At 68.3% G+C, this 54,414-nt stretch carries 58 protein-coding genes (2 of these 58 only partly in view); 24 read left to right on the top strand and 34 right to left on the bottom strand.

What is annotated here, in order from left to right:
* Positions 1-1,059, top strand: partial view of an IS1182 family transposase gene (locus SCLO_RS11860; protein WP_096362099.1) — the 3' portion only. 288 nt of this gene lie to the left of the window's left edge; 1,059 of the gene's 1,347 nt are visible here — the last part of the coding sequence; its start codon lies off the left edge, out of view; its stop codon occupies positions 1,057-1,059.
* Between the two features lie 84 nt (positions 1,060-1,143).
* Here SCLO_RS11860 and pheT read toward each other — a convergent pair whose 3' ends face one another.
* From pheT to rpmI, 4 genes are all read right to left on the bottom strand, one after another.
* Positions 1,144-3,519, bottom strand: coding sequence for a phenylalanine--tRNA ligase subunit beta (gene pheT, locus SCLO_RS11865; protein ID WP_066517921.1), 2,376 nt, complete (start codon positions 3,517-3,519; stop codon positions 1,144-1,146).
* Positions 3,516-4,607 carry a phenylalanine--tRNA ligase subunit alpha gene (gene pheS / locus SCLO_RS11870; RefSeq protein ID WP_066517933.1) on the bottom strand — a complete coding sequence of 364 codons (1,092 nt, stop codon included), beginning with the start codon at positions 4,605-4,607 and terminating at the stop codon, positions 3,516-3,518. The genes pheT and pheS overlap by 4 nt, the downstream gene beginning before the upstream one ends.
* Before the next feature lie 154 nt (positions 4,608-4,761).
* Complete coding sequence (gene rplT / locus SCLO_RS11875) at positions 4,762-5,124, bottom strand: 50S ribosomal protein L20 (RefSeq protein WP_007689504.1); 363 nt, start codon at positions 5,122-5,124, stop codon at positions 4,762-4,764.
* 13 nt (positions 5,125-5,137) lie between these two features.
* Positions 5,138-5,341, bottom strand: coding sequence for a 50S ribosomal protein L35 (gene rpmI / locus SCLO_RS11880; protein ID WP_004208916.1), 204 nt, complete (start codon positions 5,339-5,341; stop codon positions 5,138-5,140).
* Between the two features lie 179 nt (positions 5,342-5,520).
* On the opposite strand from rpmI, the gene SCLO_RS11885 reads away from it, so the two are divergent.
* Complete coding sequence (locus SCLO_RS11885; RefSeq protein ID WP_231923221.1) at positions 5,521-6,081, top strand: O-acetyl-ADP-ribose deacetylase; 561 nt, start codon at positions 5,521-5,523, stop codon at positions 6,079-6,081.
* Between the two features lie 3 nt (positions 6,082-6,084).
* Here SCLO_RS11885 and hisN read toward each other — a convergent pair whose 3' ends face one another.
* Positions 6,085-6,870, bottom strand: a complete 786-nt coding sequence (gene hisN / locus SCLO_RS11890; protein WP_066517919.1) for a histidinol-phosphatase — start codon at positions 6,868-6,870, stop codon at positions 6,085-6,087.
* A 78-nt stretch (positions 6,871-6,948) separates the two neighbouring features.
* Between hisN and SCLO_RS11895 the strand changes: the two genes are divergently transcribed.
* Both SCLO_RS11895 and SCLO_RS11900 read left to right on the top strand, forming a co-directional pair.
* Positions 6,949-7,377 carry a VOC family protein gene (locus SCLO_RS11895; protein WP_066517916.1) on the top strand — a complete coding sequence of 143 codons (429 nt, stop codon included), beginning with the start codon at positions 6,949-6,951 and terminating at the stop codon, positions 7,375-7,377.
* A gap of 58 nt (positions 7,378-7,435) precedes the next feature.
* On the top strand, positions 7,436-7,675 hold the full coding sequence (locus SCLO_RS11900; RefSeq protein WP_066517913.1) for a hypothetical protein: 240 nt from the start codon (positions 7,436-7,438) through the stop codon (positions 7,673-7,675).
* A 48-nt stretch (positions 7,676-7,723) separates the two neighbouring features.
* Here the strand turns inward: SCLO_RS11900 and SCLO_RS11905 are convergent, their stop codons facing one another.
* Positions 7,724-8,659, bottom strand: coding sequence for a ribose-phosphate pyrophosphokinase (locus SCLO_RS11905; protein WP_066517911.1), 936 nt, complete (start codon positions 8,657-8,659; stop codon positions 7,724-7,726).
* 119 nt (positions 8,660-8,778) lie between these two features.
* Here SCLO_RS11905 and SCLO_RS11910 point away from each other — a divergent pair, with 119 nt between their 5' ends.
* On the top strand, positions 8,779-10,434 hold the full coding sequence (locus SCLO_RS11910) for an NAD+ synthase (RefSeq protein ID WP_066517903.1): 1,656 nt from the start codon (positions 8,779-8,781) through the stop codon (positions 10,432-10,434).
* Positions 10,431-11,765 (top strand): glutamate--tRNA ligase, encoded by a 1,335-nt coding sequence (gene gltX / locus SCLO_RS11915; protein WP_066517899.1) that lies wholly within the window; start codon positions 10,431-10,433, stop codon positions 11,763-11,765. The genes SCLO_RS11910 and gltX overlap by 4 nt, the downstream gene beginning before the upstream one ends.
* Here gltX and SCLO_RS11920 read toward each other — a convergent pair.
* The 4 genes from SCLO_RS11920 to hemC all read right to left on the bottom strand — a co-directional run bounded on the left by SCLO_RS11920 (position 11,749) and on the right by hemC (position 15,126).
* A complete protein-coding gene (locus SCLO_RS11920; RefSeq protein ID WP_066517930.1) occupies positions 11,749-12,501 on the bottom strand; it encodes an esterase/lipase family protein in 753 nt (250 codons plus the stop codon). The genes gltX and SCLO_RS11920 overlap by 17 nt on opposite strands.
* Positions 12,502-12,615: 114 nt before the next feature.
* Positions 12,616-13,506, bottom strand: a complete 891-nt coding sequence (locus tag SCLO_RS11925; protein WP_066517929.1) for a hypothetical protein — start codon at positions 13,504-13,506, stop codon at positions 12,616-12,618.
* A gap of 28 nt (positions 13,507-13,534) precedes the next feature.
* On the bottom strand, positions 13,535-14,203 hold the full coding sequence (locus tag SCLO_RS11930; RefSeq protein ID WP_066517898.1) for a uroporphyrinogen-III synthase: 669 nt from the start codon (positions 14,201-14,203) through the stop codon (positions 13,535-13,537).
* Complete coding sequence (hemC, locus tag SCLO_RS11935) at positions 14,200-15,126, bottom strand: hydroxymethylbilane synthase (RefSeq protein WP_066517897.1); 927 nt, start codon at positions 15,124-15,126, stop codon at positions 14,200-14,202. The genes SCLO_RS11930 and hemC overlap by 4 nt, the downstream gene beginning before the upstream one ends.
* A 44-nt stretch (positions 15,127-15,170) precedes the next feature.
* Between hemC and tsaD the strand changes: the two genes are divergently transcribed.
* Genes tsaD through SCLO_RS11950 form a run of 3 tightly spaced genes read left to right on the top strand, consistent with a single transcriptional unit; the run spans position 15,171 to position 18,750 of the window.
* A complete protein-coding gene (tsaD, locus tag SCLO_RS11940) occupies positions 15,171-16,205 on the top strand; it encodes a tRNA (adenosine(37)-N6)-threonylcarbamoyltransferase complex transferase subunit TsaD (RefSeq protein WP_066517890.1) in 1,035 nt (344 codons plus the stop codon).
* A 13-nt stretch (positions 16,206-16,218) separates the two neighbouring features.
* Entirely contained in the window at positions 16,219-17,190 is a 972-nt protein-coding gene (locus SCLO_RS11945) for an NAD(P)H-dependent glycerol-3-phosphate dehydrogenase (protein ID WP_066517888.1), read from the top strand.
* 42 nt (positions 17,191-17,232) lie between these two features.
* Positions 17,233-18,750, top strand: coding sequence for a lipopolysaccharide biosynthesis protein (locus SCLO_RS11950; protein ID WP_066517887.1), 1,518 nt, complete (start codon positions 17,233-17,235; stop codon positions 18,748-18,750).
* Positions 18,751-18,800: 50 nt separating this feature from the next.
* On the opposite strand, the gene SCLO_RS11955 is transcribed toward SCLO_RS11950, so the two are convergent.
* Entirely contained in the window at positions 18,801-19,802 is a 1,002-nt protein-coding gene (locus SCLO_RS11955) for an adenosine kinase (protein ID WP_066517885.1), read from the bottom strand.
* A gap of 123 nt (positions 19,803-19,925) precedes the next feature.
* On the opposite strand from SCLO_RS11955, the gene SCLO_RS11960 reads away from it, so the two are divergent.
* On the top strand, positions 19,926-20,594 hold the full coding sequence (locus tag SCLO_RS11960) for an EI24 domain-containing protein (protein WP_066517882.1): 669 nt from the start codon (positions 19,926-19,928) through the stop codon (positions 20,592-20,594).
* Entirely contained in the window at positions 20,591-20,965 is a 375-nt protein-coding gene (locus SCLO_RS11965) for a hypothetical protein (protein WP_066517876.1), read from the top strand. The genes SCLO_RS11960 and SCLO_RS11965 overlap by 4 nt, the downstream gene beginning before the upstream one ends.
* Here SCLO_RS11965 and queG read toward each other — a convergent pair.
* On the bottom strand, positions 20,962-22,008 hold the full coding sequence (gene queG / locus SCLO_RS11970; protein ID WP_066517873.1) for a tRNA epoxyqueuosine(34) reductase QueG: 1,047 nt from the start codon (positions 22,006-22,008) through the stop codon (positions 20,962-20,964). The genes SCLO_RS11965 and queG overlap by 4 nt on opposite strands.
* 22 nt (positions 22,009-22,030) lie before the next feature.
* On the opposite strand from queG, the gene SCLO_RS11975 reads away from it, so the two are divergent.
* Positions 22,031-22,996 carry an ABC transporter ATP-binding protein gene (locus SCLO_RS11975; protein ID WP_066517871.1) on the top strand — a complete coding sequence of 322 codons (966 nt, stop codon included), beginning with the start codon at positions 22,031-22,033 and terminating at the stop codon, positions 22,994-22,996.
* Positions 22,993-24,186 (top strand): ABC transporter permease, encoded by a 1,194-nt coding sequence (locus SCLO_RS11980; RefSeq protein WP_066517869.1) that lies wholly within the window; start codon positions 22,993-22,995, stop codon positions 24,184-24,186. The genes SCLO_RS11975 and SCLO_RS11980 overlap by 4 nt, the downstream gene beginning before the upstream one ends.
* A 12-nt stretch (positions 24,187-24,198) precedes the next feature.
* Here SCLO_RS11980 and purH read toward each other — a convergent pair whose 3' ends face one another.
* Positions 24,199-25,788 carry a bifunctional phosphoribosylaminoimidazolecarboxamide formyltransferase/IMP cyclohydrolase gene (gene purH, locus SCLO_RS11985; protein ID WP_066517867.1) on the bottom strand — a complete coding sequence of 530 codons (1,590 nt, stop codon included), beginning with the start codon at positions 25,786-25,788 and terminating at the stop codon, positions 24,199-24,201.
* Between the two features lie 184 nt (positions 25,789-25,972).
* Between purH and SCLO_RS23890 the strand changes: the two genes are divergently transcribed.
* Positions 25,973-26,329: a hypothetical protein gene (locus tag SCLO_RS23890; protein ID WP_123905490.1), complete on the top strand. Its 357-nt coding sequence runs from the start codon at positions 25,973-25,975 to the stop codon at positions 26,327-26,329.
* 8 nt (positions 26,330-26,337) lie between these two features.
* On the opposite strand, the gene SCLO_RS11990 is transcribed toward SCLO_RS23890, so the two are convergent.
* From SCLO_RS11990 to htpX, 5 genes are all read right to left on the bottom strand, one after another.
* The gene (locus SCLO_RS11990; protein ID WP_066517928.1) at positions 26,338-28,035 is read right to left on the bottom strand and encodes a heparinase II/III family protein; all 1,698 of its coding nucleotides are present in this window, start codon (positions 28,033-28,035) and stop codon (positions 26,338-26,340) included.
* Positions 28,036-28,112: 77 nt separating this feature from the next.
* Entirely contained in the window at positions 28,113-28,775 is a 663-nt protein-coding gene (gene rpe, locus SCLO_RS11995; RefSeq protein ID WP_066517862.1) for a ribulose-phosphate 3-epimerase, read from the bottom strand.
* Between the two features lie 198 nt (positions 28,776-28,973).
* Positions 28,974-29,231, bottom strand: a complete 258-nt coding sequence (locus SCLO_RS23895) for a hypothetical protein (RefSeq protein ID WP_231923222.1) — start codon at positions 29,229-29,231, stop codon at positions 28,974-28,976.
* 132 nt (positions 29,232-29,363) lie between these two features.
* Positions 29,364-30,656, bottom strand: a complete 1,293-nt coding sequence (locus SCLO_RS12005; RefSeq protein WP_066517860.1) for an RsmB/NOP family class I SAM-dependent RNA methyltransferase — start codon at positions 30,654-30,656, stop codon at positions 29,364-29,366.
* Between the two features lie 44 nt (positions 30,657-30,700).
* Positions 30,701-31,648: a zinc metalloprotease HtpX gene (gene htpX, locus SCLO_RS12010; RefSeq protein ID WP_174521964.1), complete on the bottom strand. Its 948-nt coding sequence runs from the start codon at positions 31,646-31,648 to the stop codon at positions 30,701-30,703.
* An 86-nt stretch (positions 31,649-31,734) separates the two neighbouring features.
* On the opposite strand from htpX, the gene SCLO_RS12015 reads away from it, so the two are divergent.
* The 3 genes from SCLO_RS12015 (at position 31,735) to SCLO_RS12025 (ending at position 33,549) form a co-directional block, all read left to right on the top strand.
* A complete protein-coding gene (locus tag SCLO_RS12015) occupies positions 31,735-31,908 on the top strand; it encodes a DUF1674 domain-containing protein (protein WP_083949095.1) in 174 nt (57 codons plus the stop codon).
* 163 nt (positions 31,909-32,071) lie between these two features.
* Positions 32,072-32,533 carry a hypothetical protein gene (locus SCLO_RS12020; RefSeq protein ID WP_231923223.1) on the top strand — a complete coding sequence of 154 codons (462 nt, stop codon included), beginning with the start codon at positions 32,072-32,074 and terminating at the stop codon, positions 32,531-32,533.
* 116 nt (positions 32,534-32,649) lie between these two features.
* On the top strand, positions 32,650-33,549 hold the full coding sequence (locus SCLO_RS12025) for a UTP--glucose-1-phosphate uridylyltransferase (protein ID WP_066517859.1): 900 nt from the start codon (positions 32,650-32,652) through the stop codon (positions 33,547-33,549).
* 164 nt (positions 33,550-33,713) lie between these two features.
* Here the strand turns inward: SCLO_RS12025 and ssb are convergent, their stop codons facing one another.
* The 5 genes from ssb to SCLO_RS12050 all read right to left on the bottom strand — a co-directional run bounded on the left by ssb (position 33,714) and on the right by SCLO_RS12050 (position 38,243).
* A complete protein-coding gene (ssb, locus tag SCLO_RS12030) occupies positions 33,714-34,289 on the bottom strand; it encodes a single-stranded DNA-binding protein (RefSeq protein WP_066517858.1) in 576 nt (191 codons plus the stop codon).
* Between the two features lie 63 nt (positions 34,290-34,352).
* Positions 34,353-36,215: a ferrous iron transporter B gene (feoB, locus tag SCLO_RS12035; RefSeq protein ID WP_066517856.1), complete on the bottom strand. Its 1,863-nt coding sequence runs from the start codon at positions 36,213-36,215 to the stop codon at positions 34,353-34,355.
* Entirely contained in the window at positions 36,212-36,484 is a 273-nt protein-coding gene (locus SCLO_RS12040) for a FeoA family protein (RefSeq protein ID WP_066517853.1), read from the bottom strand. The genes feoB and SCLO_RS12040 overlap by 4 nt, the downstream gene beginning before the upstream one ends.
* Before the next feature lie 153 nt (positions 36,485-36,637).
* Entirely contained in the window at positions 36,638-37,297 is a 660-nt protein-coding gene (locus tag SCLO_RS12045) for a COQ9 family protein (protein ID WP_066517852.1), read from the bottom strand.
* 46 nt (positions 37,298-37,343) lie between these two features.
* Positions 37,344-38,243 (bottom strand): DMT family transporter, encoded by a 900-nt coding sequence (locus tag SCLO_RS12050; protein ID WP_066517851.1) that lies wholly within the window; start codon positions 38,241-38,243, stop codon positions 37,344-37,346.
* 69 nt (positions 38,244-38,312) lie between these two features.
* Here SCLO_RS12050 and SCLO_RS12055 point away from each other — a divergent pair, with 69 nt between their 5' ends.
* Positions 38,313-39,395: an alkene reductase gene (locus tag SCLO_RS12055; protein ID WP_066517849.1), complete on the top strand. Its 1,083-nt coding sequence runs from the start codon at positions 38,313-38,315 to the stop codon at positions 39,393-39,395.
* A 138-nt stretch (positions 39,396-39,533) separates the two neighbouring features.
* Here the strand turns inward: SCLO_RS12055 and ribH are convergent, their stop codons facing one another.
* The 4 genes from ribH to SCLO_RS12075 form a co-directional block, all read right to left on the bottom strand.
* A complete protein-coding gene (ribH, locus tag SCLO_RS12060) occupies positions 39,534-39,956 on the bottom strand; it encodes a 6,7-dimethyl-8-ribityllumazine synthase (protein WP_066517846.1) in 423 nt (140 codons plus the stop codon).
* A gap of 14 nt (positions 39,957-39,970) precedes the next feature.
* Positions 39,971-41,260 carry a 3,4-dihydroxy-2-butanone-4-phosphate synthase gene (ribB, locus tag SCLO_RS12065; protein WP_066517843.1) on the bottom strand — a complete coding sequence of 430 codons (1,290 nt, stop codon included), beginning with the start codon at positions 41,258-41,260 and terminating at the stop codon, positions 39,971-39,973.
* Between the two features lie 76 nt (positions 41,261-41,336).
* Positions 41,337-41,951, bottom strand: a complete 615-nt coding sequence (locus tag SCLO_RS12070; RefSeq protein WP_066517842.1) for a riboflavin synthase — start codon at positions 41,949-41,951, stop codon at positions 41,337-41,339.
* 246 nt (positions 41,952-42,197) lie between these two features.
* Positions 42,198-42,734 (bottom strand): hypothetical protein, encoded by a 537-nt coding sequence (locus SCLO_RS12075; RefSeq protein ID WP_066517841.1) that lies wholly within the window; start codon positions 42,732-42,734, stop codon positions 42,198-42,200.
* A gap of 123 nt (positions 42,735-42,857) precedes the next feature.
* Between SCLO_RS12075 and SCLO_RS12080 the strand changes: the two genes are divergently transcribed.
* The gene (locus SCLO_RS12080) at positions 42,858-43,739 is read left to right on the top strand and encodes an aldose 1-epimerase family protein (protein WP_066517840.1); all 882 of its coding nucleotides are present in this window, start codon (positions 42,858-42,860) and stop codon (positions 43,737-43,739) included.
* 45 nt (positions 43,740-43,784) lie between these two features.
* Entirely contained in the window at positions 43,785-45,350 is a 1,566-nt protein-coding gene (locus SCLO_RS12085; RefSeq protein WP_066517839.1) for a peptide chain release factor 3, read from the top strand.
* Between the two features lie 3 nt (positions 45,351-45,353).
* Here the strand turns inward: SCLO_RS12085 and metW are convergent, their stop codons facing one another.
* Both metW and metX read right to left on the bottom strand, forming a co-directional pair.
* Positions 45,354-46,001: a methionine biosynthesis protein MetW gene (gene metW, locus SCLO_RS12090; protein WP_407695308.1), complete on the bottom strand. Its 648-nt coding sequence runs from the start codon at positions 45,999-46,001 to the stop codon at positions 45,354-45,356.
* Positions 45,947-47,083: a homoserine O-acetyltransferase MetX gene (metX, locus tag SCLO_RS12095; RefSeq protein ID WP_066517835.1), complete on the bottom strand. Its 1,137-nt coding sequence runs from the start codon at positions 47,081-47,083 to the stop codon at positions 45,947-45,949. The genes metW and metX overlap by 55 nt, the downstream gene beginning before the upstream one ends.
* 92 nt (positions 47,084-47,175) lie before the next feature.
* Here metX and SCLO_RS12100 point away from each other — a divergent pair, with 92 nt between their 5' ends.
* From SCLO_RS12100 to SCLO_RS12110, 3 genes are all read left to right on the top strand, one after another.
* On the top strand, positions 47,176-48,126 hold the full coding sequence (locus tag SCLO_RS12100; protein WP_083949094.1) for a 2-hydroxyacid dehydrogenase: 951 nt from the start codon (positions 47,176-47,178) through the stop codon (positions 48,124-48,126).
* 214 nt (positions 48,127-48,340) lie between these two features.
* Positions 48,341-49,438, top strand: coding sequence for a histidinol-phosphate transaminase (gene hisC, locus SCLO_RS12105; RefSeq protein ID WP_066517832.1), 1,098 nt, complete (start codon positions 48,341-48,343; stop codon positions 49,436-49,438).
* Positions 49,439-49,440: 2 nt separating this feature from the next.
* Positions 49,441-50,346, top strand: coding sequence for a prephenate/arogenate dehydrogenase family protein (locus tag SCLO_RS12110; RefSeq protein WP_066517831.1), 906 nt, complete (start codon positions 49,441-49,443; stop codon positions 50,344-50,346).
* 7 nt (positions 50,347-50,353) lie between these two features.
* Here SCLO_RS12110 and SCLO_RS12115 read toward each other — a convergent pair whose 3' ends face one another.
* Genes SCLO_RS12115 through ftsE form a run of 4 tightly spaced genes read right to left on the bottom strand, consistent with a single transcriptional unit; the run spans position 50,354 to position 53,197 of the window.
* Positions 50,354-51,049, bottom strand: a complete 696-nt coding sequence (locus tag SCLO_RS12115; RefSeq protein ID WP_066517829.1) for a lysophospholipid acyltransferase family protein — start codon at positions 51,047-51,049, stop codon at positions 50,354-50,356.
* A 5-nt stretch (positions 51,050-51,054) separates the two neighbouring features.
* Positions 51,055-51,585, bottom strand: a complete 531-nt coding sequence (locus SCLO_RS12120) for a YdcF family protein (RefSeq protein WP_066517828.1) — start codon at positions 51,583-51,585, stop codon at positions 51,055-51,057.
* Positions 51,582-52,487, bottom strand: a complete 906-nt coding sequence (locus SCLO_RS12125; protein ID WP_066517826.1) for a cell division protein FtsX — start codon at positions 52,485-52,487, stop codon at positions 51,582-51,584. The genes SCLO_RS12120 and SCLO_RS12125 overlap by 4 nt, the downstream gene beginning before the upstream one ends.
* Positions 52,484-53,197 (bottom strand): cell division ATP-binding protein FtsE, encoded by a 714-nt coding sequence (ftsE, locus tag SCLO_RS12130; protein WP_066517824.1) that lies wholly within the window; start codon positions 53,195-53,197, stop codon positions 52,484-52,486. Before ftsE ends, SCLO_RS12125 begins: the two co-directional genes overlap by 4 nt.
* Positions 53,198-53,367: 170 nt before the next feature.
* On the opposite strand from ftsE, the gene SCLO_RS12135 reads away from it, so the two are divergent.
* A complete protein-coding gene (locus SCLO_RS12135) occupies positions 53,368-54,243 on the top strand; it encodes an MJ0042-type zinc finger domain-containing protein (protein ID WP_066517819.1) in 876 nt (291 codons plus the stop codon).
* Between the two features lie 5 nt (positions 54,244-54,248).
* Here the strand turns inward: SCLO_RS12135 and SCLO_RS12140 are convergent, their stop codons facing one another.
* On the bottom strand, positions 54,249-54,414 hold the 3' end of the coding sequence (locus SCLO_RS12140; protein ID WP_066517817.1) for a multidrug effflux MFS transporter. 1,097 nt of this gene lie beyond the right edge of the window; 166 of the gene's 1,263 nt are visible here — the last part of the coding sequence; its start codon lies off the right edge, out of view — the gene reads right to left on this strand; its stop codon occupies positions 54,249-54,251.

Consider the following 54,414-nt stretch of genomic DNA (forward strand, 5'->3'; position numbering starts at 1 on the left):
GACGGTCGCGTGCCGGACCATTCGACCTTCAGCAAGAACCGCTATGGCCGCTTCCGCGACGGAGAGTTGCACCGGTTGCTGTTCGATGAGGTCGTCCGCCGCTGTGTCGAGGCGGGGCTCGTGATCGGCCACGACACCGCCGTGGACGCCAGCATGGTCGAAGCCGACGCCAACTATGAGCATAAGCTGCCGGGGAGCGAAGCGCCCGATACCCTGCGCGGCCAGTACCGCAGCAGCCGCGCGGTGCGCGAATATCTCGCCGCCCTCGATGCGGCGCTGCCGACGCCACCGGATGAGCCGGAGCCATCCACGCCCAAGCATGTGTCGCCGATCGACCCACAAAGTGCGTGGTCGTCAAAGCATGGCCGCGCCCGGTTTGCCTACGCCACCAACTCCATGATCGACACCGAGACCGGCTGCATCCTCGATGTCGAGGCCAGTCCGGCACGCTTCGCGGCGGAGGTGGCGACGACGCGGGTCATGGTGGAGCGCGTCGGTCAGCGTCTCGGTATCACGCCCAAACGCATTGCCGCCGACAAGGCCTATGGCAGTGGCCTGCTGCTTGCTTGGCTGTTCGATCGCGAGATTGTGCCGCATATCCCGGTCATCGACCGCCAGCGCCAGGTGCCGGGCATCTTCAGCCGGGATGACTTCACCTATGACCCCCAGAACGACAGCTTCACCTGTCCCGGAGGAAGATCGCTGACATATCGTGGCGACGATCGAGCGCATCGCGTGCATTTCTACCGTCCGAAAGGCAGCGACTGCAAAGCCTGTCCCGTTCGCGAGCAATGCACTACAGGGACACGGCGGACGCTGACCCGTTCGTTCGATCAGGAGGCGCGGGATCGCGCCCAGGCCCTCGCGCAGACCGATGACTATGCCCGATCCCGACGATTGCGAAGGCGTATCGAGCGGCTCTTCGGCCATCTCAAACGTACCATGGGCATCCGAAGGTTGAAGTTGAAAGGGCTCAGCGGAGCGGCAGAGGAGTTCTTGATGGCGGCATCGGCCCAGAACCTCCGTCTGCTCACCAGACCGGCAAGCATGACTGGATAATACAGCCCTCGATTGCATCGGCGATCGTCGCTCCACTGCCAAGCACCGCCGTCAACCCAACGACTTTTTCAACAGTCTCGGCCTTTACCCCCGCAACGTCCCGCCCAGCTTTTCCGCCGCCTTCACCACCGCGCCGCTGATCGCGTCCAGTTCCTCCTGGGAAAAGCTCTTCTCCCCCGGCTGCAACGTCACTTCGATGGCGAGGGATTTATACCCTTGCTCCACGCCCGGCCCGGCGAACATGTCGAACAATCGCGCCTCGACGATCGCCTTCTTGTCCGCGTTCCGCACCGCGCGCGCCAGCGCATCGGCTTCCACCGCTTCGGGGACGAGGAAGGCGAAGTCCCGCTTCACCGCCTGCAAGGCGGGCGGCGCATAGGGCGCGCGCATGAAGCCGGCCTTGCGCTTCGCCGGAATCGCATCGAGGAAGATCTCGCCCGCGACCACCGCGCCGGTCAGGCCGAACTGCTTCGCGACGCCCGGATGCAGCACGCCATATTCCGCCAGCACCGTCTTGGGGCCAAGCCGCAGCGTCCCCGACTGGCCGGGATGATAGGCCCCCGAAGCCTCGCCGAAGCTCTGCAAATTGCCGACCGGCGCGCCCGCCGCCGCGAGCAGGGCGGCGGCTTCGGCTTTCGCGTCATGGGCGGCGAAGGGCTGCGCCTTGCCGGTCTGCCAGCCGCGCGGCGTCTTCTCGCCCGCCAGCACGAAGCCCACGGTCGCGCGCTCCCGATCAGAGAAATAGCGCCGCCCGAGCTCGAACAGCCGTACCGAAGCCGCGCCGCGATCCATGTTGCGCCGCGTGGCCGACAGCAGCCCCGGCAGCAGCGAAGGCCGCATCACCTTCAGATCCTCGGAAATGGGATTGGCGAGCGTCCAGTCGCCCCCGCCCACGCTCGCGGCCTCCTTTTCGGAAAGGAAGGACCAGTTGATCGCCTCGGCCAGCCCGCGCGCGGCGGCGGTGCGGCGCACCCGGCGCTCGACCATCTGCTCGGGGGTGGCGGTCGGCCGCGCCACGCCCGGCGCGCGGGGCAGGGGGGTGGAGGGCACCTTGTCCAGCCCCACGATCCGCACGACCTCCTCGACGATATCGGGCCAGCCGTCCACGTCGCGCCGCCATGTCGGCACCGTGACCGTCCATGCCCCCGCGTCTGCGGCCACGCCGAAGCCCAGGCTCTCCAGAATGCGCTTCTGCTCGTCCGCCGCGACATCCACGCCCGCCAGCGCCAGGCATTGCGCGGGATCGTAGCGCAGTGTCTTCGGCGCCAGCGGAGGTTCTCCCGCCCGCGTCGGCTCGCTCGGCGTCCCGCCGCACAGCTTCATCACAAGGTCGGTCGCGATGGACAGGCCATCGTCCAGGAACGCCGGGTCCACCCCGCGCTCGAACCGCCCGCGCGCGTCGCTGGTCAGCGCCAGCTTCTGCCCGGTGACGGCGATCCGCTCCGGCGTGAAATAGGCGCATTCGATCAGCACGTCGGTCGTGCTGTCCTGCGCCCCCGAATGCTCGCCGCCCATGATGCCGCCAATGTCGTGCACCGCTACATCGTCGGCGATGACGGTCATCGTCCCGTCGACGGTGTAGGATTTGCCGTTCAGCGCCAGCACTTCCTCGCCGGGCTTGCCCTTGCGCGCGACGAGGCCGCCTTTCAGCGCTCCCATGTCATAGACGTGCAGCGGACGGCCGAGGTCGATCATGACATAGTTGGTGATGTCGACCAGCGTGCTGATCGGCTTCTGCCCGATGGCTTTCAGCCGCCGCGCCATCCATGCGGGCGACTGGCCGTTGGTCACGCCCCGCACGGTCCGCGCGAAGAAGGCGGGGCATCCCTCGCTATCCTCGGTCCGCACGTCCGGACCCGGCCCGCTCCCCTCGACCACCGGGATCGCGAGCGGCTTCAACGTCCCCAGTCCCGCCGCCGCCAGATCGCGCGCGATCCCGCGCACGCCCATGCAGTCCTGCCGGTTCGGGGTGATGCTGACGTCGATCACCGGATCGTCGAGGCCCGCCCATGCGGCATAGGCTTGCCCCACCGGCGCATCTTCGGCCAGTTCGATGATGCCTTCATGATCTTCGCCCAGTTCCAGTTCACGGGCCGAACACATCATGCCGTTCGATTCGATCCCGCGAATGGCGGTCTTCTTCAGGACCATGCCGTTGGCCGGCACCACCGCGCCCTCGACCCCGAACACGCCGACCAGCCCGGCCCGCGCATTGGGCGCGCCGCACACGACCTGCAAGGGCTGCCCGTCACCATGGTCGACCGTCAGAACCTGCAACTTGTCCGCCTGCGGATGACGCTCCGCCGTCAGCACCCTGGCGATGCGGAACGCGCCCAGCTTCTCCGCCGGATTCTCGACATCCTCGACCTCCAGCCCGATGGCGTTCAGCGTCTTGAGGATGGTGGCGAGGTTCGCCTGCGTATCCAGATGCTCCCTGAGCCAGCCCAGCGTGAACTTCATGCGCCCACTCCTCCGCTCAGCGTGGGCACATCCAGCGCCGAGAAACCATAATGCCGCAGCCAGCGCAGGTCGCCGTCGAAGAAAGCGCGCAAGTCGTTCATCCCATATTTGAGCATCGCCAGCCGGTCGACGCCGGTGCCGAAGGCGAAGCCCTGCCATTCGTCGGGGTCGAGCCCGCAGGCTTCGATCACCCGGCGGTTCACCATGCCGCTGCCCAGCACCTCCAGCCAGCCGCCGTCCGCCGCATCGCCGTCGCCGCCGATCACCCGCTGGCCGTTGACGAGGGTGTAGCCGACATCGACCTCCACCGAAGGCTCCGTGAAGGGGAAATAGCTGGGCCGCAGCCGCAACACGATGTCCTCGCGCTCGAAGAACGCCTTGAGGAACGTCTCCAGCGTCCATTTGAGGTGGCCGAGCGTGATGCCCTTGTCGATCACCAGCCCTTCGATCTGGTGGAACATCGGCGTGTGCGTCGCGTCGCTGTCACTGCGATAGACGCGGCCCGGCGCGATGATGCGGATCGGCGGAGGCGTCGCCGTCATCGTGCGGATCTGCACCGGGGATGTGTGGGTGCGCAGCAGCATCCTGCCGCCGTCTTCCGCATCCGGAAAGTAGAAGGTGTCGTGCATCGCCCGCGCCGGATGCGTCTCGGGAATGTTGAGCGCGGTGAAATTATGCCAGTCGTCCTCGATCTCCGGCCCGGTCGCGACGGAGAAGCCGAGGTCCGCGAAAATCTCCGCCAGCTCGTCCATCACCTGGGACACTGGGTGCACCGACCCCTGCGGCCCGATGTCGGCGGGCAGCGTCATGTCGATCCGTTCCGAAGCCAGCCGCGCGTCGAGCGCCGCCTGCTCCAGCGCCGCCTTCTTCCCGGCAAGCGCCGCCGTCACGGATTCGCGCAGATCCTGGATCGGCGGGCCTTTCTCCAGCCGCTCCTCCGGGCTCATGGGACCGAGCGTCTTGAGCAGGCCCGTCACCACGCCATTCTTCCCCATGGCCCCGACGCGCAGCGCCTCCACGGCGTCCAGCGTGTCGGCATTGTCGATGTCGGCCAGCAGGCCCGCTTTGAGTGCGCTGATTTCGGTCATGATCTTCCCATAGCCGGATTGGCTTGAACCTGCCCGCGCCTTAGCGGGGCCGGCGCGCCAAGGAAAGGGTCGGGCGAGCATGTGCCGCCCAAACCGAAAGGGCGCCGGAAGCATCTGCCCCGGCGCCCCTTGGACGATCTTGCGATCGACTGGTTCAGGCCGCGGGCAGCGCGGCCTTCGCCTGGGCGATGATGGCGCTAAACGCCTCGCCTTCGTGCATCGCGATGTCGGCCAGGACCTTGCGGTCCAGCTCCACGCCGGCCAGCTTCAGGCCGTGCATGAACTGCGAGTAGGTCAGGCCCTCGGCGCGGACGCCGGCGTTGATGCGCTGGATCCACAGGCCGCGGAAGGTCCGCTTCTTCACCTTGCGGTCGCGATAGGCATATTGCCCGGCCTTTTCGACGGCCTGGCGGGCGATGCGGATCGTGTTCTTGCGACGGCCATAATAGCCCTTCGCCTGATCCAGAATCCTCTTATGCTTCGCCTTGGTGGTCGTGCCACGTTTTACGCGTGCCATGTGCCTCTACTCCTTACTTCAGGCCGTAGGGCGCCCAGAGGCGCACATGAGCCACATCGGCGTCGGACAGGACCGAAGTGCCGCGATTCTGGCGGATATATTTCGCATTGTGGCTGATCAGGCGGTGACGCTTGCCAGCGACGCCGTGCTTGACCTTGCCGGAAGCGGTGAATTTGAAGCGCTTCTTCACACCGCTCTTGGTCTTGAGCTTGGGCATTTTCGTCTCCTTTTCCAGCGCGACGATTGCGGACGGCCACGGCAGCCCTTTTTGGCCGGGCAGTCCTTCCTTAAATATCGCGAAGGGCGCGCCATAATGACAAGGTGGCGGAAAGGCAAGGCGATTCGGACATGCCCGCCGGCCGGGGCTTTGGGCGCGGCGGGGAAAGGAGCAGGCGGATGCCGGAGGACAGGCGCATCTACATGGTCGGCTGGGCGCGCTGGAGCGTGCTGACCGGCGACATCACCCGCTGCGAGGTGGACGCCATCGTCAATGCGGCCAACGGCTCGCTGCTGGGCGGAGGGGGCGTCGACGGCGCGATCCATCGCGCGGCCGGTCCCGACCTGCGGGCCGAATGCCGCACCCTGGGCGAATGTCCGGTCGGGGAAGCGCGCATCACGGGCGCCTATCGCCTGCCCGCCCGGCATGTGATCCATGCGGTGGGCCCGGTCTGGCGCGGCGGGAATGGCGACGAAGCGCGCCTGCTGGCCTCCTGCTACCGGTCCGTCTTCCATCTGGCGCGGGAGCATGGCCTGCGGTCGCTCGCCTTTCCGGCGATCTCGACGGGCGCGCATGGCTTCCCGAGGGAGGAGGCCGCGACGATCGCCGCCCGGACGGTGCATCAGGAACTGCGCGCCACGCCCGATTCCTTCCGGCACGTCATGTTCGTCTGTTTCGACGCGCCGACCTTCGCCGCGTTCGACGCGGCGGTGCGGGAAGAGACCGGCCCTCGTCCATGACGGTCAGTGGCCCTCATGCCCTTGGGCAAGAGCCTCGATGATGTCGTCCACCCGCGCCGGGTCGCCCACGGCGATCACGCGCCCGTCGCCCTGCGCGTCGATCGGATCGCCCGCCCAGTCGCACATGCGCCCGCCCGCGCCCTCCACCACCGGCACCAGCGCCGCGATGTCGTGCAGCTTCAGCCCCGCCTCGACCACGATGTCGATATGACCCGACGCGACGAGCGCGTAATTATAGCAGTCGCCGCCCCATAGCGTGTCGCGGCACTGCGCGGCGAGGCGCGAGAAATGCTCGCCCGTGCAGCCGGGGAAGAGCTGCGGCGCGGTGCTGGCGAGGATCGCGTCCTCCAGCGAGCGGCAGGCGCGGGTCTGGACGGGCCTGCCGTTGAAGGTCGTGCGCTGGCCCACCATCCCGGCCCAGCGCTCCTTCGCGATGGGCTGGTCGATGATGCCCACGGTCGGCCATCCCGCCTGCGTCAGCGCGATCAGCGTGCCGAAGATCGGCCGCCCGGCGACGAAGCTGCGCGTCCCGTCGATGGGATCGAGTATCCACACCCGCTCCGCATCCTCGCGGGTCGCGCCATATTCCTCGCCAATGATGCCGTCGCCGGGCCGTTCCTTTTCCAACAGGGCGCGGATCGCGGCTTCGGCGGCCTTGTCCGCTTCGGTGACGGGCGACCGGTCGGACTTGAACTCCAGGTCGAATCGCGCGCGGAAGAAGGGACGAATGGCTTCGCCGGCGGCGTCGGCGAGGCGGTGGGCGAGGGTCAGGTCGTCGCGGGTCGTCATAGGCACCCGCCTAGCGGCAAAGCAGGGTTCGCGCTAGGCTGATGAGGCAGCAGGCGATTCTCTTCACAGGAGGACAAGATGCCCGGTTCCCTCGTCATTCCATGCCTTCGCTATGCCGACGCGCCCGCCGCGATCGCATTCCTGTGCGAAGCCTTCGGTTTCGACCGGCACGCCGTCTATGCGGATGCCGGCGATCCTTCCATCATCCACCACGCCCAGCTGGTGCTGGACGGCGGCATGGTGATGCTGGGCAGCGTCAAGGATATGGAGAGTGAGTCGCTCTACACATGGTCCACCGCGCGCGACCTGGGCGGCGTGACGGGGTGCGTCTATGTCGTGGTGCCCGATCCCGACGCGCATTGCCTCCATGCCCGCAACGCCGGGGCGGTGGTGGTGCAGGAACCGCAGGACAATCAAGGCTATCCGGGACGCGGCTATACCGCGCTGGACCCGGAAGGGAACGTCTGGAGCTTCGGCAGCTACGATCCCTGGGCGGACGAGGTTTAAGCCTTCCGCAACCTGCCGCCGCTAAGCTGCCCTTCCATCGCAAATGAGGGAGCGCGGGGTGGCGCCGGTCGGCTGGATATTGAGCTTCATCTGCCTGTTCGCGGGGCTGGCCCTGCGGCAGGACATGCCGGTCGGCGGATCGGCCACCTTGTCCATGCTGCTGCTGGCGATGGCGCTGCTCGCCTGCCCGATGCTGTGGCGGGGCAGCCCCCTGGGCATTTCGCGCGGCCAGCGGATCGTCGTGGCGCTGGCGATGATCCTCAGCCTTCCGCTGATCCTGCTGCCCGCCGCATCCTGAAAGTCGCGCCGCGCGACTTTCGCTTTCCCTGGTCGCCGCGATTCCCGGTCAATCGAACAGGCTGGAGACGGAGCTTTCGTCCGCGATCCGCTTGATCGCCTCGCCCAGCAGCGGGGCGATGGGCAGATGGCGGATGCGCTGCGCGTTGCAGACCGCATCGGACCCCTGGATCGAATCGGTGATGACCAGTTCCCTGAGCGCCGATGCTTCCACGCGCGCCACCGCGCCGCCCGACAGCACGCCATGCGTCACATAGGCGGCGACTTCCTCCGCGCCCGCTTCCTTGAGCGCGGCGGCGGCGTTGCAGAGCGTCCCCGCCGAATCGACGATGTCGTCGATCAGGACGCAGAAGCGGCCCTTCACGTCGCCGATGATGTTCATCACTTCCGATTCGCCCGCCCGCTCGCGCCGCTTGTCGACGATGGCGAGGGGCGCGTTGTCGAGCCGCTTGGCCAGCGCGCGGGCGCGCACCACGCCGCCCACGTCCGGCGACACGACCATCAGGTTGCGGTCGCCGAAGCGGGCCTGGATATCGGCCGACATCACCGGCGCGCCGAACAGATTGTCGGTCGGGATGTCGAAGAAGCCCTGGATTTGCCCCGCGTGGAGATCGACCGAAAGGACGCGGTTCGCGCCCGCCGTGGTGATGAGGTTCGCGACCAGCTTGGCCGAGATCGGGGTGCGCGGGCCGGGCTTCCGGTCCTGCCGGGCATAGCCGAAATAGGGGAGGACCGCCGTGATTCGCTTGGCCGACGCGCGTTTCAGCGCGTCGATCATGATGAGCAGTTCCATCAGATTGTCGTTGGTCGGATAGCTGGTCGATTGCAGCACGAACACGTCCTCGCCCCGGACATTTTCATGGATTTCCACGAAAACCTCTTCGTCGGCGAAGCGGCGGACGCTGGCGTCGGTCAGGGGAATCTCGATATAGTCGGCGATGGCGGCCGCCAGCGGCTTGTTGGAATTGCCGGACATCAGCTTCATGGCGAAAACCCCGTGACGGAATGATGACGAGTGCGGAAAATCGACGCCCCTTTAGCGGCGCAGGCCCCCGGTGGAAAGGCGCTTTTGCGCGTCGCGGCAAAATGCTCTAGGGGCCGGCCATGACCGACAAACTCGTGATCGCCCTGGCCCAGATGACACAAAGCGTGGGCGACCTTGCGGCCAATGCCGACGCGATGCTGGAATGGCGGGGCCGGGCGGCGGGCGCGGACCTGATCGTCTATCCCGAATTGCAGCTGATCGGCTATCCGCCCGAGGATCTGGTGTTGAAGCCCGCCCTGGTCGACCGCGCCAATCAGGAACTGGACCGGCTGGCGCAGGCGACGGCGGATGGCGGCCCCGCCATGCTGGTCGGCACCGTGGTCGCCTCGCAGGGCGTGTTGTTCAATGTGGTCGCGCTGCTGGAAAATGGCGCGGTGACGGCGATCCGGCAGAAGCGCGAACTGCCCAATTACGGGACGTTCGACGAAAAACGCCTGTTCGCTCCCGGTCCGCTGCCCGCGCCGATCGAGTTTCGCGGCGTGAAGCTGGGCGTCCCGATCTGCGAGGACATCTGGTTCCCCTTCGTCACCGCGCATCTGAAGGCCGAAGGGGCGGAAATCCTCATCAGCCCCAATGGCAGCCCCTATGAGGTGGACAAGGACGACCGCCGCATCAACGCCGTCGCGGGGACGCGGGTGCGGGAGACCGGCCTGCCGCTCGTCTACCTGAACCGCGTCGGGGGACAGGACGAACTGGCGTTCGACGGCGCCTCCTTCGTCATGAACGGCGATCTTTCCATCGCGCAGCAGCTTCCCGACTGGGAGGAAGCGCTGGTGCTCACCACATGGGAGAAATGGGACGGCCAGTGGGTCTGCCTGCCCGGCGAGCGCCACGAACTGGATGCCCATCCCGCCGACATCTATAATGCGATGGTGCTGGGCCTGCGCGACTATGTGAACCGCAATCGATTCCCCGGCGTGGTGCTGGGGCTGTCGGGCGGGATCGACTCCGCGCTCTCCGCCGCCGTCGCCGTCGATGCGCTGGGCGCGGACCGGGTGTGGTGCGTGATGATGCCGTCCCGCTTCACCGGGCGGGAAAGTCTGGACGACGGCAGGGAATGCGCCCGCCTTCTGGGCGTGCGCTACGACAGCATCCCCATCGAACCGGCGGTCGAAGCCTTCGACGCGATGCTGGGCGATGCGTTCGAAGGCCGCCAGCGCGACCTCACCGAGGAGAATATCCAGTCGCGCATCCGGGGCGTCACGCTGATGGCGCTCTCCAACAAATTCGGCCACATGCTGCTCACCACCGGCAACAAGAGCGAGATGTCGGTCGGCTACGCCACCATCTATGGCGACATGGCGGGTGGTTATTCGGTGCTGAAGGACGCCTACAAGACCACGGTCTTCGACCTGTCGCGCTGGCGGAACGAAAACAGGCCCTCGCTCGGCCTCGGCCCCTCCGGCCCGGTGATGCCCGAGCGCGTCATTGCCAAGCCGCCCACCGCCGAACTGCGCGAGAACCAGAAGGACGAGGACAGCCTGCCCCCCTATGAGGTGTTGGACCCCATCCTCTACGGCCTTGTCGAGGAGGAACTGTCGGTCGAGCAACTGGTCGCGCGCGGCTTCGACCGCGACACCGTGGCCCGGATCGAACGGCTGCTCTACATCGCCGAATATAAGCGCCGTCAGGCTCCGCCCGGCGTGAAGCTCGGCATACGCAATTTCGGCCGCGACCGCCGCTATCCGATCACCAACGCCTTCCGGACCCTATGACCGTCATCACCCGCTTCGCGCCGTCGCCGACCGGCCATCTCCATGTCGGCAATATCCGCGCCGCGCTCCACAACTGGCTGTGGGCGCGCAAGAGCGGGGGCAAGTTCCTGCTCCGTCTGGACGACACGGACCTTGAACGCTCGCGCCCGGAATATGCCGACGCCATCCGCGCCGACCTTACATGGCTGGGCCTGACATGGGACGATGAGGCGCGCCAGTCCGATCGCTTCGCCCTCTATGAGGAGAAGTTCGAGGCCTTGAAGGCATCGGGCCATGTCTACCCGGCCTATGAGACGCAGCAGGAGCTGGAGCTTCGCCGCAAGGTGCTGCTGGGACGCGGCCTGCCCCCCGTCTATGACCGCGCGGCGCTCAGCCTCACGCCTGAACAGATCGCCGCCTGTGAGGCGGAAGGCCGCAAGCCGCATTGGCGCTTCAAGCTGGACCATGACCGGCCGATCCTCTGGAACGACCTGATCCGGGGCGAGCAACGTTTCGATCCGAAGCTGCTCTCCGATCCGGTGATCCGCCGCGCCGACGGGTCATGGCTCTACATGCTGCCGTCGGTGATCGACGATATCGCGATGGGCGTCACCCATGTGCTGCGCGGCGAGGATCATGTGTCCAACACCGCGACGCAGATCCAGATGTTCGCCGCGCTGGGCGCGCGGCTCCCCGCCTTCGCGCATGAGGCCCTGCTGACCGGCAGCGAAGGCAAGCTGTCCAAGCGCCTCGGCTCGCTCGGCGTCGCGCATTTCCGCGAGGGAGGGCTGGAGCCGATGGCGGTCCTCTCCCTGCTCGCCCGCCTCGGCAGCAGCATGGCGATAGAGCCCTTCACCGATGTGCGGCCGCTGATCGACAGCTTCGATTTCGCCCATTTCGGCCGCGCCCCGGCCCGCTTCGATGAGGGGGAACTGGCGACCCTCAACCAGAAGATCGTCCATATGCTCCCCTATGCGGCGGTGGCCGGCCGCCTGCCCACCGGCATGGACGAAGCCGCATGGGACGCGATCCGCCCCAATCTGGAAATCGTCGCGCAGGCGGCGGACTGGTGGCGCATCGTCACCGGCCCGTTCGACGCGCCCGCACCGGAGGCGGAGGACCGCGACTTCCTTTCCGCCGCCCATCGCCTGCTGATGGAGATTCCCTTCGACGGCGGCGAATGGCGCGCCCTTACCGATGCGCTCAAGGGCGAAACCGGGCGCAAGGGCAAGCCGCTGTTCCTGCCCCTGCGCCGCGCGCTCACCGGCATGGATCATGGGCCCGATATGGGCCGGCTTCTCTCGCTGATCGGGAAGGAAGAGGCGCTGGCGCGGCTCAGTTCGCGCGCATAGCTTCCAGCGCGCGGCCCACCGCCAATATGCCTTCGGGCGCGGCGGCAAAGCCCATATGGGTGCAGTCGACCTCGATCGCGCGGTCGCGTTCGCCTTTCCGCCCGCGCGCGCATTCGGGCAGGATCACCCCGTCCCGCGCCGACCATAAAGCCACGGTCGGCACCGGCGGCTTTTCCTCGCGGCGGCAGGCGAAGGGCGGGCAATCGACCGGATGCCCCGCCACGAACTGATAGAGCCGCCAGGCATGATTGGCCCGCGGATCGCCGGAAAAGGGCGTGCCCATCGTCACCACGCCGCCGACCTTGTGCGTCGCGAACTTGGCATATTCGCGCGCGAACAGCCCGCCCAGGCTCCATCCCACCAGCGTCACCGGCGCGCCGCTCGACCGGCGGATCGCGTCGACGCGCCGGTCGATCTGCTCCAGGCTGTCGATCTTCGGCCCCAGATTGCGGCCCAGCCCCCAGCCATGCGCGTCGAACCCGGCGGCGTTCAGCACCTCGCGCAGCGGCTCCATCCGCCGCTCTCCCGCCATCAGGCCGGGGATCAGCAGCAGATGCCGCCCGTCCCCGCGAATGGCCTGCGCCAGTTCGGGCAGGCTCTTGCGCGTCCGCGCCAGATCGAAGGGCAGCGCCGCATTGCCCAGCAGGTGCGGGATCGGCGGACGCGCCACGGCCTTCGGGCCGGCGGGGAAACGGCCCTTCCAGAAATTCGCGATGGCATCCGCATAGGGAGGCACGGCAAGGCAATCCTTCTCAAGCCCAGGGGCAAAGATGACATTGTCGTGACAAATGCGGCGACCGTCCATCGGTTTCATCGCCGATGACACTCGATTCGTCGTTTGTGACAGTCTTCAGGGAGCCGGGGGCGAGGGCAGGCCGTCCGCCACGCGCGTCTGGCGCGGCTCCAATATGGCGGCGGTTTCGATCAGGTCGAGCGCCCGCCGCGCTTCCAGATAGCGCCGCGCCAACTGCATCCAGCGGTCCGCCGCCGCCCGGTCGGGCATGCGCTGCACTTCCTGCAACGCCGCGTCGACCCGCCCCGCATCCATGTCGCGAAGCGCGCGCTCCATCGCCGCCTGCGGGCGCGGGGAGGGGGTGGATGCCTTGCGGATGGTGATAAGCTCACGCGCCTCATGCTCCAGCGCCTGCCACCAGCTTGCGTCGCGGGGGGGCGATGTGATCTCGGCGGCGATCTGCGTCAGGCCGCCGCGCAGGTCGCCCAGCGTCACCGGCTCGCGCGCGGCGTTGATGATGGTGGCGACGGCGCGCGGCTGCGCCTGTCCGAAGCGCAGCCGCAACTGCCCCTCGACATAGCCGAGCGGCGCCCCGTTATCGAGCGCCCGCCGTGCCGCGAAGGCGACCAGCATCCCTTCCGCGCGGGTCGCATTGCCCGACGCCGCCTGCGCCTCCACGGTGATGCGGCTCAGCCTTTCCTCCAGCTGCACCACGCGGCTGTCGAGCAGCTCGGCGGCATCGGCGGTGAGCGGGCGCATGGCGGTGGCGGATGCGACAGGCCCGCCGGGCAGCGAAGCGGCCGCCTGGATGGCCGGCGCCGGCGTCATCCATCGTTTCTGGATCAGCGGCATCGCCCAGATGGTCAGCGCCACGCCGATGACGAAGGCCAGCAGCAGCAGGATCAGCATCGTCCACGGAACCCGGCCGCGCACGTCCGCCGCCGAGGGCGGGAGAGGCGGGGGCGGGGGAGGCGGAGGGGCGATCGCGGCGCTTTCCTGTTCGCTCATCGGCGGCTTTTCTTCCATTGGGAGCCGTTCATTCGCATAATCGGCGGGCAAGAGCCAGCATCCTCTCGTCATCGGGCCTTTCGGCAGCCTGAACGCTGGCCCAGCCCTCGCCGCAGGCCGCCTGCGCCGCCGCGCTGATGGCGACGACATGCAGCCTGCCGCGCCGTTCCCGCGCCACCAGCCCCGCCAGCCGCCGCCCGGCGCGCGGGGAATGGATCATCAGCACCGCCGCCTGCCCGATCAGGCCGTCCAGCGCGCCCGCATCCGTCTCGACCATCTCATAGACCGCGACCCGATGCAGGCTCAGCGGGCCCGGATCGACAGGCGCGGTATCGACGCCCCCCGGCAGAAAGACGGTTCGATGCCCGTCCGCCGCGATCCGGGCGGCGATGGCGCTGCCGTCCGTCTCGCCCGCGATCACCGCGTCGAATCCCGCCGCCGCCATCGCCGCCGCCGTCGCCCGGCCCACGGCATAAGCGGGCAGCGCGCGATAAAGCGCCAGTCGCGGCCCGGCCAGCCGCACGGTCTGCGCGCTCGTGATGAGCAGGGCGTCGAAGCCACCGGGCGAAGGCGCGTCCCAATCCAGCGCCCGCCCCTCGAAAAGCGGGCAGCAAGCGGCGGTCAGCCCCATCTCCGCCGCCCGCGCCGCCGTCCGGCCAGCGCCCGGTTCGGGCCGCAGGATGACGAGCGGCCTCACGCCTCGAACAGGGCGCGCAGGGCAGGGCTGGCGCGTTCCAGCAGTCCCCGGCCCAAAGCCTCCGCCGCTTCGGCATCGCCACGCGCGATCCGCGCTTCGTCGGCGACCGTCTCCTGCCCGTCCGCGCTCAATATCTCGGCGCGCAGGCGGATCGCGCCGTCCTCCAGCACGGCCAGCGCCGCGATGGGCGAATGGCAGGTGCCGCCCAGCCCCTTGAGCACCGCCCGCTCCGCCATCACGCAGTCGAACGTGCCGGCATCGCTGATCTCGCCCAGCAGTTCCAGCATCCGCGCATGGCCGCCCAGCGTCTCGATCCCCACCGCGCCCTGCGACGGCGCGGGCAGCATCACGTCCAGCGGAACCAGCGCGCCCACCTCGCTCTGGCCCAGCCGGTCCAGCCCGGCGGCGGCGAGCAGCGTGGCATGGGCTTCCCCGGCCTCCAGCTTGCCCAAACGCGTCGCGACATTGCCCCGGAACAGGATGATCCGCGCATCGGGCCGCAGCCGCCGGACCTGCGCGGCACGGCGCGGGGAACTGGTCCCCACCACCGGATCGGCGGGCAGCGCCTCGAAACGCTCCGCGCCGATCAGCTTGTCGCGGACATCCGCGCGCGGCAGCATCGCGGCGATGCGGATGGCGTCGGGGCGGATCGTCTCCACATCCTTCATCGAATGGACGGCGAAGTCGATCTCCCCTTCCGCCAGCGCGCGGTCCAGCTCCTTGGTCCACAGCGCCTTGCCGCCGATCTCGGCCAGCGCGCGGTCCTGAATCCGGTCGCCGCTGGTCTGGACGACGACCGTCTCGATCGCCTCCATCGGCCAGCCGAAGCGGGCGCGCAGGGCCTGCGCGGTCATCTGCGCCTGGGCCAGCGCCAGCGGGGAGCCTCTGGTGCCGAGGCGCAACGGTCGATCTCTTCCTGTCATATGCGGCTTGCTCTAATGGCCGGGCGCATTAGATGGAAGCGGCAATGACGATCATCCTCGGTCTGGAATCAAGCTGCGACGAAACGGCGGCGGCGCTGGTGACGGCGGAGGGGAAGGTCCTCGCCCACCGCCTCGCCACGCAGGAGGAGGCGCACCGTCCCTATGGCGGCGTCGTGCCGGAAATCGCCGCGCGCGCCCATGTGGAGGCGCTGGCCCCGCTGATAGAGGCTGCTCTGACCGACGCGGCGATGACGCTGGACGATGTGGACGTGATCGCCGCGACGGCGGGTCCGGGCCTGATCGGCGGCGTCATGGTCGGCCTCGTCACCGGCAAGGCGCTCGCCCATGCGACGGGCAAGCCGCTGGTGGCGGTCAACCATCTGGAGGGCCATGCGCTCTCGCCGCGCCTCGCCGATCCCTCATTGCAATTCCCCTATCTGCTGCTGCTGGTGTCGGGCGGCCATTGCCAGCTTCTCCATGTGCGCGGCCCCGGCGATTATGCGCGGCTCGCCACCACCATCGACGATGCGGCGGGCGAAGCCTTCGACAAGACGGCGAAGCTGCTCGGCCTCGGCTTCCCCGGCGGCCCGGCGGTGGAGAAGGCTGCGGCAAAGGGCGACCCCCGCGCCGTGCCGCTGCCGCGCCCGCTCCTTGGCACGGACGATCCGCATTTCTCCTTCGCGGGCCTCAAGAGCGCCGTCATGCGCGCCGCCCAATCGGGCAAGCACAGCGCGCAGGACATCGCCGCCAGCTTCCAGCAGGCCGTGGTCGACTGCCTGATCGACCGCACCCGCCGCGCGCTCGCCGCCAGCCCCGGCGTCACGGCGCTGGTCGTCGCGGGCGGGGTCGCCGCCAATCAGGCGGTGCGCGGCGCGCTCATGGCGCTGGCGGAGGAAGCCGGACTGCCCTTCGTCGCGCCGCCGCTCTGGCTTTGCACCGACAATGCGGCGATGATCGCATGGGCCGGGGCGGAGCGCTATGCGGCCGGTCTGGTGGACGATCTCACCATCCCGGCCCGGCCGCGATGGCCGCTTGATCCGGATGCGGAAAAGGCGCGTGGAGCCGGAGTCAAAGCATGAAGAGCGTGAAAGCATGAAGGCAGGGGTCATCGGCGCGGGCGCATGGGGCACGGCGCTGGCGCAATTGCTGGCCGCCGCCGGCGAGCAGGTCCGCCTCTGGGCGCTGGAACCCGAAGTCGTGGAGGCGGTGAACCGCGACCATGCCAATCCGCTCTACCTGCCCGATATTCCTCTCAGCCCCGGCATAGAGGCGACGGGCGCCATGGCCGACATGGCCGACCGCGACCTGTTGCTGGTCGTCTGCCCCGCCCAGCATCTGCGCAGCGTCGTGGCGCAGGCCCCCGTGGGCGTGCCGCTGATCCTCTGTTCCAAGGGGATAGAGGCAGGCTCCCACCTGCTGATGTCGCAAGTCGCGCAGCAGGCCCAGCCCCGATCGCCCATCGCCGTCCTGTCCGGCCCGACCTTCGCCAGCGAAGTGGCGAAGGGCCTGCCCACCGCCATCACCCTCGCCTGCGCCGATGCCGACCTTGCCGCCCGCATCGCCGCCCGCATCGCGCGCCCGGCCTTCCGCCCCTATCTGTCGGACGACGTGATCGGCGCGGAGATCGGCGGCGCGGTCAAGAACGTCCTCGCCATCGCCTGCGGCGTCGCGGAAGGGGCGGGGTTGGGCCTCAACGCCCGCGCCGCGCTCATCAGCCGGGGTTTCGCCGAAATGACCCGCTTCGGCCTCGCGCGCGGGGCGCGGGCGGAGACGCTGGGCGGGTTGTCGGGCCTCGGCGATCTGGTGCTCACCTGTTCCTCCACCCACTCGCGCAACTTCTCGCTGGGCAAGGGCCTGGGCGAAGGGCATCCCGCCGCCGCCCTGCTCGCCAACCGGCGCACCGTGGCGGAAGGGGCGTTCACCGCCCCCGTGCTGCGCGAAGCCGCGCGCGCGTCGGGCGTCGAAATGCCGGTGGTGGAAGCGGTCTGCGCCCTGCTGGAGGATGCCGCGCCCCTGCCGCAAGTCATCGACGCGCTGCTCGCCCGCCCGATCCGCGCCGAATAAATTCGCCGCGCGGCATTTTATCTTTTATATCCGGCAGCAATCATGACGCGACAGGGGAATGACAGCAGCTTGGCCGCCGACGCAGCCCCTTCCGGATCGCAGGACGACATCGCGGCGCTCGCCAAGGGCGGGCGCATCAACATCTTCGGCTTTCTGCTCCGCCTGGCCGCGCGCCTGCCCTTCCTGTTCATCGCGGGCCGCTGGTATGGCGCGGACGCGCTGGGCCGCTTCGCCTATGCCGTGCTGGTGGTGGAGTTCATCGCGCAGTTGGCGACGCTCGGCCTGAAGCGCGGCCTCGCGGGCGCGCTGGCCCAGACCCAGCGGCCCCATTCCCATGTCGTGACCGACGCGATGATGGTGACGCTGGCCGCCTCCGTGCTGGGGGCGGGCCTGCTGATCGCCTTTCCGCAGGCCATGTTCCCCAACAGCACCATCAACGGCATGGACCGGCTGCTCGCCCTGATCGTGATCGCGGTCGCCGGGTCGGACGTGGCGCTGGCCGCCTGCGCCTATCGCTTCGACATCGGCGCGACGGTGCGCGCGCGTTCGATCATAGAGCCATGGGCGATCAGCATCGGCGCCTTCGCCTTCGCCTTCTATTCGACCCGCGACGGCCTCATCCTCTCCTATGTGGTGTCGATGATCGCCGCGCTGGTCGCTTCGATCATCCCCATGACGCGCCATTACGGCATCCCCTATGGCTGGCGGCCCGATGTCGGGCGCCTGTGGCGGCTGGCGCGGCGCAACCTGCCGCTGGCGGCGGCGGACGGCGTGGAATGGGGATCGCGCAGGCTCGACATGGCGATCCTCGGCCTCTTCGTCAGCCCGGCGGTGATCGGCATCTATTATGTCGCGCAGCAGGTCGCGTCCCTGCCGCAGAAGCTCAAGACCAGCTTCGACCCGATCCTCGGCCCCGTCATCACCCGCAACCTGGCGGAGGGCAATCTTTCCGCCATCGCCAGGCAGGTCAGCCAGGTCGGCTTCTGGATCATCGCCGCGCAGGCGGGGATCGCGCTGGCGCTCGGCATACCGGGCGAAGCGGTCATGGGTCTGGTCGGCCCGCATTTCGTCGGCGGCACCGGCGCGCTCGCCTTCCTGCTGCTCGCCGAAGTCGTCGCCGCCACCGCCGTGGTAAGCGAATCCGCGCTGGTCTACATCGCCCGGCACCGCAACCTGATGATCTCCCTCTTCATGATCGGGCTTCAGGCCGGGTTGAGCTTCATCCTGATCCTGTTCGCCCGGCAGATGGGCTGGGCGGACATGGTGGTCGCCGCCGCGCCCGCTCTGGCGCTCACCATCGCGCTGGGCGTCGGCGCGCTGGTCAAGGCGCGGCTGCTCTCGCACCTGCTGAGCGCGCCCGTCAACGCATGGCGCTGGCCGCTGCTGGGCGCGTCCGCCATCGCCTGTATCGTGGGCGGCGCCTTCGTCGCGCTGCCCCGCCAGCTCGAATGGGTCGAACTGGTCTTCGGCATCCCGGCGATATTGGGCGTCTACGGCCTCGTCATCTGGCGCTGGGGCTTCGGCCCGGACGACCGGGCGCTATTCCGCAAGGCGGCGTAGGGAGATGAAAGTTACCGGGCTCCCGCCTTCGCAGGAGCACGAATCCCGATTCAACCGAACAGCTTCGCGCGGATCAGCTTCAAATCCTCTTCCGGCCGCGCGCCCCAGTGGGCGATCACCTCCGCCGCCGCCGCCGCGCCCAGGCGCAGGCAATGCTCCACATCCATGCCGTCGATATGCGCGGCAAGGAAGCCGGCGGCGAACAGGTCGCCCGCGCCGGTCGTGTCCACGATTTGCGCCACCGGCTCGGCGGTGACTTCGTAACGGATGCCGTCGACCACCGCGATCGCGCCCTTTTCGCTGCGCGTCGACACCAGCACCGGCACCTTGGGCGCGATGGCGGCGACCGCTTTCTCGAAATCATGAATCTGCGCGAGCGACTGGATCTCGCCCTCGTTGGAGAAGAGGATGTCGATCTGCCCCGCGTCGATCAGGTCGATGAAATCCGCCCGGTGCCGCTCGATCACGAAGGTGTCGGACAGGGTGAAGGCGACCTTGCGCCCCGCGCCCCGCGCCGCGTCGATGGCCGCCCGCATCGCCTTGCGTGGCTGTTCCGGGTCCCACAGATAACCCTCCAGATAGAGGATGCCCGCCGACCCGATGAGGTCGAGGTCCAGTGCCTCCTGCGGCAGGAACTGCGACGCGCCGAGGAAGGTGTTCATCGTCCGCTGTCCGTCGGGCGTCACCAGGATCAGGCAGCGGGCCGTCGGCACGTCGCCCTTCGCCGGCGGCGTGTCGTACCGGATGCCGAGCGCGCGCACGTCATGGGCGAACACCGTGCCCAGCTGATCGTCGCACACCTGCCCGATGAAGGCGCAGCTCTTGCCCAGCGCCGCGATTCCCGCCAGCGTGTTGGCGGCAGACCCGCCGCTGATCTCCCTGCCCGCCTCCATGTCGGCATAGAGCCGCTCGGCCATCTCCGCGTCGATGAGCTGCATCGCGCCCTTGCTGAGGCTGCGTTCGGCGAGGAAGCCGTCGTCGCTGCGGGCAAGCACATCGACGATGGCGTTGCCGATGGCGACGATATCAAGCGCGGGGGCGGAAGCGGTCACGCGTTATCCTTATGCTGAAAGGGGAGGAGGAAGGGATGATGGTGCGTCCGTCTCTACCCATGCCGCCGCCCGCGCGCAACGGCCCTGATTGACGGCGCGGGCGGAGCGGAGGATAGCTGCTCCATGGTCATCGCCGCCGCCCTGCGCGCCTTCCCGATCCTGTTCCATGCCGCGACCCGGCGGCTGCTCCTCAAGTCGCTGGCATGGACGCTGCTGATCTTCCTGGCGCTGGGCGGGGCGCTATGGGGCGTCTTCCACCTCGTCCGGCTCCATTTCGACTGGGGCGGCGGGGGACTGGCCGAAGCCGCCGCGACCGCCCTCGCCATGGTCCCGCTCGGCTGGCTGCTGTTCCGCGCCGTCGCCATGGCGGTCATGGGCTTCTACGCCGACGAAATCGTCATGGCGGTGGAACGGGACAGCTATCCGCAGGCCGCGCGCGAAGCCCGTCCCATGGGCCCGGCCCGCAGCCTGCGCTTCGCGCTCGCCTCGCTTGGCCGGACGCTGGGCTGGAACATCGCCGCCCTGCCAGCCTATCTGGTCCTCATAATCACGGGCGTGGGCAGCATCGGCCTGTTCCTGGCCCTCAACGCCTATCTGCTCGGCCGCGATCTCGCCGACATGGTGCAACCGCGCCACCCTTCGCTGCCGCCGATCCCGCGCGGCAGCCGGTGGCTGATGGGCCTCGTTTCGGCGCTTCTTCTGATCCCGCCCTTCGTCAACCTGCTTGCGCCGGTGTGGAGCGCGGCTATGGCGGTGCACATGCTGCACGGCGTCAGAAGGAAAAGCGCATGAAACCCTCCCGTCTGCTCCCCGTCGCCCTGCTGTCGCTGCCGCTCGCCGCCTGCGGAGCGGGGGGCGTGGTGCCCCAGACGCGCCAGCCCGCGCCGCCCGCCGGTCCACCCGCCAGCGCCTTCATGAAGACCGGCCCGCTCATGGGCATGGACGCGCGGCACCTGACGCAGATGCTGGGCACGCCGCGCCTCGACATCCGCGAAAGCACCATGCGCAAACTGCAATTCGCCAATGGCCGCTGCGTGCTCGACGCCTATCTCTATCCGCCGGGGCAGGGGAAGGAGCCGGTCGTGACCCATGTCGACGCCCGCGCGCCTTCGGGCGCCGATGTCGACCCGGCCGGTTGCGCCACCTCCTTGCAGGGGCGCTAGATCGAAAGCCGCCCCATCGCCCATCTCGCCGCCTCGGCCACGACCGGATCGGGATCGACCGCCAGGGGCCGCAGCTTCTCCATGAGGCGCGGGTCGCCGCTATTCCCCGCCGCGATCGCCGCATTGCGGACCATCCGGTCGCGGCCGATCCGCTTGATCGGCGAGCCGGAGAAGATCTCCCGGAAAGCCGCATCGTCCAGCGCCAGCAGATCCTCTATCGCCGGAGCCGCCAGCTCCGCCCGCCCCACAAAGGCGCGGTTGGCCGCCGCCCGGTCGGCGAACTTGTTCCACGGGCACACCGCCAGGCAATCGTCGCAGCCATAGACGCGGTTGCCGATGGCGGCGCGGAACTCCTCCGGGATCGGCCCCTTATGCTCGATGGTGAGGTAGGAGATGCATCGCCGCGCATCCACCACATAGGGCGCGGGAAAGGCATCGGTCGGGCAGGCGCTCTGGCAGGCGGTGCAACTGCCGCAATGATCCACCTCGCCTTCATCGGGCGTCAGCGCGATCTCGCTATAGATCGCGCCCAGGAACAGCCAGCTTCCATGGGTCCGGCTGACAAGGTTGCTGTGCTTCCCCTGCCAGCCCAGCCCCGCCGCCATCGCCAGCGGCTTTTCCATCACCGGCGCGGTGTCGACGAAGACCTTGAGCGCGCCGTCCTGCTGCGCCACCAGCCATCGGGCCAGCGCCTTCAGCCCCTTCTTGACGGTATCGTGATAATCCTTGCCCTGCGCATAGACCGAGATTCGCGCCCGGTCTCCCGCATCGGCCAGCGCCAGCGGATCGCGTCCCGGCGCATAGCTCATCCCCAGCATGATGACGCTGCGGACATCGGGCCACAGCCCCTGCGGCGACCCGCGCTGTTCCGCGCGTTCCTCCATCCAAAGCATCTCGCCATGATGCCCCGCGCCCAGCCATGCGCGCAGCCTTTGCCCGGCCTGCGGCGCGGCGTCGGCGCGCGCGATGGCGCAGGCGGCAAAGCCCAGCCGCGCCGCTTCCGCTTTCAGGCGCTGTTCCAAGGTTTCGATTTGCACTGGCATCGGCTGTCATTATCTGGGGCATATGAACGGCGATAAATCGACCCCGCACCCCGCCTATGCCGTCGAAGCCAAGGGGCTTGTCAAGTCATTCGGCGACTTCCGCGCGGTGAACGGCGTCGACATCGCCGTGCCCGCCGGGTCCATCTATGGTGTGCTCGGCCCCAATGGCGCGGGCAAGACCACGCTGCTGCGCACCCTGCTGGGCATCATCGACCCGGACGAAGGATGGCGCACCCTGCTGGGCGATCCGCAACCCCTGCGCCAGTCGCACCATATCGGCTATCTCCCGGAAGAGCGCGGCCTTTACCCCTCGATGAAGGCGTTCGACGCCATCGCCTTCATGGGCGCGCTGCGCGGGTTGCCGCTCAAGACGGGCCGCGAACGCGCCCGCGCCATGCTGGAGGCGCACGGCATGGGCGCATCCGCCGACAAGCCCATCCGCCAGCTTTCCAAGGGCATGGCCCAGACCGTCCAGCTTTTCGGCACCATCGTCCACCAGCCGCGCCTGATCGTGCTGGACGAGCCCTTCTCCGGCCTCGACGCCATCAACCAGGGCAAGCTGGAGGTGCTGATTCGCGAACAGGCCCGCACGGGCGTGACGGTGCTCTTCTCCACCCATGTCATCGCCCATGCCGAACGATTGTGCGAGCGGATCGCCATCGTCGCGGGCGGACGCATCCGCTTCGAAGGATCGGTCGCCACCGCCCGCGACCGGCTCCGTCCGCAGGTGACGCTGCGGACGCGGGCGAGCGAGGGACCATGGCGCGCCGCCCTGCCCGCCGATACGCTGGCGCAGGACGGGGCGTGGCATTTCGCGCTGCCCGACGGCGGGATCGAGCCGCTGCTGCGCGCGCTGCTGGACGGCGATGCGGGGATCGAGAGCCTGTCGATCGAACGCCCCGGCCTGCACGACGCCTTCGTCGCCATCGCCGGGGAAGCGGTCGCCCGCCAGATGGAGCAGGACCGGGCGCGGGAGGATGCGGCATGAAGGATATGATGCGCGCCGCGATGGTCATCGCGCGGCGGGATTTTTCGGCGGTCATCCTGACCCGGACGTTCCTGTTCTTCCTGCTGGGGCCGCTTCTGCCGATCCTGATCGGCATGGCGTTCGGCGGCCTTGGCGAGAAGATCAGCAGCGACAGCCTGCGCCCGGCGGTGGGCCTGTCGATGCCGCCCGCGGAAGCCGCCCGGATGCTCGACGCGCGGGAAGCCATCGCCCGCCGCATCGGCGCGGATCATATCTCCGCCCTCAAACAGGCGCCATGGCCCGCCGACCCTTCCCGCCTGCTGGCCGACAGCGAAGCGGGTTATGTCGCGGTCGTCTCCGGGACGGTCGACCAGCCGGTATTGACGGGCCAGCCGTCCGGCATCGCCCGGCTGGAAGGCGACGTCCGCCTGATCGCCAGCGCCGCCAAGACCCGCGCCATCCTGCCCGAAGTGCATGTCGAGCGGCATCCCGTGGCACGAAGCGCCAGCGGCCAGACGCAGGCGCGGCTGGCCACCGGGCGCGGCGCGCAGATCGTGATCTTCCTCCTCACCATGCTGCTGGCGGGCATGGTCCTGTCCAACATGGTGGAGGAAAAGAACAACAAGGTGATCGAGATTCTCGCCGCCGCCGTGCCCATCGACGCGGTGTTCCTGGGCAAGCTGATGGCGATGCTCTCGATGAGCTTCATCGGCATCCTCTTCTGGGGCGGCTGCGCCATGGCGGCGCTGACGCTGCTGGCCGGGCCCGGCTTCGCCCCGCCCGCGCCCGCCGTCGGGTGGCCGGTCTTCCTGCTGCTCGGCGTGCTCTATTTCGCCATGGCCTATTGCCTGCTCGGCTCGCTGTTCCTCGGCATCGGGGCGCAGGCCGCGACCGTGCGGGAAGTGCAGACGCTCAACATGCCCGTCACCATGGGGCAGATGGTGGTGTTCTTCTTCGCCACCTATGCCGTCGACCATATGGGCTCCGCGCCGGAGATCGCAGCGGCGGTCTTCCCCTTGTCGTCCCCCTTCGCGATGATCGCGCGGGCGGCGCAGGACGCCGCGATCTGGCCGCATGTGCTGGCGCTCGCATGGCAGGCGCTATGGGTCGGCCTCATCATCCGCATGGGCGTATGGCTGTTCCGCCGCCATGTGCTCAATGCGGGCGCGAAGCGTCCCCTGTTCCGGCGGCGGGCGACGCCGCCGGTCTGATACGGCCCATCCTCAATGCCGGAAATGGCGCATCCCGGTGAAGACCATCGCCAGCCCCGCTTCGTCCGCCGCCGCGATCACTTCCTCGTCGCGGATGGACCCGCCCGGCTGGATCACCGCGCTCGCGCCCGCCTCGACCGCCGCCAGCAACCCGTCGGCAAAGGGGAAGAAGGCGTCCGAAGCGACCGCCGACCCGATGGTGCGCGCTTCGCTCCAGCCGGCCTTCTCCGCCGCGTCCTTCGCCTTCCACGCGGCGATGCGCGCGGATTCGAGGCGGTTCATCTGCCCCGCGCCGATGCCCGCCGTGCTGCCGCCCTTCGCATAGACGATGGCGTTCGACTTCACATGCTTGGCCACGGTCCAGGCGAACAGGCAGTCGGTCAGTTCCTGCTCCGTCGGCGCGCGTTTCGTCACGACCTTCAGCATGTCCCGCGTCACCCGCCCATTGTCGCGGCCCTGCACCAGCAGCCCGCCCGCGATGCTCTTCATCATCAGCCCTTCGCGCGCCGGATCGGGCAGCTCGCCCGTCAGCAGCAGGCGCAGATTCTTCTTCTTGGCGAAGATCGCTTTCGCTTCCTCGTTCGCGTCCGGCGCGGCGACGACTTCGGTGAAGATGCCGCTGATCGCCTCCGCCGTGGGGCCGTCCAGCGGCCGGTTGACCGCGATGATCCCGCCGAAAGCCGACACGCTGTCGCAGGCCAGCGCCGCCTCATAGGCTTCGATCAGCGTTGCGCCCGTCGCCACGCCACACGGATTGGCGTGCTTCACGATCACCACGGTCGGCGGTCCGTCGCGGAACTCGCTCACCAGCTCCAGCGCCGCGTCGGCGTCGTTATAATTATTGTAGCTCAGCTCCTTGCCCTGCACCTGCTTCGCCTGCGCGATGCCGTTCGCGGCAGGCCCGACCGGCAGGTAAAGCGCCGCCGACTGGTGCGGATTCTCGCCATAGCGCAGCGTCGCGCCCAGCCTGCTCGCCACCGCCAGCGTGTCGGGGAAAGACTGCCCCTGATCGGCGAAGGCGAACCAGCTCGCGATCATGGAATCATAAGCCGCCGTCGCCGCATAGGCTTTCGCGGCCAGCATCCGCCGGAAATCATAGCTGGTCGCGCCGCCCTTCTCCGCCATCTCCGCGATCAGCCGGGCATAGTCGGCCGGATCGGTGACGATGGCGACGCTCTCATGATTCTTGGCGGCGGAGCGCACCATGGACGGCCCGCCAATGTCGATATTCTCGATGATCTCGTCCCGGTCCGCGCCCCGCGCCACCGTCGCGGCGAAGGGATAGAGGTTCACCACCACCAGGTCGATCGCGCCGATGTCATGCTCCTGCATCGACGCCACATGCTCGGCATTGCCGCGCACCGCCAGCAGCCCGCCATGCACCTTGGGATGCAGCGTCTTGACGCGGCCGTCCATCATTTCGGGAAAGCCGGTGAGGTCGGAAATATCCTTCACCTCCAGCCCCGCCTCGCGCAGCGCCTTGGCCGTGCCGCCGGTCGACACCAGCTCCACGCCATGCTGCCCCAGCGCCCGCCCCAGTTCGATAAGGCCCGCCTTGTCGGACACGGACAGAAGGGCGCGCTTGATGGTGACGTCAGTCATGGATTTCCCTGCTTTTCGGATTCGCCAGAAGGATTCCGCCCAGCCCTTAGTGCCCCATGCGGCAAAAATACAGCCTTGCGATGGGTATGGGTGGAGGAGGGGCGGTTTCGGCCGATGATGGTCGCTAAGCCGCCTTTTAAGATTATCTATGGCGGATATTCTTGCGACACCATAAGGTAACCCGGTGCGGATCGTCCTCATATCCTCGGCCATATTAATACTCGTCGCGTGTGGCGAACCCGATGCGACCATTCCAGTGGATCAAGGCACTGGTTTCCGAGATGGCTATCTCGTGCAAGTCACCCGTTCCGGAAACATTGAATGGAACGGCGCTAAGATCGATGAAACGGAGTTCAAGCGTTACGTCGGGCTATATGCTGCAATGCCTAAAGAAGCCGGCCGTTTGTGGGTCGAATTTGAACCTGACGCGCCATCAAGCCGGATTGCGTTTGTTCGGCGGCATGTCGTGGGCAGCGGGCTTTGCAAACAGCAAAGATGCGTAGAGGGTTTATGGAATGTGCCACGACCAGTCGTTAATTGAACCAGCACTCACCCCACCCGCTTGAACAACCACCCGATGCTTGACCCGCCGGGCAGCGCCTCGCCCGTCACGACGAGCTGCTGCGTGGGGTAAGGGCGGCCGTCGGCGTCCACCCACAGGCTTTCCTCGACCGAGAGCTTCCCCGCGCTCGCCCGGAACTGCCACAGCGCCCCCATGTCGATCCGCAGCAGCGCGCCCATGCCGTCCGCCGTGCTGGTCGGCTCGACGCCGGGAGCCAGATGGAAACGCAGTTGCAGCGGCATCCGGGCGGGTTTCTTGCGCCGCTCCGCCGGGGTCAGCATGTCCTCGCCCCGGATTTCCTTGCCGTCCCCGCTCATCAGCAGCAGGCGGCGGTGGATATAGCCCATGCGCCGGACATAGCCGTCATGGCTCAGGTCGACGCGGCTGCCATTTTCCAGCTCCTGCCGGTTCAGCTCCACCTCCGTCACGCCCTTGCCCAGCGTGCCGTCGGGCAGCAGCGCAGTCGAATTGCAGTCGTCCAGGATCAGCGTGCTGTGCGCCGCCGTGGTGCGCAGCCCCTGCGCCAGGTCGCGGGTGATCCACTGCCCCTCCAGCGCCGCGCCGCCGCAATTGACGATCAGGCGGTGGGGACCGTCGCTGATCTCGATCGCGCCGGTCGATCCGCAGCCCGCCGCCGCCAGTTGCGCGACAGGCGGCGGCGCGGCGTCGATCTGCGCCACGGTCGCGCCCGCCGCCAGCCGCTGATACCCCCATTCGCGCGCCTGCCGCAGCGGGCGGGTCCGCACCCGGCTGGCCTGCACCACCGCCTGCACCCGGTCGGGCGCGATCGCGCCCGCGCCCTGCCAGTTGCCAAGGCCCCCGTCGCCATGGGTCAGCCCCAGCAGCGCCGGAACGGCCCGCGCCATGCCTTCATGCAGGAAAGCGGGCGCCTGCTCGCGCCGCGCCTCATAGACCGCCGCCACCATGGACAGCAGCATGATGCCGTCCAGCTGGTCGATGGGGGATCGGGACACGATGCCCCCATCGCCGTGGAAGGCGCTGTCGATGGCGCGCTTCAGCCCAGCCTCGCCGAACATCTTGCGCGCCGCGCCGCCGGGGATCAGCATGGAGGCCGCGACGATCGCGCCCCACGCCACCAGCCGCGGCAGGCCCACCGGCGTCTTGTCCGCGATCTGGTCCAGATGGCGCGCCGTCCGCGCGATGCAGTTCAGCACCAGCGAGCGATAGACCAGATCGCTCGACGACAGGATCAGCGGCGCATGGGCCGTCCAGAACAGCAGCCGCCAGCCCGCATTGTCCGCCCGCCATGCCGGTTCGCTCGGCACGTCGGCATGGGCGGAAAGCCATTGGCGCATCACCCCTTCGGCGACCGGCGCGCCCTGCTCGCGCGTGGCGACGCTCGACAGGTCGCGCAGCCAGCGGAAACCGTGGACATGATCGGTGAAGCCCGGCGTCAGGTCCAGCCTGGCGAAATCCAGCGTATCGATGGGCTGCCTCATGCCCCGGAACAGGAAATAGCCCGCCCGGATCGCCTGGCCCGCCGCCAGATCGCCCGGAATCTCGTCCTCCGGCACGGCCAGCAATTTCAGCGGATATTTGCCCTTGAGGCGGCGGCCGTGCAGCGGCGTCTTCCAACTGAGCAGGTAGAAGCGGTTGGCGATCCTCTGGGCCAGCGAAAGCCCCTTGTCATCCGTCAGGCGGATGAGCCGCTTGCCCTGCTCGATTCCGTCGTCCTGCTTTTCTGCCTCGAAATCCTCGGCTCCGGCCGGATCGGAATGGGGGAATGGGCGCTTGTGGTCCTTCACCCGCCCCTGAGCTTTCGGATATTGCCGGCATAGGCGGACGGCCCGCCCCGGAAGGTCGCCGTGCCCGCCACCAGCACGTCCGCGCCCGCCGCGATGGCGCGCGGCGCGGTGGTGAAGTCGATGCCGCCATCGACCTGCAGGCGGATGTCGCGCCCGCTCTTGTCGATCATCTTGCGAATGGCCTCGATCTTGCGAAGCTGGTTCTCGATGAAGCTCTGCCCGCCGAAACCCGGATTGACGCTCATCACCAGGATCAGGTCCACGTCATCCATCAGGTAATCCAGCATCTTGGCCGGGGTGCCGGGGTTCAGCACGACGCCCGCCTTCACGCCCAGCGACTTGATATGCTGGACGGAGCGGTGGATATGCGGCCCCGCTTCGGGATGCACGGTGATGATGTCCGCGCCCGCCTGCGCGAAGGCGTCCAGATACAGGTCCACCGGAGAGATCATCAGATGCACGTCGAACGGCTTTTGCGAATGCGGGCGCAGCGCCTTCACCACGGCGGGGCCGATGGTGATGTTGGGCACGAAATGACCGTCCATCACGTCGATATGAACCCAGTCGCATCCCGCTTCGTCGATGGCGCGGACTTCCTCGCCCAGACGGGCGAAGTCGGCGGAGAGGATGGAGGGCGAAATGAGGATCGGGCTGGTCATGGACCCCTCGCCTTAGCGGCGGAAAAAGGCCGGGGCAACGCATCATTTCGTCCCGCTGCGGCGGCGGCGCGCTTTACCGTGGCGATGCCCGGGAAGCGGGTTGAAAATCATGGGAAATCCCCGCCGCGCCCCTGGCCAGCCTCTGCTTCGCGCCGTGCAGGCCGGTCACCGCGCCCTGCACGACCAGCGGCGCGGCGATCAGGCGGACCGCGCAACGCCCGCCCGTCGCGCGGTCGATGTCGACATCCAGCGTGAAGCCCCGCCGGTAACGGATCGCATAGCGCGCAGCCTTGCCATCGCCTCCCGCGAGTCCGGCGCATAGAGCGACACGGCATGGGCGCGCGTGACCTCGCTTCGCCGATCCAGCCCGAAAATGTCGAACACCCCCGCGGTCCAGCGCAGCTTTTCGGTGGCGAGGTCGCAATGCCACAGGCCCATGCCGCGCGCCGCCAGCATCGCATCGTTGCGCAGGATGCCCTGGTCCAGCGTCAGCGGCGCCAGATGCTCCCGCAGGTCATGGAGCGGCCAGCTATGGTGCAGCGGCAGGGGGCTCGATCGGGCGCATGGGCGAAGTCTAGCGGCGGAGGGTTAAGCTCCTGTTGCCGTCCGCGCCAGCCGGGCGACGAAAAAGCCGTCCGCGCCGCCCTGCGCGTCCAGAGCGCCGGGCAGGGTGCGGACCCATCCCTCCCGCGTCGGCGCGATCCCGGCGGGCAGTTCGTCCGCCAGCGCGGGGCAGGGCGCGAAATCCGGCCGTCCGGCAAGGAAAGCCGCGACCTGTTCCTCCCCCTCCGCCCGCTCCAGCGAGCAGGTGGCGTAGATCATCGTCCCGCCCGGCTTCACCCAGTGGGCGGCGCGATCCAGCAATTCGGCCTGCAACGCCGCCAGTTCCGCGATCTGGCGCGGGCCGATGCGGTGCAGCACGTCGGGATGGCGGCGATAGATGCCGGTCGCGCTGCACGGCGCGTCCAGCAGCACCGCGTCCGCCGGCTCGTCGGGCGCCCATGTCCGCAGGTCGCCCTGCACGATGGCGGCGGACAGCCCGGTCCGCTGAAGATTCTCGCTGAGCCGCTCCAGCCGCTTCTTCGACTGGTCCACCGCGCTCACGCGCCACCCGGCGGCGGCCAGCTGCATCGTCTTGCCCCCCGGCGCGGCGCACAGGTCCAGCACCGCGCGCCCTTCGCCCGGCCCCAGCAGCCGCGCGGGGCAGGAAGCGGCAATGTCCTGCACCCACCAGCCGCCCTCGCCAAAGCCGGGCAGTTCCGGGATCGCGACGCCCTCGGCCAGCCGCACATGACCGGGCGCGAGGCTGGTCCCGCCCAGCCGCTCCGCCCAGCCGTCCGTATCCCCCGCATCGCGCAGGCTGACATCGACCGCAGGCCGCGCCCCATAGGCCCGCGCCGCCGCCTTCGGCATCTCTTCGCCCCATTGCGCCGCCCAGCGCGCCGCGACTTCGCCCGGCAGGATCGGCGGATCGGGCAGCACCGGCTCCGCCCGCGTCACCGTGCCGAACACGCCATGGACCAGCTTGCGCGGCCCGCCATCGACCAGCGGCAGCGCCGTCGCGATGGCGGCATGAGGAGCGGTGCCGAGCGCCAGCACCTGCGCCAGCGCGATCCGCAGCACCATCCGCGCCTTGGCGTCGTCCGGCAGCGGCTGGCGCGTCGCGCCGTCGATCAGCGCGTCGAGATCGGGCAGATGGCGCAGCGTCTCCGCCGCGATGGCGTGGACCAGCGCCTTGTCGGGCGCGGGCAGTCCCTGCGCCGCGCCGTGCAGCGCCCGTTCCAGCGGCTCGCCCCGCCGCAGCACGGCGTCGAGCAGCCGCAGCGCCCCGCGCCGCGCGGGCAGGCCGGTTATGTCGTCAGGTCGGGAGGGTCGCGCCATTCCCCGCGCCTAGGCTATTTTGCGCCCTGGCGCAAAGCCGCCCTTCAATCCCGCCGCAACGGATCGAGCGCGCTCGACCGGCGGCGCGTGGGCGTGGGCGTGGGCGCGCCCACCGGCGACAGCGCCGAAGCGCGGGCAGGCGCGGCGCGCACCGCAGGCGGTCCCATCCGCGCCGCCATGTCATGCAGCGCCGCGATCCGCTTTTCCGTCGCGGGGTGGGTGGAGAAGAGTTCGCTCACATGCGTCGGCACGATATAAAGCTGCGCCGCCGCCGGATTGCGTTCCGCCACCGGATTGGGGATCCGTTCCGCCTGTCCGGAAATCTTCGCCAGCGCGGAAGCCAGCGCGCGCGGATCGCCGCTGATCTCCGCTCCCGCCTTGTCCGCGCCATATTCGCGCGTCCGGCTGATCGCCATCTGCACGATCATCGCGGCGAAGGGCGCGACGATCACCGCCAATATCCCGGCGAGCATATTGCCCTGCCCGTTGCCGCCATGGCCGCGGAAGAACAGCCCGAAATTCGCCAGCATCGAAATCGCGCCCGCGATGGTCGCCACCATCGTCATGATAAGGGTATCGCGATTCTTCACATGGCCCAGTTCATGCGCCATCACACCCGCCACTTCCTCGCGCGTCAGCATGGACAGCAGGCCCGTGGTCGCCGCCACCGCCGCATTCTCGGGGTTCCGCCCGGTCGCAAAGGCATTGGGATGCGGTTCGTCGATCAGGTAGACGCGCGGCATCGGCAGCCCGGCCCGCTGCGCCAGTTCCCGCACCAGCCGATAGAAGTCCGGCGCGCTCGCCTCATCCACTTCCCGCGCATGATGCATGGACAGGACGATCCTGTCCGCATTCCAGAAGGTGAACAGGTTCATGCCCGCCGCCGCCAGCAGCGCGATCACCGCGCCGCCGCTGCCGCCCAGCGTGTAACCCAATGCCATGAACAGCGCCGTCAGCGCCGACATCAGCATCACCGTCTTGAAACCGCTCACTTGCACGATCCTCCTTTGCCGCCCAGAATATGGCGATGACATGAATATGGGGTGACGCCCGCGCCCCCGCAATCGAAAGGCCCACCATGGGACAGTATGAAGGCAAGCGCCCCGCGCATGTGAAGCCGCCCGCGCATCTCTCCAAAAGCCCGCCCGTGCCGCAACCGGACCCCATCGATAAAGTCCCGGAACAGACCGAGGAACTCAGCCCCACCCGCTATGGCGATTGGGAGAAAAAGGGCATCGCCATCGACTTCTGACGGCGCCGCCCCGCACGGCCCGCCGACGATTCGGCACGGCTGACGCCGGTCCGTGCCCGTGGCGCGGGGGAGCGCCCGCCCGCACCCTAGCCATGCCCGCTCCCTTCCGTGCAGGGTTTCCCTTGTAAATCGAGGTGTAGATCGAGGGTTGCGGGGTCTTGCGTTGAATCTGGTTGCGGATGTTCAGGTGAAGGCGGTTTCGGAATATGCGCCGGAGGACGCGGCGCTGCTGTGCGGGGTCGGGCGGCTGGTCTGCGCCTGGACCATGATGGAACAGAGCCTTGAAACCAAGATCGCCATGATGCGGCAGGCGATGGGCGACGTGCGCACCGTGGGCACCCGCAACCGGCCCAGCATGGCCAAGCTGATGACCGAACTGCGCACCATGGTCACCATGCGCGACCGCCGCAACGCGACCGCGCTCAACGAAATCTCGGCGATCGAGCGCGACATGCAGCGCGTCGACCGTTTCCGCGCGCTCATCATCGGCGGCTTTCAGGAACCCGCCGCCGGCGGCTTCACCTGCCGCGATCCCCGCAACCAGCAGGTGCATGTGACGCTGGAACAGCTCGACGCGGAAATCGTCGCGCTCGAACAGATGGGACAGCGGCTGCTGGAAGTCTGACAAGCCCCAGATACAGGCCATGGTTCAGGGCCGATAGTTCAGGAGAGCGATGCTTGACCTTTTCCCCCCGCGCGGCGATGCAAAGCCGTGCGCGCCGCCAGTGAGATTGGAGAGTCATGTCGAACAAGCCTATTCGCAAAGCCGTCTTTCCCGTCGCGGGCCTGGGCACGCGCTTCCTCCCCGCCACCAAGGCGGTGCCCAAGGAATTGCTGCCGGTCGTCGACCGTCCCCTGATCCAATATGCGGTGGACGAAGCGCGGGAAGCGGGGATCGAGCAGATGATCTTCGTCACCGGCCGCGGCAAGGGCGCGATCGAGGATTATTTCGACATCGCCTTTGAATGCGAAGCCACGCAGCGCGAACGGGGCAAGGACCTCTCCGCGCTGGAAGGCACCCGGCTCGACCCCGGCAACGCCGTGTTCCTGCGCCAGCAGGAACCGCTGGGCCTGGGCCACGCCATCTGGTGCGCCCGCGACATCGTGGGCGACGAGCCGTTCGCCATCCTCCTGCCCGACGAATTCATGAAGGGCGCGCCCGGCCAGGGCTGCATGAAGCAGATGGTCGACGCCTATGGAAAGGTCGGCGGCAACCTCGTCTGCGCGCTCGAAGTGCCGATGGAGCAGACCCCCAGCTATGGCGTGATCGACCCGGGCGCCCGCGACGGCGCGCTGACGCAAGTGAAGGGCCTCGTCGAAAAGCCCGCGCCGGGCACCGCGCCCTCCAACCTCATCCTGCCGGGCCGCTACATCCTCCAGCCCGACGTGATGAAGATCCTGGAAACCCAGGAAAAGGGCGCGGGCGGCGAAATCCAGCTGACCGACGCCATGGCGTCGCTGATCGGGCGGCAGCCCTTCCACGGCGTGACCTTCGACGGCCGCCGTTTCGATTGCGGGTCGAAGGCGGGCTATATCGAAGCCAATCTGGCGCTGGCGCTGGAACGCGAGGACCTGCGCGACCACATCCGCGCCTTCGCCACCGCCGAACTGGGGCTGGGCAAGGTCGCGGCAGCGGCCTGATCCGGCGGCTGGTTTGAGTGGATTGTGGCCATTAAGCCCCTCCCCTTCAGGGGGAGGGGAAGACAGAAGGTCCCCTTCCGGCCAAATCCAGTCCTCCTGAAACCGCCAACAAAAAAGGCGGCGCAACCTCTCGCGCCGCCCCAAAAATCGTTCCTGAATAACCTTCAGAACGGCACTTCATCATCCAGGTCATTGTCGAAATTCGGCCCGCCCGCGCCGCCGCGTCCGCTGCCCTGGGAGCGGCCGCCGCCCTGACCGCCGCCGAAATTGCCGCCGCCGCCGCCGCCGAAATCGTCATAATCGCCGCCGCCAAAGCCGCTCGACCCGCCCGACCAGTCGCCGCCGCCCGACGAACGGCCCCCGCCGCCGCCCTGACCACCGCCGCCCGGCGCGCCGTCCAGCATGGTCAGCACCGCGCCCGGCCCTTGCAGCACCACTTCGGTGGTGTAGCGGTCGTTGCCCGACTGATCCTGCCATTTGCGGGTGCGAAGCTGCCCCTCGACATAGACCTTGCTGCCCTTGCGCAGATAGCGTTCCGCCACCCCGGCCAGCCCTTCGCCGAAGATCGCCACATTATGCCATTCGGTGCGCTCCTTGCGCTCGCCGGTCATGCGGTCCTTCCAGTTTTCGGACGTGGCGATGCGGATGTTGCACACCTTGCCGCCGCTCTGGAAGCTGCGGACTTCCGGGTCCGCGCCCAGATTGCCGACCAGAATGACCTTGTTCACCGAGCCCGCCATGATCCCTCCAAAGCGTCCAAAGCCGCCCTTATAGAGCGCGGCGCGTCCGGGTAAAGAAGCGATCTAGCCCAGGCCGAGGGCGGTCGCCGTCCAATAGGTCGCGCCGGCCGCCAGATAGGCCAGCACGAACAGATAGCCGACCATGAAGGCGGGCCATTTCCACCCGTTGGTTTCCCGCCGCGTCACCGCGATGGTGGAGATGCATTGCGGCGCGAAGATGAACCAGGCGAGAAAGGCCAGCGCCGTCGGCAAGGGCCAGTTGTCCTTCAACCGCTCGCCCAGGCTCCGTTCCAGCTTCTCCTCATCGTCGCCCGCGTCGATGGAATAGACCGTCGCCAGCGCCGACACCGCCACTTCCCGCGCCGCCATGGCCGGGATCAGCGCCAGCGATATGTCGCGGTTGAAGCCCACCGGCTCCAGCACGACGTTGAGCCCGCCCGCGATCCGTCCGGCGATGCTGTGGTCGACCTGGCTGGCGGGATTGTCGTCCGGCACCCGCGGAAAGCTCAGCAGCACCCACAGGATGACCGTGGACGCGAAGATGATCGTCCCCGCGCGCTTGAGGAAAATGAACGCCCGCTGCCACAGGCCCAGCACGATGTCCTGCCATCGCGGCCATTGATATTTGGGCATTTCCATCAGGAATCCGCCGCTCTTCCCCTTGGTGACGGTCATCCGCAGCGCCAGCGCCACCAGCATCGCCCCCACGATCCCCGCCAGATAGAGGATGAACAGCACCAGCCCTTGCAGGCCGATGCCCCATCCCACGTCACGCGCCGGGATGAAGGCGCCGATGATGACCGCATAGACCGGCAGCCGCGCCGAACAGGTCATCAGCGGCGCGATGAGGATGGTCGTCAGCCGGTCCCTGGGATCGGATATGGTGCGCGTCGCCATGATCCCCGGCACCGCGCAGGCGAAGGAGGAAAGGAGCGGGATGAAGGCCCGCCCCGACAGCCCCACCTTCTCCATCAGCCCGTCCATCAGGAAGGCGGCGCGGACCATATAGCCGGTCGCCTCCAGCATCAGGATGAAGAAGAACAGGATCAGGATCTGCGGCAGGAACACCACCACCGACCCGACGCCGTTGATGACCCCGTCGACCAGGAAGGACCGGAATATGCTGTCCGGCAGGGCGTCGCTAACGGCCCTGCTCGCCGTTTCCGCCAGCCCCTCGATCATCGCGATGGGCGCTTCGGACCAGGCGTAGACCGCCTGGAACATCACGAACAGCAGCCCCAGCAGCAGCAGCAGGCCGAACACCGGATGCAGCGCCACCCGGTCCACCGCCGCCGTCCACCGCCGCGACGCCGTTTCCCTGACGATGGCCGCCCGCGCGATCCGCCGCGCCTCGGCCCGCAGCGTGTCGAAATCCCGCTCGGCGGAGACGGGGCGCGGTGTCGCCGCCTCCCCGTCGATCAGTCTTTCCAGATCCTGGCGCAGATGGTCGAGGCCCCGCTTGCGCACCGCGACGGTCGGGATGACCGGCACGCCCAGTTCCCGCGACAGCACCGCCGCGTCCAGTTCCAGCCCGTCCCGCGTCGCCAGATCGACCATGTTGAGCGCCACGATCGTCGGCAGCCCCAGCGCGATCAGTTCCAGCGCGAAACGCAGATGATTGTCGAGATTGGACGCATCCACGACGATCACCAGCGCGTCGGGCCGCTTCTCGCCATCCTGCTTGCCCAGCACCACGTCGCGCGTCACCTGCTCGTCGGGGCTGGCGGGCGACAGGCTGTAGGTGCCGGGCAGGTCGACCAGCTCCACCGGCCGCCCGTCGGACAGCGACAGCCGCCCCGCCTTGCGCTCCACGGTGACGCCCGGATAATTGCCCAGCTTCTGCCGCGCGCCGGTCAGCGCATTGAACAGCGCGCTTTTCCCGGCATTGGGATTGCCGACCAGCGCGACCAGCGGCAACGTGCTCATACCGCTTCTCCCTCAGCCGCGATTCTCTCAGGCCCCGTGCGCACGGTGATCGCCGCGGCATGGCTGCGGCGCATGGCGATGGTCATGCGCCCGACCTTGCAGGCAAGGGGACCGTGGCCGAAAATCCCGCCATGGTTCAACGCCTCGACGCTTGCTCCTTCGCACAGGCCGAACTCGCGCAGGCGCTGCCCCTCCGTCTCCGACAGAGCGTTCCAGTCGATGGCGTCCACATAGGCAGGCTGTCGCAGCGGCAATTCGGTCAGGCGCAAGGAAGGGCACTCGTTCAACGGCATTTTGCGAGTCACTATCAATTACCGTCCGGCAAGGCCAGCCCGAATCGGCGGGCTTCAGGTTGGGCGGGGATGGTAATGGCGGTTTTGGGTGGAAGGCGAACGATCTGCTTTGCCCGTCGCCGTTCGCTTTCAGATCGCGGGATAGCGCAACCGCCCGATGAACCGCGAGAGGCTGAGCCGCTCGCCGCCGCCCGCGCCCCTGAACCGCGCCTTGGTCCGCTCGAAACGCATCACATCCTCGATCCGCCGGGCCAGGAAGGCGCGGCTTTCCGCATGATCGTCACTCTCATCGTCCAGGAACACCAGGAGGGTCGCCGCATAGACGCCCGCCAGCGTCGTGCGCTTGCTGTAATGGCTGAAATCCGTCGCCTCGTCGCCGGCCGCGCGCCACATCGCATCGGCGGCGCGCCAGCCCAGCTTCGCCGCGCGGGCGGCGTTACGCGGCATGGCCATGACCGCGACCGCCCGGCGCAACGCCTCCCGGTCGGGCGCGAGCAGGGTCAGGCGCGCTTCGACCAGAGCGGTGATTCGCGCGCGGATCGACAGGCTGGCCAGCGTTGGCGCGGGCAGCGCATCCGTCATCCGCGCGTCGATGCTGGCGAACCATGCGTCGATCATGTCCATCGCCCCGCCGGGAAAGGCCAGCGCCGCGATGTCCGCGTCGATGCCTTTCCCGGCCGCGGCCATGGCAATGGCTTCCGGTTTCCAGCCGTCGAAAGCGGCATGGCGCGCCAGCAGGGGGGCCAGCGCGTCGCGCATTTCGTCCAGGGTCGGCTCTTCCATGGTCATCCTTTCCTTCTAGAGCATGGCCCGGCGGGGGGAAACGCGTTTTTCGCTATTCCGCCGCTCCGGCCCTCGCTCCCCAGGGGAGCCGCACCAGGATCAGCGCGACCGCGATCGCCACCATCCCGAAAAGGTCGATCGCCCGCATGCCTTCGTCGAACAGCATCCATCCCAGCAGCGCCGACACGGCGGGCTGGATCATCAGGCTCAGCCCCAGCACGAGCGGAGAGAACCAGCCGATGGCGTAGGTCAGCATCCCTTGGCCGATCAACTGGCTCGACAGCGCGAGCGCGACCAGCGGCGTCCAGTCGGTCGGCATGACCTTCTCCCCCATGCCGAGCGAGACCAGCAGCAGCGGCACCGCGCCGGACAGGCTGGAGACGGCCAGCACCGACCAGTTGTCGAGCCGCTGGCGCACGTCCTGCACGCTCACCAGATAGCCGGTATAGAGCAGCCCCGCGAGCAGGCAGAGCAGGTCGCCGCGCAGATAGCGGGGCGACAGTTCATAGCTTCCCCCCATCAATATCCCGCCGCCTGCCAGCGCCAGCAGCAGCGCCAGAAGCTGCGGCCGGTGCATCGGCAGGCGCAGGACCAGCAATCCCCATAGCGGCAGGGCGAGCGCGCTCACATTGCCGAAGATGGTGGAATTGGCGACCTTGGTATGGTGGATGCCCGCATGCCATGTCGCCAGATCGGCGGCGAAGAACAGGCCCGCCACGATCATCAGGCCCCATTGCCGCCGGTCCAGCGCCGCCGCCCGCAATTTCGGCAGCGCCAGCAGGAACAGGAAGGGAATGGCCAGCGCCAGCCGCCAGAAGGCCGCCGCGATCGGCCCCACATCGCTCAGCCGGACCAGAACCGGACCGACCGCCAGGAAAATATTCGCCAGGACGAGCGCGGGAAAGGCGATGACGGGTACAGGCTTTTGCGGGATGGGGATTGAACTCGCCATGGCGGCTCCCTAGCTGGCTCCGGGCGACATGTCTCGTTTCGAATTGAAACTTTCATGAAGGGAATATCTATGCCGACCCTGTTCGACCCGATCCAGCTGGGCGCCATCGCCGCGTCCAACCGCATCCTGATGGCGCCGCTCACCCGCGCGCGGGCCACGCGCGATCATGTGCCCACGCCGATCATGGCGGACTATTACGCCCAGCGGGCCGGAGCGGGGCTGATCATCAGCGAGGCGACGGGCATTTCGCGGCAGGGGCTGGGCTGGCCCCATGCGCCGGGCCTCTGGACCGCCGCGCAGGTCGAGGCATGGAAGCCCGTGACGCAGGCCGTCCATGAGGCGGGCGGGCGGATCGTCGCCCAGCTCTGGCATATGGGTCGTCTCGTCCATTCCAGCATGGCGGGCGCGCAGCCCGTCTCCTCCAGTCCCGCCGCCGCGCCCGGCGAGGCCCACACCTATGAAGGCAAGCAGCCCTATGAAACGCCGCGCGCGTTGCGGATCGATGAAATCCCCGCCCTGCTGGACAGCTATGCGGCCGCTGCCCGCAACGCCATCGCGGCCGGTTTCGACGGGGTGCAGATCCATGCTGCCAACGGCTATCTGATCGACCAGTTCCTCCGCGACGGCGTCAACCGGCGGGACGACGATTATGGCGGCAGCGCGGAGAATCGCGTCCGCCTGCTGCGCGAGGTGACGGAAAGCGTCGCGGGCGCGATCGGCGCGGACCGCACCGCCGTCCGCCTCTCCCCCAATGGCGCGACGCAGGGCACGGACGACAGCGATCCGTCCAGCCTGTTCTCCGTCGCGGCGCAGGCGCTCGACCGGATCGGCATCGCCTTCCTCGAACTGCGCGAACTCGGCGCGGGCGGCACTTTTGGCCGCAGCGACGTGCCGTGCCAGTCGCCGCTCATCCGCCGGCATTTCTCCGGTCCGCTGGTGCTCAACAGCGATTATGACGCCACGCGGGCGCAGGCCGATCTCGACAGCGGGCTGGCCGACGCGATCAGCTTCGGCCGTCCCTTCATCGCCAATCCCGACCTGCCGCTGCGCCTGCGCCGGGATGCCCCGCTCAACGACTGGGACGTGGCGACCTTCTACAGCGGCGGCGCGGAAGGCTATGTCGACTACCCCGCGCTGGAAGAGGCCGCTTAGGGCCTGTCCTGATCGGAGGGACAGGAGCGCGCCATGCTCTCGCGCGGGCGGGAGCGCGGTTCCGCCCTCCGATCCGGGCCGAGGGCACGCCCCTCGGCTCGCCTCCATATTGTCGCGGGCGTGAGAATCCGGATTCGGTCAGCCTCCGAACTGCTCGCGCAGCCGGAGCATGGCGATGGCGGCCTTTGCCGCCTCGCCGCCCTTGTCCTTTTCGGTGCGGCGGGCGCGGGTCAGGGCCTGCGCCTCGTTCTCGACCGTCAGGATGCCGTTGCCGATGGCGATGCCGTCCATGCCGAGCGCCATCAGGCCGCGCGCGCTTTCGTTCGACACCACCTCGAAATGATAGGTTTCGCCGCGGATCACCACGCCGATCGCGACGAAGCCGTCATAGCGCCCGCTTTCCGCCGCCAGCGCGATCGCGCCGGGGATCTCCAGCGCGCCCGGCACGGTGACCACGTCATATTTATGCCCCGCTTCCTCCAGCGCGGCGCCCGCGCCTTCGATCAGCAGGTCGTTGAGATGGTCGTAGAAACGCGCTTCGACGATCAGGAACTTGGCCATTCGCGATTTCCTTGTCAGAGGTCGATGGGCCGCTGGCCGACGACCGCCAGGTCATAGCCGTCCAGCGCGACGAGACTGTGGTTGCTGTTGGTGAGCAGGATCATGTCGTGCACGCCCAGCTCCGCCAGGATTTGCGCGCCCACGCCGTAATCGCGCAGTTCGTCGTCCATGTCGGGACGCGCCTTGCCCGCGTGGCGCTCCAGGAAGCGGGTGACGAATTCCGATGCGTTGCCCTGCATCGTCAGGACGACGATGATGCCCGCGCCCGCTTCGCCGACGATCTCCATCGATCGTGTCAGCAGATTGCCGCGCGGCCCGGTCGCGCCGTACACATCGTCCAGGATCGACATCTGGTGCATCCGCACCAGCGTCGGCTGCTCGGGATCGACATGCCCCTTCTGCAACACCATCTGGTCGGTCTGGGTCGCCTTGTTATAGAAGCTGATCGCCTTCCATTCGCCGCCCCATTGGCTGGCGAAGGTCGTTTCCGCGCGCCGTTCGACCATATGGTCGTGACGGCGGCGATAGGCGATCAGGTCGCGGATGGTGCCGATCTTCATCCCGTGCTTCCGCGCGAAGGGGATGAGGTCGTCGAGCCGCGCCATGGTGCCGTCGTCCTTCATCACCTCGCAGATGACGCCGGAAGGATTGAGGCCCGCCAGCCGCGCCACGTCGACCGCCGCCTCGGTATGGCCGGTGCGCACCAGCACGCCGCCGTCCTTGGCGACCAGCGGGAAGACATGCCCCGGCGACACGATGTCCTCGCGCCCCTTCGACCCGTCGATCGCGACGGAGACGGTGCGGGCGCGGTCGGCGGCGCTGATGCCGGTAGTGACGCCCTCGCGCGCCTCGATCGACACGGTGAAGGCGGTTTCGTGCCGCGTCCCGTTGTTGCGGCTCATGAGGTCGAGGCCCAGTTCGTCCACCCGGCTCTTGGTCAGCGCTAGGCAGATGAGGCCGCGCCCGTGGGTCGCCATGAAGTTGATCGCGTCGGGCGTCGCCATCTGCGCGGGGATGACCAGGTCGCCCTCATTCTCGCGGTCCTCGTCGTCGACCAGGATGAACATGCGGCCGTTGCGCGCTTCGTTGATGATCTCTTCGGGGCTGGCGAGCGCCGTGCCGCCCTCCCGCCGCAGCAGGTAGGATTCCAGCTTGCCCAGCGTTTCCGCGGTGGGGTTCCAGTCGGTTTCGCCCAGGCGGCGCAGGCTGTTGGCGTGCAGGCCGGCGGCGCGGGCGAGCCCCGAACGGGACATGCCCCCTTCGGTGACGAGCGAACGAAGCGAATCGATAAGGGCGACGGACATTTGTGAGGCGACTCCTTGTCCCGAAACGGACATGGCATCACATTCACACTACAATGTGATTCATTGCAAGAGGAAATCACATTGTGCGCTGGCGCAGGCTCTGCATCCGGTCGAGATAGCGGGCCAGCACGTCGATCTCCAGATTGAAGGCGCGCCCTTCGGGCAGCTCTTCCAGCGTCGTCGCCGCTGCCGTGTGCGGGATGATGTTCAACCCGAAATGCACCGATCCGTCCGGCTGGTCCTCCACGCCGTTCACGGTCAGCGAGATGCCGTCCACGGTGATCGACCCCTTGGCTGCGAGCGCGGGCGCAAGATCGGCGGGCGCGCGGATGACGAGGCGGGTGGAATCGCCCTCCGCCGTCGCCGACGCCAATGTCCCCACGCCATCCACATGGCCTGTCACGATATGCCCGCCCAGCTCGTCCCCGACCTTGAGCGCCCGTTCCAGATTGAGCTTGCCGCCCTGCCGCCACAGCCCCGGCGCGGTGTGCGCCACCGTTTCGGCGGACAGGTCGACGGCGAACCAGTCCGTCCCCTTCTCCACCACCGTCAGACAGGCCCCCGAACAGGCGATCGACGCCCCGATGGCCACGCCCTCCATGTCGTAACCGCACCCGATCACAAGCCGCAGGTCGCCGCGCTGCTCGCTGGAGCGGATGGTGCCGATGTCGGTGATGATGCCGGTGAACATGGAATGCTGGTCCTGAACGTCGAAAGCCGAAGATGCCGGATGCGGCTTAGAACATCATGCGCCAAAGCGGAACCACCTGCGTACATGGTCTACTTTCGGGCAGTTGCGGACATCCTTCCTCCGTTCGGGCTGAGCTTGTCGAAGCCAGTGCTGAACGAACGAAGGCACGAAAGCAGGCCGTCCGCTCATCATCCAAAGCCGTCGTCGGCACAGACCGCATGCTTCCCTGTGCCCATCGCGACGCCCTTATTTCGCGTCCTTTTCCTCCTTGGGCTCCTTGGGCGGCGGCGGGGGGACGGTGGCGGTGATCTTGCAGCCCTTGCCGACCGCCAGCCCGCGCAGATAGCCGCGCCGCGCTATGCCGGCCGCGACCGCCGCTTGCAGACGCCGCTCGGCGGGGGCCGCGCCGCTGACCTCGCGCACCAGGCCGCGAAAGGGGATCAGCGCGTTGACGATCGTCTTGCCGACCGCCTCGGCGATCTTGCCCGCGCGATTCTCATTTTCCTGCCGGTTCGCGATGAAATCCGCCCCCAATACGCCGTTCAGTTCGGTCATGTCGGCGTTCAGCGCCTTGCAGGTGCGCGAGGGCGGGGGCGCATAGGGGTTTTCCACCGCCCGTTGCAGCACTTCGGGAATCTTGTCCTTGTCGAGGCCCACATCGCGGACGGGCTGGGTGGCGATGCGGCCCGCCTTGTCCAGTGTCTCGTCCTTCTTCTCCTGCTCCTGCGCGAGGGCGGGGGCCGAAAGGATCAGGAACAGCGCGGTCGCGGCAATCATCTTCATCTGCTTATTCTCCCTGCCTTTCACAACCAGAAAGAGCGGAACCGGTTCCCTATCGAAACGAATAGCGCGGGCAGACAGGGGCGAGCGCAAGCCTTATGAACGCGGGCAGCATGGGAGGACAGGATGAAGGAACAGTTGATCGGCATCGGTTCGGGCGGACTGCGCGCCGCCATTCATCCGCTGGGCGCGGAATTATGGTCGCTGACGGACGCGGACGGGCGGGAGTGGATGACGGATGCCGATCCGCGCTGGTGGACCGGCCATGCGCCGCTGCTCTTTCCCTTTGTCGGGCGGTCGCGGGGCGATGCCTATCGGTGGGAAGGGCGGGAATACCCGATGCCGCAGCATGGCTTCGCGCGGCGCAGAGAGTTCGCGCTGGTCGAGCGGGCGGAGGACAGCGCCATCTTCCGGCTGGAGGCGGATGGGAAGACGCGGGCGGTCTATCCGTTCGATTTCCGGCTGGACATGGCGTTCGCGGTGGAGGGCGAGACGCTGCGCATGACCGCGACGGTGACGAACCGGGGAGAGGCGGACATGCCCTTTTCCTTCGGCTATCATCCCGCCTTCGCCTGGCCGCTGCCCCATGGCGGGGCGGTGGAGGAACATCGCATCGTCTTCGAGAAGGGGGAACCCGCGCCGATCCGCAAGGTGGGGGACGAGCCGGGGCTGATCGCGCGGGAGAGCGCGGCGTCGCCGGTGGACGGCGACACGCTCGCGCCGACTTATGCGATGTTCGAGGGCGACGCATTGATCTGGGACCGGCTGGAAAGCCGCAGCCTGACCTGGGGCGTGCCGGGGCACAGGCGGTTGAAGATCGGCTTTCCCGATACGCCGTGGCTCGGCCTCTGGCAGAAGCCGGGGGCGCATTATCTCTGCGTCGAGCCTTGGGCGGGGATGGCCGATCTGGTCGGCTTCACCGGCGATGTGTGGGAGAAGCAGGGGATCATGCGGCTGGCTCCCGGCGCGGCGCGCGGGTTCCGCATGGACGTGGCGCTGGTGGAGTAAGGCGGCGGCTGGCGCGGGCGGCAATAATCGCTATAGGGGCTGGCCATGACGACACCTTCCCGCCGCACCTTCGCGATCATTTCCCACCCCGACGCGGGCAAGACCACGCTCACCGAAAAGCTGCTGCTGGAAGGCGGCGCGATCCATCTGGCGGGCGAGGTCAAGGCGCGCGGCGCGAACCGGCGCGCCCGGTCCGACTGGATGAAGATCGAGCAGCAGCGCGGCATTTCCGTCACCTCCTCCGTCATGACGTTCGAGCGCGACGGCGTGACCTTCAACCTGCTCGACACGCCGGGGCACGAGGATTTCTCGGAGGATACCTATCGCACGCTGACGGCGGTGGATTCGGCGGTGATGGTGATCGACGCCGCCAAGGGCATCGAGCCGCAGACGCGCAAGCTGTTCGAGGTGTGCCGGCTGCGCAACGTGCCGATCATCACCTTCGTCAACAAGGTGGATCGGGAAGGCCGCGACCCCTTCGCCCTGCTGGACGAGGTGGCGGACGCGCTGGCGCTGGACGTGTGCCCGATGAGCTGGCCGGTCGGCATGGGCGGGACGTTCGAGGGCATATACGACTTTTCGAAGAACCGCCTGCGCCAGCCGAGCGGACCCAGCAAGGAGTTCGAGGGCAAGGAAGTCCATGTGCAGGGGCTGCGTGACGATGCGCTGGCGGACCATCTGTCGGCGCAGGGGCTGGAGACGCTGCGCGAGGAGGCGGAGCTGGCGGTGGGCGGCTATGCCGATTTCGATCTGGCGGCCTATCGGCATGGCGACCTGACGCCGGTCTATTTCGGGTCGGCGCTGAAGCTGTTCGGGGTGAACGAATTGATCGACGCCCTGAGCCGGCACGCGCCGCCGCCGCGCGCGCAACCGGCCGAGCCCGCGCCGGTGGAGCCGGAGGACAGCGAAGTCACCGGCTTCATCTTCAAGGTGCAAGCCAATATGGACCCGCAGCATCGCGACCGCATCGCCTTCATGCGGCTGTGTTCCGGCAGGTTCCGGCGGGGCATGAAGCTGACGCCCAGCGGGTCGGGCAAGCCGATCGCGGTGCATTCGCCGATCCTCTTCTTCGCGCAGGACCGCGAGATCGCGGACGAGGCTTTTCCCGGCGACATCATCGGGATTCCCAACCATGGCACCTTGCGGGTGGGCGATACGCTGAGCGAGAAAGCGGGGGTGCGGTTCACGGGGCTGCCCAATTTCGCGCCGGAAATATTGCGGCGCGTGGCGCTGAAGGACCCGACCAAGACGAAGCAGCTTCGCAAGGCGCTGGACGATCTTTCGGAGGAAGGCGTGATCCAGGTCTTCTATCCGGAGATCGGCAGCGCATGGAGCGTGGGCGTTGTAGGGCAGTTGCAGCTCGACGTGCTGATTTCGCGGCTGGAGGCGGAATATAAGGTCGCCGCCGTGCTGGAACCCTCCCCCTTCGACACGGCGCGGTGGATTTCCGGGAGCGAGGCGGCGGTCAAGGAACTGGTGGCCTATAACGGCGCGAACATGGCGCGGGACCGCGACGGCAACCTCGTCTTCATGGCAAAAAGCGCCTGGGACGTGGGCTATCAGCAGGAACGCCACCCCGACGTGAAGTTCAGCGCGACGCGGGAGCGGTAGGGCCTAGCGCCGCAGCAGGAACACCGCATGTTCGGCGAACAGGTTGGCGTTCGCGTGGGTGGTCTCGCGATCCCCTTTCAGGAACCATTGCCCGTCGATGGTCCAGCCGCGTTCCTTCACCAGCGCGCGGAAATCATCGACGGTGACATGGTGGATGTTGAGCGTGTCATACCAGGTGTCGGGCAGCAGGCGCGTCACCGGCATCCGCCCGCCCCACATCAGCGACAGCCGCCCGCGCCAATGCGCGAAATTGGGGAAGGAGACGAAGGCCTGCCTGCCGATCCGCAGCAGCTCCTCCACCACGCGGTCGGGCCGCCGGGTCGTCTGGAGCGTCTGGCTGAGGATCGCATAGTCGAAGCTCTGGTCGGGATAATAGGCAAGGTCGCTGTCCGCGTCGCCCTGCACCACCGAAAGCCCGCGTCCCACGGCGGCGGCGACATTATCCCCGTCGATCTCCAGACCACGCGCGTCCACCTGCTTCGCGTCGCGCAGCGCCGCCATCAGCGCGCCGTCGCCGCAGCCCACGTCCAGCACCCGCGCGCCCGACGCCACGGTGCGGGCGATGAGGGCGAGGTCGGGGCGCAACGCCGCCCCGCTCAAGCGCGGCCTCCGCGCAGGAAGCCGTCGACCACCCGGTTGAGTTCGGGACATTCGAGCAGGAAGGCGTCATGGCCGAAGGGGCTGGAAAGCTCCACGAAGCTCGCCTGCGCGCCCGAAGCGTTGAGCGCATGGACGATCACCCGCGATTCCGCCGTGGGATAGAGCCAGTCCGTATCGAAGCTGACGAGGCAGAAGCGCGCCTTGCTGGCGGCGAAGGCGCGGGCCAGCGATCCGCCATGATCCTCGGCTATGTCATAATAGTCCATGGCGCGGGTGATGTAGAGATAGCTGTTGGCGTCGAACCGCTCGACGAAGCTCAACCCCTGATGGCGCAGATAGCTTTCCACCTGGAAATCGGCGTCGAAGCCGAAGGTCTTCGCCTCCCGCCCTTGCAGGCGCCGCCCGAATTTCTCGGTGAGGCCCGCTTCGGACAGATAGGTGATGTGCGCCGCCATGCGCGCGACGGCAAGGCCCGCTCCAGGCACGATGCCGTCCGCGTAATAATCGCCGCCGCGCCAGTGGGGGTCGGCCATGATCGCCTGCCGCCCGACTTCGTGGAAGGCGATATTCTGGGCGCTGTGCCGCGCCGTGGAGGCGATGACGATGCAGCTTTCGACGCGTTCGGGGAAAATGGTGGGCCAGGTGAGCGCCTGCATGCCGCCCATCGAACCACCGATGACAGTCGCAAGCCGGTCCACGCCCAGATGATCGAGCAGCATCGCCTGCGCCCGCACCATGTCCGCTATGGTGATGACGGGGAAACGCATGGCATAGGGTTCGTTCGTCGCCGGGTCGATGCTGGCAGGGCCGCTGGAGCCGAGGCAGGAGCCGATGACGTTGGCGCAGACGATGAAATGACGCGCGGGATCGATGGGCTTGCCCGCGCCTACCAGTCTCCACCACCAGCCGGGCTTGCCCGTCACCGGATGTTCGGACGCGACATATTGATCCATCGTCAGCGCATGGCAGATCAGGATGACGTTGGAACGGTCCGCGTTCATCGCGCCATAGGTTTCATAGGCGATGTCGACCGGACCCAGCATCGCGCCGCTGTCCAGCCGCAGGGGGCCATCAAGACGCACCTGACGGCGAAGGCCGAAGCGGCTGTCTTCATGCGTGGGGATGCTGGCCATGGTCCTGGCCGGGCTAGGACGGCGGCCCGCCCCTGTCAAATGCAAAGCGGCGGGTCTGGATGCCGCCGCCGGGGCGCGCTAAGAGAAGCGGCATGACCGACATGCAGAGCATCCCCCTCATCGCCTATGGCCCGCTGTCCGACTATCTGATGGCGGGCCTCAAGAGCCGCTTCGATGTGCTGGAGGTCGCCGCCGACGCCGATCCGGGGTCGCTCGATCCCGCCGCGAAGGAAGCGCGCGCGCTGGTGAGCTTCGGCGCGGTGGGCGCGGGCGCGGCGATCATGGACGCGCTGCCGAAGCTGGAGATGATCGGGCTGTTTTCCGTGGGCTATGACAAGGTGGACGTGGACCATGCCCGCGCCAGGGGCATCCGCGTCAGCAACACGCCCGACGTGCTGACCGACGACGTGGCGGACCTGGCGGTGGGGCTGCTGTTCGCGACGATGCGCAACATCGCGGCCTATGACCGGATGGTGCGGTCGGGCGCATGGGCGCGCGGCGAAGGCGTGCCGCTTTCCACGCGGATCACCGGGCGGAAGATCGGCATATTGGGCCTCGGCCGCATCGGCCGCGCCATCGCCGCGCGGCTGGAGCCGGTAGCGGGCGAGATCCTCTATCACAACCGCCACCCGCAAGCGGATGCGCCCTATCGCTATGTCGCCGACCGGATCGACTTCGCGCGGCAGAGCGACGTCATCATGGTCGCGACCTCCGGCGGGGCGGAAGCGGCGAAGCTGGTGGACGGGGATATGCTGGAGGCGCTGGGGCCGGGCGGCGTGATCGTCAATATCAGCCGGGGCAGCGTGATCGACGAGGATGCGCTGGTCGCGGCGCTGGCGGACCGGCGCATCGCGGGCGCGGGACTGGACGTGTTCGCCCATGAACCGCATGTGCCGCAAGCGCTGTTCGCGATGGACCATGTGGTGCTCAATCCCCATCAGGGGAGCGCGACGGTCGAAACGCGGCAGGCGATGGCCGATCTGGTGCTCGCCAATCTGGATGCCTGGTTTGCGGGAGAGGATTTGGTGACGCCCGTGGCGTGAGGACGCGATCGGGTAGCGGGAGTCCGGGGTGGAGACGGACTTGGGGTGGAGGGCCCTTCGACTTCGCCCAGGACAGCTTCGCCAAGCTCAGCCCTAACGGCCCGAATATCCGTAATCCGCCCGGAACCGGCCCATCGAAGCCTGCCGATCCATCGCGTCATTTCCCGCCGCCAGATGCTTCCATCCGGCTCCGATTCCCTCTAAAGCCGCCGCCATGACGAAACCTGCTCCCAAGGAATGGATAGTCGGCATCTCCGCTTATGTGCCGGGCAAGGCCGCGTCCGACGATGGCCGCCCGCTCATCAAGCTGTCCGCCAATGAAAATCCGCTCGGCACCTGCGCGGCGGCGAAACAGGCCATGGCGGCCACCGCCGCCGACCTCGCCATCTATCCCGATCCCGCCGCGACGAAGCTGCGCGAGGCGATCGCCGCGGCGCATGGGCTGGACCCGGCGCGGGTCGTCTATGGCACCGGGTCGGACGAGCTGCTCCATCTGGCCGCGAGCGGCTATGCCGGGCCGGGCGACGAAGTGCTGTTTCCGCGCCATTCCTTCGCGGTCTACGAGATCGCGGCGCGGCGCGTGGGAGCAACGCCGGTGGTGGCGCCCGACCGGGACTATACGACCGATGTGGACGCGCTGCTCGCCGCCGTGACGGCGCGGACGAAAATCGTCTATGTCGCCAATCCCAACAATCCGACCGGCACCATGGCCCCGCGTTCGGAGATCGCGCGGCTGCATGCGGGGCTGCGGCCCGACATATTGCTGGTGCTGGATCAGGCCTATGCCGAATATCTGGAAGCCGATGAGGATGACGACGGGCTGGAGCTGGCGAAGGGCGCGGCCAATGTGCTGGTTACGCGCACCTTTTCGAAGATTCACGGGCTGGCCGCGGAGCGCATCGGCTGGGGCTATGCCAGCGCCGAGGTGGTGGACATCCTCCACCGGATCCGGGGTCCGTTCAACGTGACCAGCGGCGGACAGGCGGCGGCGGCGGCGGCCATCGGCGATGCGGACTGGATCGCGGCCAGCCGCGCGCATAACCGGCGGTGGCGCGCATGGCTGACGGATGAAGTCGCGGCGCTTTCCAATCATGGCCTGCGCGCGGTGCCGAGCAAGGCGAATTTCCTGCTGATCCTCTTCGACGGCAGGCTGACGGCGGAGGCGGCGATGAAGGGACTGATGGAGGAAGGCTTCGCGACGCGCTGGCTGGGCGGACAGGGCATGGCGAACGCCCTGCGCATCACGATCGGCACGGAAGACCAGCTCCGTATCGTCGCGGCCAGGCTGCGCGCCATGGCGGAAGCGGCCTGACCGTGCTGCCCTTCGCGCGCGTCACCATCATCGGGCTGGGCCTGATCGGATCGTCGCTGGCGCGCGCGATCCGGCAATATATGCCGACGGTGCGCGTCACGGGCCATGACGCCGACCCGCAGGTGCGGGACGTGGCGCGGGCCATCGACCTGTGCGACGACATCGCCGACACGGCGGGCGCGGCGGTGACGGATGCCGATCTGGTCGTGCTGTGCGTGCCGGTGCGGGCGATGGGCGCGGCGGCGGCGGATTTCGCCGACGACCTGCCCGGCGACGCCATCGTCAGCGACGTGGGATCGTGCAAGGCCGATGTGCTGGCGCAACTCAGCGCGGCGCTGCCGGGGCACGCGATCATTCCCGCGCATCCGGTCGCGGGGACGGAGAATAGCGGGCCGGAAGCGGGCTTCGCCACGCTGTTCCAGGGCCGCTGGTGCATCGTCACCCCGCCCGCCGGGGCCGATCCCACGGCGGTCGAGCGCGTGGCGGAGTTCTGGCGGCGCGTGGGCGCGGAGGTGGAGACGATGGAGCCGGCGCATCATGACCTGGTGCTGGCGGTGACGAGCCATCTGCCGCACCTGATCGCCTATACCATCGTCGGCACGGCCAGCGACCTGGAGGATGTCACCCAGTCGGAGGTCATCAAATATTCGGCGGGCGGCTTCCGCGATTTCACCCGGATCGCGGCGTCCGATCCGACCATGTGGCGCGACGTGTTCCTCGCCAACAAGGATGCCGTGCTGGAGATGCTGCAACGCTTCTCCGAGGATCTGTCCGCGCTGCAACGGGCGATCCGCTGGGACGACGGGGATGCGCTGTTCAACCTCTTCACCCGCACCCGCGCCATCCGCCGCTCGATCATCGAGCAGGGGCAGGACGATCCCAAGCCCGATTTCGGGCGCAAGCATTAGGATCGGGTCAGGCGTTCAGCGCATTGATCGCGGCATGGACCCGCGCCTCGGCTTCCTTGCGGGGAAGGCCGGGGGGGACTGTTTCCCCCACCTTGTACGTGATGATGCCGGAGCGCTTGAGGAAACGGCCGCGCGGGGACAGGCGTCCGCTGTCCACCGCGATGGGAACGACCGGCAGGCCCAGTATCGCATAGAGCCCCGCGAAACCGGCGCGGAGCGGCGGCGCTTCCCCATGGGGGACGCGGGTGCCTTCGGGGAAGAGGCAGATAGGGCGGCCTGCCGCATTCGCCTGCCGCGCGGCGGCGCGCAGGGCGCGCAGGGCGCTGGCCCCGGCGCTGCGCTCCACCGGCAGCAGGCCATAATCGCGCGCCAGCCCGCCCCAGAGCGGTATGTCGAGCAGCTCGCGCTTGGCCGCGATGGCGGGGCGATCGAACAGGCAGAGCAGGTCGATCGTCTCGAACATGGATTCATGCTTGAGGATGTAGAGATAGGCCCCCTGCGGCAGATCGCCCTCCACCCGCACCCTCTGCCCCAGCAACCAGCGCACGCAGCGGCGATGGAAGCGGCTCCACGCCGCCGCGACGGACAGGACGGCGCGGGGCGCGATCCAGTGCGCGATGATCGCCGTCAGCACGAACAGCAGCGATCCGCCGTAAAAGACGAGGAGGAAGGCGAGGGAACGCAGGGCGGTGATGACGATCATGGCCGTCAGATGCCGATCAGCGCGGCGGCGCGCCGCAGCAGATATTTATTATATTCCCGCGCCAGCACGGTGAGGCTGGGGCGGCTGGGCACCGCGTCGTAGACGATGGTGACGCGCCCCGGCAGCGCCTGCCGCAATTCCAGCGCGGAACGGCGCATGTGCCAGTCGGTCGTGATGAGCCGCACGGTGCGATAGTCGCGCCGCTCCAGCCAGCGGGCGGTTTCGATGGCGTTGGAGCGCGTGTCGATGGCTTCGCGGCCGAGCGTGATGCAGCAGGTGAAGAGTTCTTCCGGCGTCTTGTACTCCGCCGCCAGTTCGGCCGGGCGGACGGAACGGTCGACGCCGGAGATCAGCATCCGCTTGGCCGCGCCCTCCTGCAACAGCGCGAGGCCCCGGTCGATGCGCCCCGCCCCGCCGGTCAGCACGACGATGGCGTCGGTCGGCCTGCCGTCCATCGGGCGCGGCAGGAAGATCGCGAACCAGGCGAAACCCAGCATCCACGCCAGGATCGACACGGCGAGGAGCCGGACGATCACAGCAGCCGTCCCAGCGACCGCAGCACGGTCCAGCGCGCCGCCAGCATGGCGAGCAGCACGCCGCCCACCGGCAGCGCGGCCAGCACCGCCCAACTGCTCCACGGCAGATGCACCGCGCCCAGCAGTTCCGATCCGGTCGCGATCAGCCGCGCGCCCAGCAGCAGGATGACGCCGGCGGCGATGACAAAGCCCAGCAGGCTGCCCAGCATGGCGTCGAGCGCGATGCGCCGCTGGAACAGGCGGGCGATCTGCACATCGGTCGCGCCCATGAGGTGCAGCACCTCGATGGTGCCGCGATGGCTGTCATGCGCCCCGCGCGCCGCCAGCACCACCACCGCGCCGGTCGCCAGCGCCATCAGCAGCACGATCCCGACCGCCAGCCATCCGAGCGCGGACAAAAGCCCCGCGAGCGGCAGCAGGAAGGCGGCATGGGGTTCGACCCGGATCTTGGGCGACAGGCCGGAAAGCAGGCGGCGCAGGCGGTTCACCTTCGCATCCGCCTCCCCTGCGGTCAGGGTAACGTCGATCAGGGCGGGGATAGGCAGGTCGCCGCTCGACGCATCCTCGCCCAGCCAGGGGCGGAGCTGGTCCGACAGCGCGGCGGGATCGACGGGCTTGACGCCCGCCACGCCGTCCGCGCCGCGCAAGGCCTGCGCGACGCGTGCGCTCAGGCGTTCGCGCGCTGGCCCATCGGCTTCCACGATCTGCACCGTCGCCCGCCCAGCAAGGTCCGCGCTCATCGAGCGGACCGCCGCGCCCAGCCCCAGGCCGGCGGCGGCGGCGAGCACGGTCAGGAACATCATGATCGCGATGATCCACGGCATCGGCCCCGCGACCCGGCCTTCGGGCAGCAGGCGGTGGCGTGCTGCTGCGGCGGCGCGGCGATCCATGCGCCCGCTCATCCGCCATGGCCCTGCGGACGGGGCGGATAGCGCAGCGCGCCGGTCGGGTCCGCCAGCCGTCCCCTGTCCAGCCGCATCATCTGCGCGCCCGCCACCTGCCCCATCAGCGGCAGGTCGTGGGTCGCGACGACGATGGTGGTGCCCAGGCGATTGAGCGCCTCGAACAGGGTGAGGAGGCGGCTCGCCATGTCGGGATCGACGTTACCGGTGGGCTCGTCCGCCACCAGTATCTCCGGCCGGGCGATGACGGCGCGGGCGATGGCGACGCGCTGCTGCTCCCCGCCCGAAAGGGTCGCGGGCCGCGCCTGTCCCCGGTCGCCCAGCCCCACCCAGTTCAGCATTTCGGTCACGGGGGCGTCGACCTCGCCCTCCTCCATGCCCGCGACGCGCAGGGGCAGGGCGATATTGTCATAGGCCGACAAATGGGGGACGAGGCGGAAATCCTGGAAGACGACGCCGATGCGGCGGCGGAAGCCGGGCAGGCGCTTGCGGGGCAGCGTCACCACATCCTCCCCGAACAGGCGGATGACGCCGCGATTGGGCCGCTGGGCCAGATAGAGCAGCTTCAGCAGCGACGTCTTGCCCGCGCCCGACGCGCCGGTCAGGAAATAGAAGCCGCCGCCGTGCAGCGTGAAGCTGATGTCGGACAGCGTTTCGCTATCCAGCCCGTAGCGCAGGCCGACATTTTCGAACTGGACGATGGCCGACATGATCTGAAAAACCGGCGCTCGCGCGCTCCCTTGTGCCCCTGACATGCAGCCATGGCACAGCGGGCGGCCCGCCGTAAAGCCCGCGCCGCGCCACCGCGCGAGTCGCGATCGATGCCGCCCGCCGGTTTTGACCGCTTGCGCGCGAGTCGAAGCCATGGCTATGAAGCGGAATGATCCTGCTGTGTCCCCAATGCGCGACGCGCTATATCGTGCCGGACAGCGCCGTCGGCCCGAACGGCCGCCAGGTCCGCTGCGCCGCCTGCAAGCATAGCTGGTTTCAGGACGGTCCCGCCCTTCCGCCGCGCGAGGAAGCGCCCGCCCCGCCCGCACCCGCCCTGCGCGAAGAGCCGCCGGCCGCCGCAGCGCCGCCGCCGCCTCCCCCGCCGGTCGCTCCGCCCGAACCGGACCCCGCGTCCGCCGAGGCGCAGGCGGAGCAGCAGCAGTCCGTTACACCTCCCGTGACCGAAGACGCCGCCGAGGCCGGACCGGCGGACGAACAGGCCGCGCCGCCGCCTGCCCCGGCCTATGCCGCGCCGGACAATCGTTTCGACCCCGTCCATGGGCGCGCGCCGGCCGAAGCCGCCGGGCAGAGCCAGTTCGATGCCGCCCCGCCGTTCAAGCCGCGCCGCAATCCGCTCAAGCTGGCGACTTACGCCGCTATCGCCTTCTGCCTGGCCGTCGCGGCGGCAGGCGGCGCCCTATATTATTTCGGCGCGCCCAGCTGGGCCGTGAGCCTGGGCCTTGCCCCGGACGAGAGCGATCCCGACCTGCTCTTTTATCTTTCCAAGCCCGCCGAACGGCGCAAGCTGCCCACCGGCGAGGAATATTTCGCCTTCGGCGCGCGGATCGTGAACAGCGGCAAGCAGGCGCTGCCCGTGCCGCCGGTGCTGGTGCAACTGCGCGACCGCCAGAACCGCCTCGTCTTCAGCTGGACGACCAAGGCGGACAAGGCTCGGCTCAAGCCCGGCGAGGAAGCGTCGATCAATGAAAGCCGGATCGACATTCCCAAGAACGCCGAAAACCTGTCGCTGACCTTCGTGCAGTAAAAGGGTCAGATCTCGATCTGGCGCAGGGCATGATGACCGGGGCGGGTGAACAGCTGGCCCCGCTCCGCCCAGAAGACGATGGCCAGCGCCGCGCAGCCGAAACAGGCCATGCCCAGCGCCAGCGGAAGCACGGTTCCATCATAGGCAAGGCCGATGAGGCTGCCCAATGTC

This window comes from Sphingobium cloacae, from assembly GCF_002355855.1.
Classification (GTDB): Bacteria; Pseudomonadota; Alphaproteobacteria; order Sphingomonadales; family Sphingomonadaceae; genus Sphingobium; species Sphingobium cloacae.

Excerpts from the sequence above, each read along its gene's own strand:
- purH (WP_066517867.1), bottom strand. The coding sequence starts at position 25,788 with ATGACTGACGTCACCATCAAGCGCGCCCTTCTGTCCGTGTCCGACAAG.
- SCLO_RS12045 (WP_066517852.1), bottom strand. The coding sequence starts at position 37,297 with ATGACCATGGAAGAGCCGACCCTGGACGAAATGCGCGACGCGCTGGCC.
- SCLO_RS11960 (WP_066517882.1), top strand. The coding sequence starts at position 19,926 with ATGGTCATCGCCGCCGCCCTGCGCGCCTTCCCGATCCTGTTCCATGCC.
- SCLO_RS23895 (WP_231923222.1), bottom strand. The coding sequence starts at position 29,231 with ATGCTGGCGGCGCGCGGCATGGGCCTGTGGCATTGCGACCTCGCCACC.
- SCLO_RS11905 (WP_066517911.1), bottom strand. The coding sequence starts at position 8,659 with ATGAAGCTGATGTCCGGCAATTCCAACAAGCCGCTGGCGGCCGCCATC.
- SCLO_RS12070 (WP_066517842.1), bottom strand. The coding sequence starts at position 41,951 with ATGTTCACCGGCATCATCACCGACATCGGCACCATCCGCTCCAGCGAG.
- SCLO_RS12025 (WP_066517859.1), top strand. The coding sequence starts at position 32,650 with ATGTCGAACAAGCCTATTCGCAAAGCCGTCTTTCCCGTCGCGGGCCTG.
- SCLO_RS12080 (WP_066517840.1), top strand. The coding sequence starts at position 42,858 with ATGAAGGAACAGTTGATCGGCATCGGTTCGGGCGGACTGCGCGCCGCC.
- ssb (WP_066517858.1), bottom strand. The coding sequence starts at position 34,289 with ATGGCGGGCTCGGTGAACAAGGTCATTCTGGTCGGCAATCTGGGCGCG.
- metX (WP_066517835.1), bottom strand. The coding sequence starts at position 47,083 with ATGGCCAGCATCCCCACGCATGAAGACAGCCGCTTCGGCCTTCGCCGT.
- feoB (WP_066517856.1), bottom strand. The coding sequence starts at position 36,215 with ATGAGCACGTTGCCGCTGGTCGCGCTGGTCGGCAATCCCAATGCCGGG.
- SCLO_RS12135 (WP_066517819.1), top strand. The coding sequence starts at position 53,368 with ATGATCCTGCTGTGTCCCCAATGCGCGACGCGCTATATCGTGCCGGAC.
- rplT (WP_007689504.1), bottom strand. The coding sequence starts at position 5,124 with ATGGCACGCGTAAAACGTGGCACGACCACCAAGGCGAAGCATAAGAGG.
- SCLO_RS11925 (WP_066517929.1), bottom strand. The coding sequence starts at position 13,506 with ATGAGCGAACAGGAAAGCGCCGCGATCGCCCCTCCGCCTCCCCCGCCC.
- SCLO_RS11945 (WP_066517888.1), top strand. The coding sequence starts at position 16,219 with ATGAAGGCAGGGGTCATCGGCGCGGGCGCATGGGGCACGGCGCTGGCG.
- pheS (WP_066517933.1), bottom strand. The coding sequence starts at position 4,607 with ATGACCGAAATCAGCGCACTCAAAGCGGGCCTGCTGGCCGACATCGAC.
- SCLO_RS12050 (WP_066517851.1), bottom strand. The coding sequence starts at position 38,243 with ATGGCGAGTTCAATCCCCATCCCGCAAAAGCCTGTACCCGTCATCGCC.
- SCLO_RS12015 (WP_083949095.1), top strand. The coding sequence starts at position 31,735 with ATGGGACAGTATGAAGGCAAGCGCCCCGCGCATGTGAAGCCGCCCGCG.
- rpmI (WP_004208916.1), bottom strand. The coding sequence starts at position 5,341 with ATGCCCAAGCTCAAGACCAAGAGCGGTGTGAAGAAGCGCTTCAAATTC.
- rpe (WP_066517862.1), bottom strand. The coding sequence starts at position 28,775 with ATGACCAGCCCGATCCTCATTTCGCCCTCCATCCTCTCCGCCGACTTC.
- pheT (WP_066517921.1), bottom strand. The coding sequence starts at position 3,519 with ATGAAGTTCACGCTGGGCTGGCTCAGGGAGCATCTGGATACGCAGGCG.
- hisC (WP_066517832.1), top strand. The coding sequence starts at position 48,341 with ATGACGAAACCTGCTCCCAAGGAATGGATAGTCGGCATCTCCGCTTAT.
- SCLO_RS12125 (WP_066517826.1), bottom strand. The coding sequence starts at position 52,487 with ATGAGCGGGCGCATGGATCGCCGCGCCGCCGCAGCAGCACGCCACCGC.
- hisN (WP_066517919.1), bottom strand. The coding sequence starts at position 6,870 with ATGACGACCCGCGACGACCTGACCCTCGCCCACCGCCTCGCCGACGCC.
- tsaD (WP_066517890.1), top strand. The coding sequence starts at position 15,171 with ATGACGATCATCCTCGGTCTGGAATCAAGCTGCGACGAAACGGCGGCG.
- metW (WP_407695308.1), bottom strand. The coding sequence starts at position 46,001 with ATGTCCCGAACTCAACCGGGTGGTCGACGGCTTCCTGCGCGGAGGCCG.
- SCLO_RS11895 (WP_066517916.1), top strand. The coding sequence starts at position 6,949 with ATGCCCGGTTCCCTCGTCATTCCATGCCTTCGCTATGCCGACGCGCCC.
- gltX (WP_066517899.1), top strand. The coding sequence starts at position 10,431 with ATGACCGTCATCACCCGCTTCGCGCCGTCGCCGACCGGCCATCTCCAT.
- queG (WP_066517873.1), bottom strand. The coding sequence starts at position 22,008 with ATGCCAGTGCAAATCGAAACCTTGGAACAGCGCCTGAAAGCGGAAGCG.
- SCLO_RS11980 (WP_066517869.1), top strand. The coding sequence starts at position 22,993 with ATGAAGGATATGATGCGCGCCGCGATGGTCATCGCGCGGCGGGATTTT.
- ribB (WP_066517843.1), bottom strand. The coding sequence starts at position 41,260 with ATGTCCGTCGCCCTTATCGATTCGCTTCGTTCGCTCGTCACCGAAGGG.
- SCLO_RS12085 (WP_066517839.1), top strand. The coding sequence starts at position 43,785 with ATGACGACACCTTCCCGCCGCACCTTCGCGATCATTTCCCACCCCGAC.
- ftsE (WP_066517824.1), bottom strand. The coding sequence starts at position 53,197 with ATGTCGGCCATCGTCCAGTTCGAAAATGTCGGCCTGCGCTACGGGCTG.
- SCLO_RS11965 (WP_066517876.1), top strand. The coding sequence starts at position 20,591 with ATGAAACCCTCCCGTCTGCTCCCCGTCGCCCTGCTGTCGCTGCCGCTC.
- SCLO_RS11975 (WP_066517871.1), top strand. The coding sequence starts at position 22,031 with ATGAACGGCGATAAATCGACCCCGCACCCCGCCTATGCCGTCGAAGCC.
- SCLO_RS11885 (WP_231923221.1), top strand. The coding sequence starts at position 5,521 with ATGCCGGAGGACAGGCGCATCTACATGGTCGGCTGGGCGCGCTGGAGC.
- SCLO_RS11910 (WP_066517903.1), top strand. The coding sequence starts at position 8,779 with ATGACCGACAAACTCGTGATCGCCCTGGCCCAGATGACACAAAGCGTG.
- SCLO_RS12100 (WP_083949094.1), top strand. The coding sequence starts at position 47,176 with ATGACCGACATGCAGAGCATCCCCCTCATCGCCTATGGCCCGCTGTCC.
- SCLO_RS12005 (WP_066517860.1), bottom strand. The coding sequence starts at position 30,656 with ATGGCGCGACCCTCCCGACCTGACGACATAACCGGCCTGCCCGCGCGG.
- SCLO_RS12115 (WP_066517829.1), bottom strand. The coding sequence starts at position 51,049 with ATGATCGTCATCACCGCCCTGCGTTCCCTCGCCTTCCTCCTCGTCTTT.
- hemC (WP_066517897.1), bottom strand. The coding sequence starts at position 15,126 with ATGACAGGAAGAGATCGACCGTTGCGCCTCGGCACCAGAGGCTCCCCG.
- SCLO_RS11950 (WP_066517887.1), top strand. The coding sequence starts at position 17,233 with ATGACGCGACAGGGGAATGACAGCAGCTTGGCCGCCGACGCAGCCCCT.
- SCLO_RS12075 (WP_066517841.1), bottom strand. The coding sequence starts at position 42,734 with ATGAAGATGATTGCCGCGACCGCGCTGTTCCTGATCCTTTCGGCCCCC.
- ribH (WP_066517846.1), bottom strand. The coding sequence starts at position 39,956 with ATGGCCAAGTTCCTGATCGTCGAAGCGCGTTTCTACGACCATCTCAAC.
- SCLO_RS12055 (WP_066517849.1), top strand. The coding sequence starts at position 38,313 with ATGCCGACCCTGTTCGACCCGATCCAGCTGGGCGCCATCGCCGCGTCC.